The sequence below is a fragment of the Microbacterium sp. zg.B48 genome (assembly GCF_024623505.1).
Classification (GTDB): Bacteria; Actinomycetota; Actinomycetes; order Actinomycetales; family Microbacteriaceae; genus Microbacterium.
The window spans coordinates 1-56,260 of sequence record NZ_JANJFE010000007.1 but is presented as its reverse complement, the minus strand read 5'-3'; the positions used below and the strand labels follow the sequence as shown (position 1 = coordinate 56,260).

The window sequence follows — 56,260 nt, the reverse complement described above, 5'->3', positions numbered from 1 at the left end:
TGCAGCAGGTCGAGCAACAGCGCGCTGACCGGACCGCGTGAGTCGGCGTACACATCCGACGGGACTTCGACGTCCGTGATCGTCATTCTGGCTCCTGGCGGGACTGGACGCCACTGACGGCGTCATGATCAAAGGTCCCACCCTCGGCATGCCGCCGCCTGGGGCTTGACGGCAACGGTTACTGCAGGTACTGGTGTCGTGACCCGACAAACCCGAAGTGGCGGAGACCCCTTCGGCTCCGCCACTTCGGGGGTGCACTCAACCGCCGCTGACGTTATCCCGGGCGGCCTGCGCCTGCCCCTGGACCTCCTCGGTCGCGGTCTGTGCCTCGGACTTGACGGATTCCACCGCGTCCGAGGCCGTCGCCTTGACCGCCTGCGCGGCCTCCTGAGCCGGCTCCTTCAGGTGCTCGCCCACTTCTTTGGCGGCATCCGTCACGGTGTCCACGAGCGGCTGGGCCTGGTCCTTGACCTGTGCTGCGACCTGCTTCTCCCCCGAGGAAGCGGGAATCAGCGACGCGACGAGCAGGCCGGCCCCGAAGGCGATCAAGCCGACCGCCAGCGGGTTGCCTTCCGCCTTGGCGACCACGCGATCCTTCATTTCGCCGGCGGACGATCCGGCGTCACTCAGCACGGACCCGGTGTCGTCGGCGGCGCCCATGACGCGGTCGCGGACCGACCCGAAGGCATGCTTCACCTTGTCCGTCTGGCGATCCATGATCTTCGTGGGCGACACCTTGTCGGCGAGGGCGTCGACATCGGTGCCCAGTTCTCGCCGCGTCCGCTCGATGTCGGCGCGGATGGCATCGGGTGAATCACTCATCGGTTCTCCTCATTCCTTTTCAATGTCTCAGGGATCTCCTTGATGGACTCCACGGTCTGCGGAGCGCCTTCGATCTGCTTGACCTGCTTGCGGCCGACCGAGAACAGGATCAGCGCGATCACCGCCCACAGGACGGCGACGATCACGCCGGACCACCCGCCCCCGACCAGCGTGCCCAATGCCCACCAGAGCGCGATCGACAGGAACAGCACGGTCATGCCCGCCCCGTACGCGGCCCCGGCGAGCATGCCGGCGCCCTTGGCCGCCTTCGACGCCGAGTCCTTGAGTTCCGCTTTCGCCAACTCGAGTTCCTGACGCATCAGGGTGGACATATCCCTGGTGACCTCGCCGAGAAGCTCTCCCAGCGAGGTATTGGCCGCCTTGACCTCAGAAGGAGTCGGATCGGACATCACGGGCTTCCTCCCGGGGCAGCTCGGTCGACCGAGCGGCAGACGACTGCGCGAACACGGGCGTCTCTTCGACGGTCGGTGGTGTTGCGTAGAGCTCGGCGGACGTCGTCGGCGCAGTGCCCGCGGTCGTCGGCGAAGCCGGAGCGGCGGCTGCCGAGTCCGACCGCTCATCCGAGGCGTTCGCCGCGAGCGCCCGGGTGAGCCTGCCTGCGGCCACGCCGAGAACCGCGGCGCCGATGATGAATGTGCCGGGCCTGCGGCGCGCGAACGACTTCACCTCCGTCAGCAGCGATCCCGGGTCGCGATCGCCGAGCCAGGCCGCAGCGCCGGAGATGCGTCCCGCGGCTTGCCGCAACAGGTCCGCAGCCAGTCCCGGATTCTCCGCGTTGGCGGTCATGGAGTCCAGTTCCTCGCTGACCGAGCGCAGACCGGATGCGACACGCTGCTGCTGCACCTGGGCCTGGTCCTTCAGCTCGCGCTGCGTCTGCGCGTAGAGGTCCTTCGCCTGCGATGTGACCTCGCGTGCAACGACGCCGGCTTCACTCTTCGCGGTCTCCGCCACGTGGCCGGCTTCAGTCACGGCCGTCTGCTTCAGATCGCTCGCTTCCTGTTTGGCCGTCTCAAGCGAGCTCGTCTCGTCCCTGTTGGCGGTGTCGTCTGACACCGGCGGGAGATAACTGTCTGACATGCTCATCCTCTCGATTACCGGCGGCATCACCGGACTGAGGACATTCCTACGCTCGCTCCCCCGCCCAGGAACGGGCCTTGCCAAAGCGTTGTCGGCATGCATAATGCGCGGAAGGGGAGGCGATGGACGGGTCGGCGGGGGGATAGTAGGCGACCGCCCGCGGTGATGTCCAGCCCCGTGCGGTCGATCTTGCGCGGGCGGAAAGTAGTCGTATCCCGTCATTCCGAGGAGGAATACATGTACTTCCACGTTCAGCGACTGATCAACGAGATCGAACAGGACGAGCCGGATCCGGCGGCGGCCAACGCCCTGCAGGAGGGACTGGGCGGGCAGTTCGGCGAGATGCGCACGATGATGCAGTATCTGTTCCAGAGCATCAATTTCCGTGGTCCCGACGGCAAGCCGTATCGCGACCTGATCCAGGGGATCGGCACCGAGGAGATCAGCCATGTCGAGCTGATCGGCACCACGATCTCGCGGCTCCTCGACGGGTCCCCTCGCTACCAGGGCAAGAAGACCGACCCCCTCGACGCTCCCGCGGCGGGTGGGGGGATTCCGCTCAATATCGCGCTGGACCACAGCAACATCCACCACTATCTCGTGGGGGCGCAGGGTGCGCTCCCGGTCGATGCCGCGGGCAATCCGTGGCTGGGCAGTTACGTGTACAACTCCGGCAATCTCGTTCTGGACCTGCTCTACAACCTGATGCTGGAGTCGACCGGCCGCTTGCAGAAATGCCGCCTGTACGAGATGACAGACAACAAGATGGCCCGCTCCACGATCTCCTACCTGATCGTCCGCGACCAGGCTCACGAGAACGCCTACGCTCAGGCCCTCGAGACCCTCGGCGTCAACTGGAACACCGCGCTGCCCATCCCGAAGACGAATGCCGAGAGCTTCCCCGAGGTCAAGCGGCTCCTGGATCTCGGGCTGCAGAGCAAGCAGTACTCGTTCGACCTGGACGCCCAGTCCGAGGCCGGCAAGATCTTCCAGGGCATGTCGCCGTCGAACGACGGCACCAAGCTGGATGCCAGCGAGCAGGCTCCCGAGGGAGCGCCGTTGACCATCTCCCCGGAGCGCTTCGAGGAGTTCTCTCCCGGCGCGGACAAGGATCTGCAGGCCCTCATCGCCGCGACCGCGGCCATGGAGATGGCCGAGATCGACGCCACCTTCGGTCGGCTCGGTTGAGCTGACCCCACCTCGGCCCGACAGGTCGGCATCGCTCCGCCCGGACGATACCGGCCTGTCGGTGCCGTCGGCGACGCTCGGACGAAGGCCGCCTCACGCGTCCCGCGGCTGGGCGGCATGCCGCGCGACGAAGTCGACCACCGCGGATGCAACCTCGCGAGGCGCGGTGTAGTGGACGAGATGGCGGTGGCCGGCCACCACGACCAGTTCGGCACGATCGGCGCGGTCACGGAGCCGATGACACCACGCAAGTCCTGCGATCGGGTCGTTGCCTCCCCTCATCACCAGGAGGGGCATCGTCAGGGCAGCCGCGCGGTCCTCGATGCGATAGCTGACCATCTGCCGCAGCTGCGCGAAGTACCACCAGGGTGGGCAGCGCAGATAGTCGGAGAAGACCACGGCGTTGCCACTGGGCGGCTCGCCCACAGTGTCCACTGCCAGGGCGACGCACTGCGCGAGCGCCGCGCGGTGCCGGTCATCGCTGACCGGACCGATGATGACCACGTGCGAGGCGAGGTCGGGATGCTGTGCCGCCAGCTCGACCACCCATTGCGCCCCCATGGAATGCCCGACCAGGACCGCCCGAGTCAGCCCGAGCTCCTTCAGCAGCGCGGCAAGGGCAGAGGCCATGTCGGCGACGCTGAGAGCGCCGACAGGCGCGGGCAGACCGCCGAAACCGGGGAGGTCGATGGAGTGCACGTCACTGAACGTCGCGAGTACGCGATGCAGGCGGTCGTAATAGCGGTGTGAGACGCCGATGCCGTGAATCAACACGAACGGCGGCAGCTCCCTGGCGCGACCTTCAGACGACTGGACGCGGAACGCGAGGTCTCCGACCTGATGCCGGCGAGACTCGGGAACGGTCAGAGGTTGGTCCGTGCCCGCGCCGCTCACCGCGGTCCGCTCGAGGGTGTTCGGTCATCTGCGTCGCTCTGGTCGCCGGCACCAGGCTCGTGCTGTTCACGGATACGCCGTCCCTCCGCGACATCCTTCTCCTCCTTCGCTGCAACCTTGTCGCTCTTGCGCGTGTCTCGCGGCGGCAGCTGGATCTCCTCCTCGGCCGCGATTCCCGCCTGCAGCTGACGCCCGCGCTCCATTTCGGCATCGAACTCCGCGCCGAACAGCAGAGCCAGGTTCGCGATCCACAGCCAAAGGAGGAACACGATGATGCCGGCCAGGGAGCCGTACGTGCGGTCGTAATTGGAGAAGTTGGCGATGTAGAAGCCGAAGGCCACGGTCGCGAGCACGAGCACCAGGATCGCCAGCAGCGCCCCGAGGCTCATCCACCGGAACTTCGGCTGCTTGGCATTGGGCGTCGCGTAGTAGAGGATCGCGACCATCAGGACGACGATGAAGGCGAGCACCGGCCACTTCGCAATGGACCAGATGGTCTGTGCCACGTCACCGATGCCGAGCGCCCCGCCGACCGCCTCGGTGACCGGACCGGAAATCACGAGGATGATCACCGCCACCAGAATCAGGACGATCCCGACCACCGTCACCAGCAGCTGAGCCGGCTTCAGCTTCCAGAACGGACGGCCCTCCTCGATCTCATAGATGCGGTTCATGGCCCGGCTGAAGGCTCCGATGTAGCCGGAGGCGGACCAGATGGCCAGAACCACGCCGCTGATCAAGGCGACGCCGGCAGCCGGGGAGCTTGCCAGCTGTTCGATCGGACCGCGGATCGCGTCCGCCGTGTCGGCGGGGACCACCTGCCCGACGATCTCGAGGATGGCATCGCTGGCCGCCCCGCCCTGCCCGAACACACCGAGCAGGGAGAAGATGGCGACCAGGCCGGGGAACAGGGACAGGACCGAATAGTAGGTGAGCGCCGCGGCGATGTCGGGGCACTCATCCGATGAGAACTCACGGATCGTCTTGCCGAAGACGTACTTCCAAGAGCGCTTCTGCAGGTCTGCGGGCGAATCCGGCTTGGCGGGGTGTTCCGGGTCCGGCGCACCTTTGTCACGGGCGGCTTTCGCGGAGGTGTCTGTGCTCATGTGTGTCTCCCGAATGGGCTGTGCCGAGGCGTTGAGAGAGCCGCCGCCGGTCTACGGTGCCGATCCGCGGGATCGGTGAGCCCCTTTTCTACGCGTCCGAGCTGACTCCGGTTCCGCCCTTGCCAAACCGTCCACGCGCAAGTAAAAGGGTCTCCCCGCACCGACCACACAGCGGCGGCGCGACGGCTGCTATCGCGGCAGCACTGTCAGAACCCGCTGGATGTGCTCGCGGAAGTCAGCCATGAAGCTGTGCAGGAACTGCTCCGTGTCCGGGTCGGACACCGAGCCGTCCTCGCTGAAGACCTCGGGGGAGAACTGGATGTACGCCTCGGGTGCGGTCATCTGGCGGGCGTTGCAGAAGCTGAGGACCCCACGAAGGCTCTGCTGCGCGACGGCCGTTCCGATCGACCCGACCGATGCCCCGATCACGGCGGCAGGAATGTGATCGAAGGAGTTCTCCCCCCAGGGGCGGGACGCCCAGTCGATCGCGTTCTTCAGTCCCCCCGGAATGGAGCGGTTGTATTCGGGTGTGACGAACAGCACGGCCTGGGTGGCGGCGATCGCCTGCTTGAGCTGCCTCGCGACTGGCGGATAGTCCGCGTCGTAGTCCTGGCTGTAGAGCGGCAGGTCACGGATCGGGAGCTCGGTGAACTCCAGATCATCGGGCGACAAGCGGATGAGCGCTCTGGAGAGGATTCGATTGATCGAGGTGGAGGACAGGCTCCCGACGAAGTAGCCGACTCGGTAGGACATGGTTGCTCCCTGACTCAGTGCTCCCCTGAGGTCATTGTCGCCCCGAGGCCATCAGCACAACACCCCGCCGCCGCGCAATCGATTCACGAGGGTCCGGCGGCCTCGAGTGCGAATGCCCCAGCGGATGCGGCGATTTCCGTCAGCGCTTCACGCAGGCTGTTGAAGCAGCTGACGTCCCTGCGGCCGCGCACCCACAGCACGTAGACGCGGTGATCTTTGCACTCCAGGTATGCGACGACGCGATGAGGATCGTTCTCGGCGAGCCGGGTGTCGCGGGCGACCCACGCGCCGTCGCCTATCCAGACGAGCTCCGGTGAGCTCTTCCGATCGGCTGAGAGTTGACCGGTCGACATTTTCAGCCTCCTCGAGCGGGCCCCCGCGGTCCGTGGGGTCTCAGTGCCCAGGGTGCCCGGACCCGCGGGCGGATCACGACGGGCTTGACTCCGGGGCGGTTCGGCGGTAGTCGCTGCGGAACCGCCCCCACGGCCCTCTCGCGGCACGATCGAGTCGACCACGATCGAGTCGACGCCCGGTGTCGCGGTACCAGAGCGCACAGAGAACGGTGAGCATCACGGCGTCCACGACGCCGCCCGCGTAGTACATCAGCTGCGCGGCGGATTGCGCGACCGCAGCGTCGACGCCGGAGGGCGGATCGGCGTAGACCACCTTCGCCAGGATGCTGTGGGCTGCGAGGAAGAGCATCAGCACCCCGGCGCGCACCGGGTAGGCGGCGCGATGGGGCGCGGGATCCATCGGGATCACCGCAGCGGTGAAGAGGTATCCGGCCAGCAGGAAATGCGCCGACATCGCCACCTGGGCGAGCGGGTTCTGGTGAATCAGCGCAGCGAGGTCCGTCGTGTACAGCACCCACATGCCCCCGATGTTCAGGACGGCCGCGAGCGGGAGTGCGGACGCGACCCGCGCCGGCCGGCTGGACAGCAGGCGCACGAGCCGGCGGGCGGGTGTGACATGCAGCGACCGCAGGGCGAGCGTCACCGGCGCCGCGACGACCAGCAGCAGAGGCGCGACCATACCGACCAGCAGATGCACGCCCATGTGTGCGACGAAGTCGTCGTGCGCGGCGGCCGCGAGCGGACCGACGAATCCGGCGGCCGCGGCAAGCACGCCCGCCAGCCAGGCTGCCGTGCGCCACCATGGCCAGGGTCGAGCCCGCTGCCACTGGATCCACGCTCCACCGAGGTACATCGCCGCGGCCAGAACGATGGGGACGGCCAGGAGCAGATCGGGATTCAGCGACGCGCTGGAGCCGTGGTGCATGCCGCGTCACTCCACCCATCCGGCGCGCGGTCGGGTGCGCACGGTCACCACGATGCCGGCGACCACCAGCAGCGCCGCGATGACGTTCCAGACCATGTCGTAGAGCAGAAGATCGGGAACGTACCGGATCTGATGCAGTCCGAAGAGCTTGTGCTGAACGATGCCGTCGTACAGCTGGAATCCCCCGGCGCCCAGGAGCACCCCGCCCCACCACCGTGCCTGCCGGAATGCATCGCGCCGGCGCAGGTCCGCGAGCAGGAACAGGCCGCCGATCGTCGCGCCCCAGCTCAGGGCGTGGAAGAGCCCGTCCGAGACCAGACCGAGAGCGGGCGTCCCGCGATCGTAGAAGTGATGCCAGTGCAGAATCTGGTGGAAGACCGCCTCATCGACGAACGCGACCAGGCCCACACCGAACAGGATGCCGGAGATCAGGTTGCGGCCGGACATCACCGCGCGCGACCGATCCCGGACTGCTGCGGCGTCGCCCGCACTCGAACCGGCGTTTCCAGGGATGGACACGGTCAGCGGAGTCCTTCGGCCTGGGTCTTCTCCTCAGCGACCCGAACGCCGTACGTGTAGGCGAGCTTGCCGCCCAGCCACCCGGACACTCCCACCCCGATCGTCACCAGGATGGGATGGAACGGGTGGCCGTACGGCCCGGCCACTGCCGTCCGCGGGTGCTTGGTCTGTGTGCGTGTGTTCGGGTCCATGCTTCGCTGCTCCAGTCAGAAGGGACTGAGATCCAGTCAGAAGGGACTGAGATCGCACCGACGCTAGGACCGGGGTTCCGATTGTCCCAAGGGCTTGACAGCGTGAAGCACGGCCGTCTGGAGACCCCCGCTGGCCGCGGGCATCCGCCAGCCGGCTTCACCGCGCGATCCGCGGTCGCTGCGCTTGCACGCGATGCAGGAATGGCGCAACCCCCTCCGGCCGAGGCGCGGACTGAGTAATGCTGGGTTCCCTGGAGGTGCGCTATGAAGGCGATGGTCTACCGCGGTCCGTACAAGATGCGCGTCGAGGAGAAGCCCGACCCGAGGCTGGAGCACCCGAACGACGCGATCGTCCGAGTCGAGCTGGCCTCGATCTGCGGTTCCGATCTGCACCTGTACCACGGCATGATGCCGGACACGCGGATCGGCCATACCTTCGGTCACGAGTTCATCGGGACCATCGAAGAGGTCGGCTCCTCCGTGCAGAACGTCAACGTCGGGGACCGCGTGATGGTCCCCTTCAACATCTATTGCGGCTCGTGCTTCTTCTGCGCTCGCGGCCTGTATTCGAACTGCCACAACGTCAACCCGAACGCGACCGCCGTCGGCGGCATCTACGGGTACTCGCACACGAGCGGCGGCTACGACGGCGGCCAAGCGGAGCGCGTCCGGGTTCCGTTCGCGGACGTCGGCCCCTCCGTCATCCCGGAGGCGATCAGCGACGAGAACGCCCTCCTGCTGACGGATGCCTTCTCCACCGGCTACTTCGGGGCCCAGCTGGCGGACATCGTCGAGGGTGACACCGCGGTGGTCTTCGGGGCGGGGCCGGTCGGTCTTGCAGCCGCGCGGTCCTGCTGGCTCATGGGCGCCGGCCGCGTCATCGTCGTGGACTACCTGGACTACCGGCTCGAGAAGGCGAAGTCCTTCGCGTTCGCCGAGACGGTCAACTTCGGGCAGGTGGGCGACATCGTTCGCCACCTCAAGCGCGCCACCGATGGCCTCGGCGCTGACGTCGCGATCGATGCGGTCGGTGCCGAAGCGGACGGCCACGTCATCCAGCATGTGACCTCGGCGAAACTGAAGTTGCAGGGGGGTTCCCCGGTTGCTCTGAACTGGGCGATCGACTCGGTCCGCAAAGGGGGGACCGTCTCGGTGATGGGCGCGTACGGACCCTTGTTCAGCGCCGTGAAATTCGGTGACGCGATGAACAAGGGCCTCACCATCCGGACGAATCAGGCTCCCGTGAAGCGACAGTGGCCGCGGCTCTGGGAGCACATCCGCAACGGCATCATCACGCCGAGCGACCTGATCACGCACCGCATCCCGCTGGACGAGATCGCCGAGGGCTATCACGTCTTCTCGTCGAAGCTCGATGACTGCATCAAGACGGTCGTCACGCCGAACTGACGGCGCGGCCCCGAACCGCGAAGGAACGACATGCCCTACACATCCGAAAAGCCCGGCGCCACACCGAGCGCCGCAGAGTTGCGCGCCCGCATCCCGGGCTGGGGGGTCGACCTGGACCCCGCTGACCGACCGGCGTTCCCACGCGAGCAGCCCGGCATCGTCACGGGCGCGCACTGGGATCTGCCTCCCCAGCAGCCCGACCCGGGCCGACGCGAGAAATCAGTGGAGCACCTGCGGCTCACTCCGGTGTTCGGAACCGCACAGCCCCTGAAGGGACTGGCCGGAGTCATCCGCAGGTACGCCTACGACACCTACAGCGAAGGCCAGGCGGCGCACTGGCTGTTGCTGATTCTCGGCGACCGAGTGGACGCGATGACGGCGCATGTGAAGTCCTTCGCCACCCGGCGGCCCGACAATCCGATCACGGAGAGCGGCGTCCTGGGCGAGCGCGGCCACCGTCCGCTGTCCTCGCGCGTCGGGCGTGGACGCGTCGATCTGAAGCACGCGTGGCTGGACCCCGTGCTGGTGTGGGGGCCGTGGCTGCTGGCCGGGGTCATCGCGATCCGGGCGCTGGTCCGGATCGCGCGGCGATGAGCTCGCCGGTCCAGTCACACGGGCTGGGCTGCGGCTTCGTCGGCCGCAATCCGGGAAGGTTCGGTGTCGAACTCTTCGGCGACCAGCATGATGCCGCCGGACGAGTTGGCGGAACGCGCAAGCTGCATGATCCACTCGCGGCTCAGCTCCACCGGCTCGGGGTCCTCGAACACGAACCGCAACGGGATGGACGGATGCAGCCAGATCGTCGTGCGCCCCGGGGCCTCATCGACGGAGTGCCGCCACGAAAGCGTGAAGCTCTCGCTGCGCCGAAGCTTGGTCGCGATGACCGCCTTCACGTGCGCGAGTGCGCGGTCTTCGATGTGGATCGCCGTGTCGGATCCACCGTAGTAGATGGTGCCCACCCCGTCACCGTACGCCGACTGCTCCAGTTGTGCCAGTGCCGACGCGCCCCCATATAGCGACTGGTACGCGGCTTGGCAAGGGGCGCTGCGAGCGCCGCACGAGTCCCTGAGGATGACGGGATGAGCGAGAAGGAAAGCGTGCACGGCAAGACGATCGTGATCACCGGTGCCTCCAGCGGCATCGGCCGGGGAGCCGCCGTCCGCCTGAGCGACCTCGGCGCCAACGTGGTGGTGGCGGCTCGTCGCGGCCAGGTCCTGGAGCAGCTGGCCGGCGAGATGGCGGAGCGCGGAGGGATCGCCGTCCCGGTGGCCACGGATGTGAGCGCCGCTCCAGACATCGCACGGCTGACCGCCACCGCGGTCGACCGCTTCGGGCGGATCGACGTCTGGGTGAACAACGTCGGGATCGGAGCGCTCGGACCGTTCTGGGACGTGCCCGTGGAAGCCCACGCTCGCGTGATCGACGTGAACGTCAACGGCCTCCTCTATGGGGCACACGCGGCGCTGCGCCGGTTCCTGGCACAGGGCAGCGGCGTCCTGATAAACGTCGGGTCTGTGGAGAGCGAACTCCCGCTGGCCTACCAGTCCTCTTACGCGGCGTCCAAAGCCGCGGTGCTCAGCTTGAGCAGGACTCTGAACGAGGAGCTCCGCCTGGCCGGAGTCTCCGAGACCATCAAAGTCGGCACCATCATGCCCTGGGCCGTGGACACGCCCTGGTGGGACCACGCTGCCAACTACACCGGACATGCGCCTCGGATGGCGGCGATGGACGACCCCGGTATCGTCGTCGACGCGATCGTGGCAGCCTGTACCGATCCCAAGGAGGAACACCCGGTGGGAGGGAAAGCCCGCGTCGCGAACATCTCGCACCGGATCTTCCCCGACCTCACGGAACGGCTGTCCGCGAAGACCGTCGACGCCGAGCGGCAGCGCGGCTTTCCGCGGCTGCACACGCAGGGCTCGATCTTCGCGCCCACCGAGGCGGGCACGGCGGTCGAAGGCGGTGTGCGCGACCGGATGAAGCGCGAGGACGCCGCACGCGCCAGGACCCGGTCATGAGCCGCGTCGAGGTCGTCGCGGACGGCGTCTACCGGCTCGAGAAGGCTGCCGTCAACTGCTACCTCATCGTCGCCGACGACGGGATCGTGCTCGTCGACGGTGGACTGCCGGGCAGCTGGTCACGCCTGACCGCTGCCTTGAGGAACGTCGGGGCGACACCGTTCGACATCTCGGCGGTGGTGCTCACGCACGGCCATTTCGATCATGTCGGCATGTGCGACCGCTTGAGCTGGGAGAACAGGGTCGCCTCGCACATCCACCCGGACGACCAGGACCTGGCACGGCATCCCTACCGGTACGCGCATGAGAATGCCCGTGCCCGGTATCCCGTGCAGCACCCCGCAGCGATCCCGATCCTCGCCCGGATGACGGCCGCCGGGGCGCTCTGGGTCAAGGGCATCAAGGCGAAAAGCGATGTGGTCCCCGGCAGCCGCCTGGACCTGCCCGGGGGTTTGACGCCCATCTGGTCGCCGGGCCACACGGCCGGCCACTGTGCGTACTTCATGGCGGACCGGGGCATCCTGTTCAGCGGTGACGCACTCGTCACGTACGACCCGTACACCGCCGGCACCGGACCGCGGATCGTCGCCGGTGCGGCGACCGCCGACAGCGCCGTGGCACTCACGACGCTCGACGAGCTGGCCGCGACCGGTGCGGGTCTGGTTCTGACCGGACACGGGGAGCCCTTCACCGACGGCATCCGGGTCGCCGCCGCTCACGCCCGCGCCGTCGGACCCTCATGAGGACCCCACGCGGTTTACTCCAAACCCGGGCCGTAGTCAACCCTCCTCCTCGAGCCACCGGGGCGCGGCACAGTTGAGGTCGGCCGTGAAGAGGGGTGCATCGTGATTGTGCGGATTTCGGTGGCTCCGCCGCGAGAGGCGAACCTGCCTCGCGACGCGGCCGCCGATGCGCTCAAGCAGCTCCCCGCCCGACGCCCGGCAGACCCGCCCGCACCGTCGTCACCGCTGCAGTGGGCGCTCATCAGCCCGGACTGCTACGAAGTGACATCATCCGACGTGACGGTCGGCTTCATCCGGGTCGTCGGGGCCGTGTGTGTCGCCCTCGCCGGGCCGCGATACGACCTCGCCGTCGAGGTGGCGCAGACGCTGGTGTTCGACGCCGCCGTTGACGCGTTGGGAGAAACCTCCGCGTGAGGCGGGGTCGTGCGCCCGCCGGGGTCGCACGTGCTCGCGCCGGCGGGAATGCCGCGGCCGGTCGGAAGGGTTGCACCTGGGGATGACCACCGCACCTGCACCCGCCCTCTCCGTCCTCGACCTCGTGCCCGTACGCACCGGCCAGACCAGTGCTCAGGCGGTGAGCGCGTCGCTGAACCTCGTCTCGCGAGCCGACGAGCTCGGCTACCGTCGCTACTGGTTCGCCGAGCACCACAACATGCCCGCGGTCGCGTCGACCACCCCGCCGGTCCTGATCGCGGCGGCAGCGTCCCGCAGCGCGCGCATCCGGGTGGGGTCGGGCGGCGTGATGCTGCCGAATCACTCCCCGCTCGTGGTCGCCGAGCAGTTCGCGGCACTGGAGGCGCTCGCACCGGGTCGCATCGACCTCGGCATCGGGCGGGCACCGGGCAGCGACCCGGTGATCACCCAGCTTCTGCGGATGTCGGGCACGACCTCCGACGTGGAACGCTTCCCCGATCACATCCGCGACATCATCTCTCTGGTCTCGCCCGACGGCGCCACCGTCCGGTTCGCCAGCGGCGGCGAGTACGGCATCCACGCGACCCCCCGCGCGGAGGGCGCGCCCGAGGTGTGGCTGCTGGGCTCGAGCGATTACTCGGCTCAGCTGGCGGCATCCACCGGCCTGCCGTACGTGTTCGCGAACCACTTCTCGGGGGAGGGGCTCGAGCGCGCGCTCGACCTGTACCGCAGCGGCTACCAGCCCACCGAGACCCACCCGGAGCCGCGGACCTTCCTGACGATCAACGCGGTGGCCGCGGCCGATGCCGAGGAGGCCGAAGCGCGGGCGCTGCCGCAGCTGCGCATGATGGCGCGTCTGCGCACCGGCAAGCCGCTGACCGCGCTCGAGACGGTCGAGCAGGCCCGCGCCGCCCTCACCGTCGAGGCGGACGCCCAGGCCGAGTCGATCATGGCCGCCGCCCGCCGGCGCTGGCTGGTGGGCACCGGACCGGACGTGCGTGCCCAGGTCGCGGAGTTCGCCGCCAGGTACGGCGTGGACGAGGTCATGATCTCGCCGGTGGGCGGCGCCTTCGACGGTGAGCCGATGGATGCCGCGACCGGTCGGGCTCAGACCCTGGAGCTGCTCGCGGCCTGAGTGGGTTGCGCCGCTGGCCGCGGCCGCAACGGTACGGGGCGGGAGTGTCACGTGGGCTGCCAAGGCTCGGGTCACTGCCGAGGACGGTTCCCGCCCTGTCCGGTCCGCCCGAGCGACCCCTCACGGAGGCGCGACTGCGGCAGCCGGCGCGACTAGGCCTCGGGTTCGCCGCTCAGCAGCCCCCGCAGCCAGTCGCGGGCTTCGACGAAGACATCGTCGGAGTACCGGTCGGGGTAGCGCACGATCGCCCGATCCGCCCGCGGATACGAACCCAGGAAGATGACCTTGGGACTGAAGCGGCGCAGTCCGAGCAGAGCATCCGCCATCCGCTCGTCCTCGATGTGCCCATCAGCGTCGATCACGAAGCGGTAGCGGCCGAGCGCATCGCCGATCGGACGGGACGCCAGCAGCGAGAGGTTGATGCCGCGCGTGGCGAACTGCTCGAGCATCTCCAGCAGGGCGCCCGGGTGATCATCGGGCAGCTCGGCGATCAGCGAGGTCTTGTCGGCGCCGGTCGGCGCGGGCGGCGCGACGGTGCGGGCGACCAGCACGAACCGGGTCACGGCGTTCGGATTGTCGCCGAGGTTGCGGGCCAGCAGCGTCAGGTCGTGATGCTCGAGGATCCCAGGGGGTGCGATCGCGGCATCCGCGTCGCTGGTCCCGTCGAGCAGTCCCATGGCGCTGGCGACATTGCTGGATGCCGGGACGTGCGCGTGCGCGGGAAGCGTCCGCGTCAGCCACTGCAGGCACTGCGCGTATGCGACCGGGTGCGCGGCGATCAGCGACACGTCTTCGAGCGCGGTGCCCGGCCGGGCGACCAGGACGAAGTCGACCGGGACGAGGTACTCCCCCACGATCCGCAGCCCCGGCATGGTCGCGAGCGCGTCCTGCGCCGTGGAGACACCGCCGTCCACGGAATTCTCGATCGCGATCATCGCCGCGTCCGAGCGACCCTCCACCACATCCGCGAGCGCCTCGCCCACGTTGCGCACCGAGCGCCAGTGCTGGTTGCGCGCTTCGGGCACCTGGGCCAGCGCGGCCTCCGTGAACGTCCCCGCAGGACCCAGGTAGCTGTAGGTGCGGCGGGCCGGGGCGTCGGGGTCGGTGGTCACCCGCATAGCCTAGCCACGACCGGCCCGGCGGCCTCGCGACCGCTGCGCCGACCCGGCGGCGCACAACTCCTGCACTACGCGCGGGCCTGCCCCGACCGCCGTGCAGAACCGGCACCCGCGCACGGCATCGTGCAGGAGTTCTGCGTCGCCCCGAGCCGCGGCGGGCGGAATCTGGGGATTCCGGGTGCCGGCGAGGGCCGTACCCGGCAGACTGGAAGACATGAGTACGCGCGCAGGACTTCCGGCCGAAGCATCCGACCTCATCGACATCGACGAACTGATCGCCGCCTACTACGACAGAAAGCCGGATGCCGCGATCCCCGAGCAGCGCGTCGCGTTCGGGACGAGCGGCCACCGCGGTTCCTCGCTGAGCACGAGCTTCAACGAGGATCACATCCTCGCCACCACCCAGGCGATCGTGGACTACCGCAACGGACAGGGCATCGCCGGGCCGCTGTTCCTCGGCCGCGACACGCACGGGCTGTCGCTGCCGGCCGAGCGCAGCGCGATCGAAGTGCTCGTGGCCAACGGTGTGGATGTGCGGGTCGACTCGCGCGACTCGTGGGTTCCGACCCCGGCTATCAGCCACGCGATTCTCGCCTACAACCGCGGGCGCGCGCTGGATGACCCGGGCCGTTCGGACGGCATCGTGGTGACCCCTTCGCACAACCCGCCGCGCGACGGCGGCTTCAAGTACAACCCGCCGAACGGCGGGCCGGCCGACACCGATGCCACCGGGTGGATCGCCGACCGCGCGAACGAGCTCATCGCGGCGGGCCTGGACGGTGTCCGCCGCACGCCCTTCAAGGACCTGGACGCCGACGCGCTGGGCGAGTACGACTTCCGCGATCACTATGTCCGCGATCTGGAGAACATCATCGACGTCGCGGCTATCCGGCGCGCCGGGGTGCGGATCGGCGCCGACCCGCTCGGCGGTGCGTCCGTCGACTACTGGGCGCTGATCGGCGAGCACTACGGACTCGACCTGACCGTCGTGAACCCCGATGTCGACCCGACGTGGCGGTTCATGACGCTGGACTGGGACGAGAAGATCCGGATGGATCCGTCCTCGCCGTCGGCGATGGCCTCGCTCGTGGCGAAGCGGAACGATTATGACATCCTGACCGGCAACGACGCGGACTCCGACCGCCACGGCATCGTCACCCCCGACGCCGGGCTGATGAATCCCAACCACTACCTCGCCGTCGCGATCGACTACCTGTACTCGCACCGACCGAACTGGCCGACGGATGCCGCCGTCGGCAAGACCCTGGTCTCCTCGATGATCATCGACCGGGTCGCCGACTCGCTCGGCCGGAAGCTGCTGGAGGTCCCGGTCGGCTTCAAGTGGTTCGTGCCCGGCCTGCTCGACGGGTCCGTGGCGTTCGGCGGCGAGGAGTCGGCGGGGGCGTCGTTCCTGCGCACCGACGGCACGGTGTGGACGACCGACAAGGACGGCATCCTGCTGTGCCTGCTGGCCGCCGAGATCCTCGCCGTCACCGGCAAGACCCCCTCGCAGCGCTACGCGGAGCTGGAAGCGCAGTTCGGCTCGTCGGCATACCAGCGCGTGGACGCCCCGGCGACACCGGCGCAGAAGGCGCAGCTGGCCAAGCTCTCCCCTGACACGATCACCGCGACCGAGCTGGCCGGAGAGCCGATCACCGCCAAGCTCTCGCACGCTCCCGGCAACGGTGCGCCGATCGGCGGGCTGAAGGTCGTGACCGAGCACGCGTGGTTCGCTGCGCGGCCCTCCGGGACCGAGGACGTCTACAAGCTGTACGCCGAGTCCCTGCGCGGTGAGACGCACCTGCGCGAGGTGCAGGAGGAGGCTCGCGCGGTCGTCGCGGCCGCTCTGGCCTGAGCATCGGACCGGCGCGGGGCTACCCGAGCGGCAGCAGCGCGGTCCAGGCGCGACGCCGCTCGGCACGCGGGTCGGCCTGGACGCGGTCCTGGTCTGCGATGATCAGGGTGAGCCGCTCCGGAGCGGCGTACGAGGGCCAGCTCTCGGGCGGCGCTCCGACGGCGGCGAAGCGCAGCCAGGCGTCCCGCATCCTGGCCCCGGCAGTGTCGAACACCTTCCGTCCGCCGAGCGAGGTCATCGTCCGCGCCAGCCGCGCATCGCCCTGCTCGAACAGGGCCAGCAGCTCCAGCCCGTGCGTGGCGTCCAAGCCCGCCCACCGCATGAGGCGGGGCGCGACGTCGAAGCGGTAGAAGTACACCGGCGCATAGCGGGAATGCCGTTCCGCGACCGCCACGCACGGATACCAGAACGCGTAGTCCCCGCCGAAGTCCGCAGCGGCCGCCGCCGCACCGGGAAGACCGGGGTACGCCCGCGCGATCAGGTCGCGTCCGACGGCCGTTCCTCGTCCGAGCACGGCCGCGATGCGTGGAGCCGACTTCGGGAGGATATCGATGCGCCCGCGGAAGATCGTCCCCTCCCGGTCGTTGGTGCCGATGATCAGCGGCACGCGGTGCGCGGTGCCGGTGCGGAAGGACACGATCGGATGCCGCGGCACCAGTCGCCCGTCGATCACCGGCGCCAGGCAGAACGTCCCCGGCGTCTGCGCGGGCGTGCGGATCTGAAGGACCAGAGCCGCGTTCGCCAAGGCGGACGGGGTCGCGTCGGTCAGGAGGGCCACCGTCGCTTCGACCGTGAGCGGATCGTCGGGCGCCGCGTCTCGGCCGACAGCGGACGACCCGCCCGGGGCGATCGGCGACGATTGTCCGCGCAGGATCTCGACGAACTGTTCGGCCCATCCGGCCGCCGTCGCGCGGGAGTACACCGCATCGGGCGGCGCGCTCTGCGCGATCGCCCGCGCGAACAGCCCGCGGGCCGAGGGTGTGCCCATCAGGGTGGTGACCGCGTTGCCGCCGGCGGACTCCCCGAAGACGGTGACCCGTCCGGGATCGCCGCCGAACCGGTGGATGTTCCGGTGCACCCAGCGCAGCGCCGCGATCTGGTCACGCAGTCCGAGATTGGACTCCATCGGACGGCGCCGCGTCGAGTACCGTGAGAAATCCAGATAGCCGAGCGCCCCCAGCCGGTAGTTGAAGCTGACGTAGACGACCCTGCCCGTGTCGACGAAGTTGCGCCCCTGGCCGGTGAAGTCCTGTGATGAGCCGGCGGTGTACCCGCCCCCGTGGATGAACACCATCACCGGCAACGGCGCTCCGCCGGCGGGCACCGATGACGGAGCGACGACGTTGACCGTCAGGCAGTCCTCGGCCGATGGGACGCCGGGCGGCGTGCCGGTGAACTGGCCCTTGTGCACCTGCGGCGCGACCGGACCGAACGCGGCCGCATCCCGGCATCCGCTCCACGGCGCGACTCTGCGCGGGGAACGGAACCGGAGCGGACCGACCGGGGCTGCGCTGTACGGGATCCCACGCCACGCGGTCGTGTCGCCCTCGCGGATGCCGCGGATCACACCTCCGGTCACCCGCACCTCGAGCGGACGCTGCCTGTTCACAGTTCGTGTCTACGCCGTCTGTGCGCGAAGCACCACGCGCCCGTGGTGACGGAAGCACCACGCGCCCGTGGTGACGGCCGCCCTCAGCCGAGGTCGCGCGCGAGGTGCCGGCCGGCCTCCCGCAGCCACCGGGCGGGATCGGCCATCGCCGACGCAGGCGTTCCGGCGAGCGCGGTCAGGGAGATGACCGCGGCGAAGGCCGAGGTGTCGGCACCGGACTGGATCCGTCCTGCCGCCAGCGCGACGCGCGCACCGGAGGCGGCTGCCGCGACGTGGGCGGGCACCTTTCCGGACGCGGACTGCCCATCGAAGGCTCCCTCACCGGTGACGATGACGGATGCCGCACGCATCGCCCCGGGCAGGCCGATGAGCTCGGCCACGGTCGCCGCGCCCGACGCCAGAGACCCGCCCCACGCCAGCAACCCGAAGCCTGCGCCTCCGGCCGCCCCCGCTCCCGGTGTGCCGGGGTCCGCGGGGAGCAGGCGGGCCAGCTGGGCGAGCCCGCCGTCCAGCTGTGCGATCTGCTCCGGGTCGGCGCCCTTCTGCGGACCGAACACGGCGGCGGCACCGCGGGCGCCGAGCAGCGGGTTGACCACGTCGACCAGCCCGATCACGCCCGCGGGCGGCACCGCGGCCAGTCCGGACAGGTCGGCGGCCGCGATTGCCCCGAGTCCCTGCCCGCCGGCGGGGACGTCCGCGCCGCGCGCATCGAGGAAGCGGGCCCCCAGAGCCCGCAGCATCCCGGTGCCGCCGTCGGTCGATGCCGACGAGCCCAGCCCCACGACCACCCGCGAGACGCCCGCCGCGAGCGCCGCGGCGATCGCCTGCCCGAGACCGGCGGTGTGCGCGCCCATCGGACGGAGGTTCTCGAGCAGCTCGATACCCGAGGTCGCACCGAGTTCCACCACGGCGGTGCCGGCCGGGGCGCGGGCGGTCGGCGGCAGCCGCAGCCACGCCGCATCCACCTCGAGATCCGCGGGTCCCCGGACGCGCACCGGCACGCGCCGGGCACCCGGGACGGCTGCCGCGAACGCGTCCAGGGTGCCCTCGCCGCCGTCGGCCATCGGGCGGAGCACGGCCTCATCCTGACGGCGGACGGAGTGCCAGCCCTCCGCCAGTGCGGCTGCGGCATCCGCTGCGCCGATCGTCCCCTTGAACGAGTCGGGGGCGAAGACGACGATCACGGGTTCACGCTAGCGGGCGGGGAGGGTCGGCGGACTAGCGTGTGAGCGTGGACACGGGAGCGTTGCGGGTCGAGACCCTCGGTGCCGGCGTCGTCAAGCGCACGACGCGCCTGGCCGACGGCCGCGAGCTGTTCTACTTCGATGATCCGGGCACCGCTCTGGGCGCCGAGCGCGGCGTGGATGCCCGCACCCTGGCGCCCCGGCCTGCCACGGCCACGATGCGCCGCGACGTGCTGACCGGCGATTGGATCTCCCTCGCCGCGGCGCGGCAGGACCGCGCCGTGCTGCCGCCGCCGGAGCTGGACCCGCTCGCACCGCAGACGCCGACGAATCCGTCCGAGGTCCCGTCGCGGTACGACGTCGCGGTGTTCGAGAACCGCTCCCCCGCGTTCGGCCCCGCGCTGGCCGAAGCGACCGCCGGCGCACCGGCCGCGACAGATCCGCCGCGCGGGCTCGACGATCTCGACGCACCCGGGCTCGCTCGCGCGCGGACGGCCGTCGGACGCTGCGAGGTGGTGTGCTTCAGCCCAGCGCACGAGGGATCCTTCGGATCGCTCACCCCGACCCGCGCGCGCACGGTGATCGAGGCATGGGCGGACCGCACCGCAGTGCTGTCCCGGCTGCCCGGTGTCGCGCAGGTGTTCCCGTTCGAGAACCGCGGCGAGGAGATCGGCGTGACCCTGCGGCACCCGCACGGACAGATCTACGCGTATCCGTACGTCCCGCCGCGCACGCGCCGCCTGCTCGAGGCGATCCAGCGGGAAGGCGCGGACCTCTTCGCGCGCATCCTCGCGTCCGAACAGGCCTCCGAGCGGGTGATCCTGCGCGGGGAGCACTGGACGGCGTTCGTGCCGTTCGCGGCCCGCTGGCCGTTGGAGGTGCACCTGCTGCCGCACCGTGCACTGCCGGACCTCGCCGCGACCAGTGACGCTGAGCGCGACGAGCTCGCGCCCCTCTACCTGCGCCTGCTTCGAGGCGTCGATGTCATGTACGGCACTCCGACTCCGTACATCGCGGCGTGGCACCAGGCTCCGGTGCACGCCGGCAGGGACGCCGTGCGGCTCAGGCTGGAGCTGACATCGCCGCGGCGCGCGGCCGACAAGCTCAAGTTCCTCGCCGGGTCCGAAGCCGCGATGGGCGCATGGATCGGCGACGTCCTGCCCGAGGAAGCGGCCGCCGCGCTGCGTGCGGCGGTCGCGGAGGTTTCCGGATGAGCGCCTCGGCCGCCGCGCGCACGCTGTTCACCGAAGCCTTCGGATCCCGGCCCGCCGGCATCTGGTCAGCGCCAGGACGGGTGAACCTCATCGGCGAGCACACGGACTACAACGACGGCTTCGTGCTGCCGTTCGCCCTTCCGCAGCGCACTCATGCGGCGGCAGGCGCACGGGGCGACGGGCGGATCCGGGTCATCTCGACCTTCGATGGGGCGCCGGTGGAGGTCGCGCTCGACGAGCTCGACGACCTCTTCCCCGCACACGGGACGGCCGACCGGCCGACCGTGCCGGCCTGGTCGGCCTATCCGCTGGGCGTCGCCTGGGCTCTGCTGCACGCGGCCGGACCGGACGCGGCATCCGGCCTGGACCTGGCGATCGCCTCGGACGTCCCGATCGGCGCAGGCCTGTCCTCGTCCGCGGCGATCGAGTGCGCCGTGGCGATCGCCCTGAACGACACCTGGGATCTCGGGCTGGACAGGGTGGCCCTCGCCGCCGCCGCGCGCACCGCCGAGAACGACGCGGTCGGTGCGCCCACGGGCATCATGGACCAGATGGCATCGCTGCTGGGGCAGCCGGGCGCAGCCGTGCTCCTGGACTGCCGCTCGCTGGAGGGCACCGTCGTCGATCTGCGCCTGGCCGAGGCGGGACTCGCCCTGGTCGTCCTCGACACCGGCGTGACGCACGCGCACGCGACCGGAGGCTACCGCGAGCGCCGCGCCGCGTGCGAGCGGGGCGCGCAGGTTCTGCGGGTGCGCGCTCTGCGAGACCTCACCGTCGCCGATCTGCCGCGCGCCGCCCGGCAGTTGGATGCCGAGACGTACCGCCGAGTCCGCCACGTCGTGACCGAGAACCAGCGCGTGCTGGACACGGTGCGGTCGCTGCGCACAGGGGGTGCCGGATCCATCGGCGAGCTTCTCCTGGAATCGCACGCATCCATGCGCGACGATTTCGAGATCTCGGTGCCCGAAGTGGACACCGCGGTCGAGGCGGCCATGACGGCGGGCGCGGTCGGGGCCCGGATGACCGGCGGCGGCTTCGGCGGCGCCGTGATCGCGCTGGTCCCATCGGGCAGGGTCGACGATGTGCAGGATGCCGCTGCCACCGCCTTCGCGGCATCCGGGTTCGCTCCTCCCACCACCCTGCGGGCCGAGCCCTCCGCCGGCGCGGGCCGGGACGCCTGAGCAGCGCGTCGGATCAGCGTGCCGCCGCGCTCCGCCGGACGCGATATCGGGCGGCCGGTCCGGCCGCAAGCCCCTGGCCAGACGGCGCGGACGCCCATACGTTCGGGGGGATGCCGGAGCATACGCCGCCTCGGCCGGAGAGGACGAGCGCGTGGGATTCATCACCGTAGGCATCGAGAACACCGCCGATATCAGGCTCTTCTACACCGACCAGGGCCAGGGTCCGGTGGTCGTCCTCATCCACGGGTTCCCGTTGGACTCGGAGTCCTGGGGAAAGCAGCAGGCCGCCCTGGTGGCGGCCGGGCACCGCGTGATCGCGTACGACCGACGCGGCTTCGGCGCCTCGAGCAAGACCGGCGGCGGCTCTGACTACGACACCTTCGCCGCCGACCTGGACGCGCTGATGAGAACCCTCGACATCGAAGATGTGACGCTGGTCGGCTTCTCGATGGGCACCGGCGAGGTCGCCCGGTATCTCGCGAACTACGGCAGCGACCGCGTGGCCAAAGCGGTGTTCCTCGGCTCGCTCGAGCCGTACCTGCTGCAGACGGACGACAACCCCGAGGGCGCCGGGCCGCGGGAGTTCTTCGAGGGCTTCGCGACGTCGATCCGCGACGATCGATACGCGTTCATGACCGGCTTCTTCGCCGACTTCTACAACCTGGACGAGAACCTGGGTTCGCGGATATCGCCGGAGGCGCTGGAGGCCAGCGTCCAGACCGCCAACCGCGCGGGTAACGCCGCTCTGGCGGCGGCGCCACTGACCTGGCCCACCGATTTCCGCGCCGACATCGCGAAGCTCGCCCTGCCCAGCCTGATCGTGCACGGCACGGCCGACCGGATCCTCCCCATTGATGCCACGGCGCGCCGGTTCCGCACGCTGCTGCCGGGCGCGACCTACGTCGAGATCGAGGGGGCGCCGCACGGGATGCTGTGGACCCACGCCGACGAGGTCAACGAGGCTCTGCTCGCCTTCCTCAGCAGCTAGAGGCCGACGGCGCCGCGGGCTCAGTCGTGCTCGGGGCGCAGGAGCCGCAGGCCGGCGATCACGAGCGGGATCAGCAGCACGATCGCGGCGACGATGATCGCGGTGATGCCGATGGCGCCGTTGCGCGGATCCCCCCCCAGCCGGCCGACGGCCAGCCAGCACAGGCCCCACGCCAGTGCCAGGCCGGGGGCGATGCGCCATCCGCTCGCCCATGCGATCCCCAGGCCGATGACGGCGACGACGACCAGCACCGCGACCCCCCACGCCGCCGCGGCATCCGCCCACGCCTCAGGCACGACGCCGGTCAACCACGCCGCGATGTTGGCCACGGACGCGAGCGTGACCCACCCCAGATGAAGGCCGGTCACCCCGTCGATCAGGAGCGCATCCCAGAAGCCGGCGCGCGGCGTGCGGGTGACCACCGAGAAGTGGAACGTGATGCCCAGAGCGATCAGCAGCAGCAGGATCACCACGACCGTCCATTCGATCGTGAGGAACTGCGCGGCCACCAGCCACAGACCGTTGAGCACGATCGTCAGGGCGATCCACCACCCCACTGCGCGGTGCCGCTCGGACGCGCGCTGGCTGGGCAGCGCCTGCCAGATCGCGTACCCGATCAGGCCCGCGTAGATGACGGTCCAGATGCTGAAAGCGGGCCCGGCCGGGGCGAGGAAGGACCCCTGCTCCGAGAGCCGGCCGCCCTGCGACTCGTCGACCTCGGTGCCGCCCAGACCGCCGACGCCGACGAGGACCGCGACGAGGGTGAATCCCAGCGCACACAGCACCGCGATCTGGCGCGTCAGATCCAGGCCGGTGGCCGCCGCACCCCGGGACCGGGGCGTGCCGGAGGGGCGTGCCGCGCCGGGGGAATTGGTCGCTCCAGGAGTGTTCACCCTGCCACGGTACGTTCACCACGCCACCCCGCGTAGGGGTTGACACACGCGCGCGGCCGGGATGGCATCATGGCGCCATGACCCGCGACTGGACGCCCCTTGCTCTGACCTACCTGGTGCTGGCGGTGGCCGGACTGGTCGGCACCTGGTGGTTCAACGCGCTGGCCATCATCCAGATGGCCGATTTCATCGGCGACCTGGTCAGCAGCGGTCCGGCGGTGTCCTCCATCACGGTCGACCTGCTCATCGCGGCGGTCGCGGGCAGTGTCTTCGTGCTGGTGGAGGCGCGGCGCCTGGGCATGCGCTTCGGCTGGCTGTACGTCCTCGGCTCGGCCGTCACGGCGTTCGCGTTCACGTTCCCGCTGTTCCTGGCCATGCGGCAGCGTCGGCTGGTCCGCGCCGCTCGCGCGACCACGTGACGGCGACGCGCCCGCGGGTCGATCGGACGCGCGACACTGGGACTCAGACGCGGCCCTGGAATGCGCCGCCGCCCCCGCCCTGCACCTCCCGACCGAAGGAACGACCCGTGCCGCAGCATCCCGACCCGATCGTGACCATCGCACCCGGCCGGGTACGCGGCCTCTGGCGGGGCGAGTCGGCGGCCTTCCTCGGCATCCCGTTCGCCCAGGCGCCGGTCGGAGACCTCCGCTTCGCCGCGCCTGTCCCACCCGAGCCGTGGGACGGTGTCCGCGACGCGATCGAGTACGGCGCGACGGCACATCGCGAAAAGCCCGGGGAGGTGACGCTGATCCCCGAGCCGTCGGTGCCCGGCGAGGCCACCCTGAACGTCAACGTGTTCACACCGTCGCCGGACGGTGCGGCAGCGTTGCCCGTTCTGGTCTACATCCACGGCGGCGGGTACACCGAGGGCTCTCCCGCCAGTCCCTGGTACGACGGTGCCGCCTTCAACCGCGACGGAGTCGTGACCGTGACGGTGTCCTATCGACTGGGTTTCGACGGGTTCGGCCACATCGCCGGCGCGCCCGGCAACCGGGGGGTCCGGGACTGGCTCGCCGCGCTGGCGTGGGTGCGCGAGAACATTTCCGCGTTCGGCGGCGATCCGGGCCGGGTGACCATCGCAGGGCAGTCCGCCGGTGGCGGCGCGGTCCTCACCCTGCTCGGCATGCCGGCCGCCCAGGGTCTGTTCTCGGCCGCCTGGGCGATGTCTCCTGCCCTGGCGGACGTGCCGCCGGAGCGCGCCCGGACGCTCTCGGCGAAGCTGGCGAACCTCGCGGGGGTGGCGCCCACGCGCGACGGGTTCGCCGGCGTCCCGGAGGCGACGCTCGTGCGGTTGCAGGGGGCCGCGGCATCCACCGATTCGAAGGACCGGCTCGCCGGGGTCCGCGCCATCCTGTCCGAGGGCCTCCCGTGGGGTCCGATGGTCGACGGTGACCTGATCACGATGCCGACGGTCGATGCGCTTCGCGCGGGCGTCGGGTCCGGCATCCCCCTGGTCGTCGGTTCCACCGATGACGAGTTCACCATGCTGACCGACCGCCTCAAGAACAAGCTGCGGCTCGTACCCGCGGCGTTCGGACTCGGGCTGCTGGGCGTGGCTCCCCACGCGCGCGCGGAGTATCTGCGGGCCAACGCGGCCCAGCACCGCAAGGGGACGGCGGCCGTGCTGGGCCGCTACGCGACCGACGCCGTCTTCCGGGCCGGAGTGGTGCGCGTCGCGGAGGCACGCGCCGATGCGCCGACCTGGGTGTACCGGTTCGAATGGCCGTCACCGGTGATCGGGTGGGCCTGCCATTGCCTGGACGTGCCGTTCTGGTTCGACTGCCTCGATGCGGGCGTCGAAGCGCTGGCCGGGGACCGCCCGCCCCGCGCGCTCGCGGCCGCCGTGCACGGCTCTGCGGTGTCGTTCGTCCGGGACCACGATCCGGGGTGGCCGGCGTGGAGGACGATGCCCGGCGCAACGCGGATCTTCGGCGGCGACCCCTCCCGCCCGGACGTCTCCGCCGACGGATATGCGAGCGTGCGCGCGCTGGTCTGAGCCGGCCGGACTTCCTCGTGCGTCAAAAAGCGGGGACATTCCGGCGGTGGCGCCCGCACGTGCTGCCGGCGGGCACGGTTCATCCCCGCGGATTCACCGGGCGGCCGCCGGGAACCGGCCGCCCGGTGCCTGCGGCCGGGAAGCCGGCCGCCGGGTGCCGCGGGCGGCCAGCAGGCCGGCCAGAGCCGCTCGGACCCGGTCTGCGTGCCACATGATGTCCTCGGCGATGGGGCGGTAGGTCGCGAAGCCGAGCGCGGCGGCGGCCTGGTCCCGGCGACGGTCGGTACGCTGGTCCGCCCAGCTGGAATGGAACTGCGCGCTGTCGCATTCGACGATCAGCCAGCCGGCGACGACGAAATCGACCCGACCGACGCCCGCGATGGACACCTGCACCTCGAAGCGCACACCGAGGGAACGCAGAATCAGCCGGAGCAGCGTCTCGGGACCGGACTCCGCGCGCGGGTCGATCAGCCGGCGCAGCACCCGGTGCCGCCGGGGAAGCGCACCGAAGAGCTCATCGAGATCGTCGAGCCGGACAACGCCCGCGTGCAGTGCCGAGTCGAGCGTCGCCAGCGCCGCTCGGGGAGGCTGGCACCGCACGGCGGAGACGACGGCGTCGAACAGCTCCACCGACGTCGAGCACGGGTGCGGTGTGCGATGCAGGCGGCCCCAGTGGCGCCGAACCGACCGTGTCGGCATGGGCGCGTGGCTGCGGGCCGCGTGGAGGTGCACGTGCAGCGCGGACGGGTCGAGAACGAAGACGCCGTGGCGGAGCAGTTCCGAGACGCAGGTCAGGCGCCCTCCGAGCGCACAGGCGTCCACGAGATCGGCGGCGGTTCCCGCAGCGAGGTACGCGCCCGCGCGCGGGCGCACGACCCGCCCCTCGGCGACGGCCTCGCGCAGGTCACGATCGGTCCATCCTCGGGCCACGAGGTCGCGCCGTCGATGAAAGTGCGTGGCTCGCCCGCGCAGTTCGGCGTCGGTGTGCTGCAACATGCCGGTCAGCGTGGCGCGGAGGCAGGTGCTGCGGCGCCGCAGCCGCCGATTCTGCGGGTTATGTCCGCAGTGCGCGCCCTGGGGAGGAGGCGATTCGTCCACCGGCTCGACCCCGGGTCCGCAGCGTGGTCAAAACACCGGGCGATTCCGACCGCGGACCGTCATCACCGGGTGCCCGACGCGACTTCTCCCGCGGCTTTGACGCCCGGCCGCGGGCGACGCACCGGGACCGGGTTATACCGACGCGCCGGCCGGCATCACCCCGGTCAGGCGATGACCTGGGCCCCGGGGATGCGCTTGAGCATGACCTCGACCGCCTCGAGGTTGGCATCCACCAGCACGGCGTCGCGCCCCAGCGCCGCGGCGACAGCTCCGGTCGTGCCGCTGCCGGCGAAGAAGTCCAGAACGCGGTCGCCGGGCCGGCTGGATGCCTGAACGATGCGTCGCAGGATCCCCTCCGGCTTCTGCGTCGGATAGCCGGTCTTCTCCCGGCCGGTGGTCGGCACGATCGTGTGCCACCAGACGTCGGTGGGCAGCTTGCCGCGGGCGGCCTTCTCGGCGGTGACCAGTCCGGGCGCCATGTACGGCTCGCGGTCCACGGCATCCGAGTTGAACCAGTACCGGTCGGGATCCTTGACGTACACCAGGATGGTGTCGTGCTTGGTCGGCCAGCGGCGCCGGGTCTTGGCCCCGTAGTCGTACGCCCAGATCAGCTCGTTCAGAAAGCGGTCGCGGCCGAAGAGGGCGTCCATGAGCACCTTGGCGTAATGCGCTTCGCGATAGTCCAGGTGCACGTAGAGCGTGCCGTCCGCGGCCAGCAGACGCCACGCCTCGGCCAGCCGCGGCTCGAGGAAACCCCAGTAATCGTCGAACCGGTCGTCGTACTCGCGCAGGTCGCCGCGCAGCCGCTCGTACTCCCGGCCGTGGAACCCGCGCCGCACGACGGCTCCGTCTGCCACCGGCACGCCGGTCGTTTCCGGCACCGTGCCGAGCGGCGTGGCGCCGGCCACCGGCTCGGGCGACCCGGGTCGGACCGAGCGCGCGGTCTCCAGCGCCCGGCCCTGCACGCGCCCGGTGTTGAACGGCGGATCCAGGTAGATCAGGGTGAAGGACTCGTCCGGATATGCCGCGACCACGGCGAGGTTGTCGCCGTGGTGGATCGTCACCGCACCCCGCGGCGGAGCGACGCCCGCCGTGTCGACGATCTCGGCGCCCGTCACGGCACCCGGTACAGCCACGGGTCCGTCGCGAACTTCGACTCGACCAGGGCTTCGGCCTCGGCGTACTCCTCGTCGCTGATGCGGCCGGGCACGGCCCCGTACAGTTTCGCGAACGTCTCGATGAAGCGCTCGATGATCGCTTCGCGTGGCAGTCCGGTCTGACGACGCAGCGGGTCGACCCGCTTGGCCGCCGAGGTGGTGCCCTTGTCGCTGAGCTTCTCGCGGCCGATGCGCAGCACCTCGGTCATCACCTGACCGTCCATGTCGTAGCTGAGCGTGGCGTGGTGCAGCACCCCGCCGTTCGCGAGGCGCTTCTGCGCCGCCCCGCCGATCTTCCCCTGCGGGCTCGCGATGTCGTTGAGCGGCTGGTAGGTGGCTTCGATGCCGAGGGAGCGCAGCGCCTGCAGCACCCAGTCGTCCAGGAAGGCATACGAATCGGCGAACGTCATGCCGGCGACCAGGGATGCCGGGACGTACAGCGAGTAGGTCACGATCGAGTTCGCGGCCATGAGCATCGCGCCGCCGCCGGAGATGCGCCGGACGACGTCGAAACCATGCCGGGCTGCACCCTCCGGATCGACCTCGTTGCGATACGACTGGAACGACCCGATCACGACCGCGGACTCGTCCCACTCCCACAGCCGGAGCGTGGGGCGACGCCGGCCGTCGCCGACCCTGGTGGTGAGCACCTCGTCCAGCGCGAGGTTCATCCGTGGCGAGACGGGCTTTTCGTGCACGATCTCCCAGTCGAAGTCGCGCCAGCCCGGCGCGGTCACCAGCGCGCGGCGGACGGCGGTGCCGACCGCCTCGGGCGTGAACCCCAGCAGCTGGGCGCCGTCGGGCAGTGCCTCGCGCACGGCCGCGGCGATGGCCGCGGCATCCGTCTCGATGGGGAGGCCGTTGACGGCGTCGTCGATGTCGTCCAGCGCGCTGTCCGGCTCGAGGAAGAAGTCGCCGGCGAGGCGGAACCCGAAGATCCTGCCGTCGCGTTCTTCGAGGTCGACGACGACCAGCTTGCCTCCGGGCACCTTGTATTCGCCGTGCATGGACTCAGCTTAAGTGCCGCTCCGCGGCGAGAGCGCCCTCAGGCGCTGACGAGCATGTGCAGCGCCGCCGGCGAGAGCGCGTGCTCGATGGCGAGCATGGCCGCACCTCGGACACCGGCGTTCTCCGCGGCCGATGACTGCACGATCGCCAGATGCTCGGTCGCCAGCGGCGTAGAGCGGGTGTAGACGACCTCGCGCACCCCGGCGATCAGGTGCTCGCCGACCCGGGCCATGGAGCCGCCGATCGCGATGATGGACGGGTTCATCAGGCTCACGCAGGCGGTGAGCACCTCGCCGATGTCGCGGCCGGCTTGCCGCACGGCCTGGATCGCGTCGACGTTGCCGTGCTTGACCAGTTCGACCACGTCATCGCCATTGGCGGCCGCGATGCCCTGCGCGCGCAGTTCGCGCGCAATCGCCGGTCCCGAGGCGAGCGCCTCCAGGCATCCGCGGTTCCCGCAGCTGCACGGCACGTCGGAGCCGCGTGCCACCCGCACATGACCGATATCGCCGGCCACGCCCTGCGCGCCGCGCAGCAGCTGCCCGCCCGAGATGACCCCCGCGCCGATGCCGGTGGCGATCTTCACGAACATCAGGTGCTCGACCGACGGCCACGCGGTGGCCTGCTCGCCGAGCGCCATGATGTTGACGTCATTGTCGACGAGCACCGGCGCTTCGAGATGCTGACGCACCCACCCCGGGATGTCGAACCGGTCCCACCCGGGCATGATCGGCGGGTTGACCGGGCGGCCGGTGGAGAATTCCACCGGCCCCGGAACGCCGATGCCGATCGCCGCGATGTCGTCGACGCTCCGCCCCGTCTCAGCCAGCAGGGTCAGCGCGGTCTCGAGGGTCCAGGTCAGCACCGGCACCGGGCCCAGCGTGATGTCCAGCGGTTCGATGCGCTCCGCGAGGATGGTCGCGCCCAGGTCGCTGATCGCGACGGTGGCGTGCGTCGCACCGATGTCCGCCGCGACGACCACACGCGCGCCCGGGTTGAGGGCGAACTGCGACGGTGGGCGGCCACCCGTGGAGGCTGCCTCGGCGACCGGTGTGACCAGGCCCATCCGCATCAGCTCGTCCACCCGCACGGCGATCGTGGAACGGGCCAGGCCGGTGGATTTCGCGAGCTGAGCACGCGTGCGCGGAACACCGTCGCGAAGGAGCTGGAACAGCTCCGTCACGCCCATTCCGGCGGAAGATTCGACACCCATTGCACGATCCACTCACTCATACGACCCGGTCGGCCGAAGTCCGGGAAGTTCTGCCGTTCCCGTCGCTGGCCACGCTACACAACGGCAGAAGGCGACCGTGTCCGTTACGATTGGCGGCCGCCGGGCTTGGCGAACCGCTGCTGCAGCAGCACCGCGATCACGATGATGATGCCCTTGGCGACCGCCTGCACCGATGATGTCAGGTTGTTCTGGACGAACACGTTCGTCAGGGTGGCGAAGATCAGCACGCCGAAGACGGTGCCGGTGATCGTCCCGCGTCCGCCGACCAGCAGCGTGCCGCCGACGACGACCGCCGCGATCACGTCCAGCTCCAGCAGCGTGCCATGCGTGGAGCTGCCGGCAGTCGTGCGCCCGAGGATCATGACGGCGCCGATCCCCGCGCACAGGCCGGCGATCGCGTACAGCCACATCGTGTGGCGCTTCACGTTGATGCCCGCGAGCCGCGCGGCCTCGCGGTTGCCGCCGATGGCGACGGTGCGGCGACCGAACGTCGTGCGGTTGAGGATCACCCAGCCCAGCGCGGCGACGATCGCGAAGATCCAGATCAGGACGTCCACGCCGATGAGGTCGGCGTTCATGAAGCTGATGAAGCCGCGATCCTCGACGATCAGCGTGCGGCGTTCGGCGAGGATCTCGGCGAGCCCGCGCGCGGCGACCAGCATCGCGAGGGTCGCCATGAAGGCGACGACGTTGCCGTACGCGATCACGACCCCGTTGATCAGGCCCGCACCGAGCCCGACCCCGAGGGCGATCAGGATCATCACGATCCAGTGGGTCTGATCGGCGAGGTCCTGGATCGCCGCGAGGGTCGCCACGATCGAGGCGAGGCCGAGCACCGAGCCGACGGACAGATCGATACCGCCGGCGATGATGACCAGGGTCATGCCGATGCTGACGACGCCGATGATCGAGGCCTGACGGAGGATCACGAGAGCGTTGCTGAGCGTGGTGAAGCTCTCCCCGGCGGTGACGGCGCCGACGACCACGAGCACCAGCAGGGCCAGGACGAGTCCGAGGTTGCGGCCGACGGATCCGGACATGATCTTCTGCAGACCGCTCTTCTCGCCGTCGCGGCCCGAGGGGGCCTCGAGCGGAGAGCGGGCGCCCGTGGAGGAAGGCGGACCGACCAGGTCCCCGGTGGTTACTGGCTCGCTCACGCGGCGGTTCCTTTCATGACGAGATCGAGCACACCGTGCTCGTCGATCTGGGAGGCGGGGAGGGTTTCCAGGACGCGACCGTCCGAGACGACGAGGACCTTGTCGGCCAGGCCGAGCACCTCTTCGATCTCGCTCGAGACGATGACCACCGCGTTCCCGGCCGCCGACAGCCGCCGGATCAGCGCGTAGATCTCGGCGCGCGCGCCGACATCCACGCCGCGGGTGGGCTCATCCAGCAGCAGCACGCGAGTGCCGTGGACCAGCCACCGCGCCAGCAGGATCTTCTGCTGGTTGCCTCCGGAGAGGGTTCTGGTCGCCCGGTCCGGGTTCGCCGGTCGCAGCTCGAGCGCATCGATCTGTTCCGCGGTCGCTTTGCGTTCGGCCCGCTCGTCCAGGAAGCCCCCTTTGGCGAACCGGGAGACGGAGGACAGGGTCACGTTGACGAAGATCGGCTCGTCCAGGACGAGTCCCTGGCTCTTGCGCTCTTCGGGCGACAGGCCGACGCCGGCCTCGACGGCGGCCACCACCGATCCTCGAGGCACGGTCTTTCCGGCGACCCGCACCGTGCCGGCCGTCGCCTTGCGCGCGCCGTAGACCGTCTCGATGATCTCTGATCTGCCGGAGCCGACCAGGCCGGCGAACCCCACGATCTCGCCGGCCCGGACGGTGAAGCTGACATCCGAGAAGACACCGGCCAGTCCCAGCCCCTCGACCTCCAGAACCAGCGGCGAATCCTCCGGTACCGGGACGCCCGGCGGGAAGACGTTCTCGACAGCCCGGCCGGTCATGAGCCGGATCAGCTCCTGAGTCGGCGTGTCGGCCGCCGGTAGGCCGGAGGCCATCGACGCGCCGTCCTTCAGGACGGTGATCCGGTCGCCGATCTGCCGGATCTCCTCCAGCCGGTGTGTGATGTACACCACGGCGATCCCTTCGGAGGTGAGCTCCCTGACCACGGAGAAGAGGTTCTTCACCTCCTGGGTGTCGAGCACCGCGGAGGGCTCGTCCATGATCATGAGCTTGATGTCGTGCGACAGTGCGCGCGCCATGCTCACGATCTGCTTGTTGGCGGCGCTGAGTCGACCGACCTCGGTGTGCGGCGACAGATTGGCGTGACCGAGACGGCGCAGCAGTTCCCTGGTCTGCCGCGCCGCCTCCGACCGCTTGGTGAACCCGCCCCTGGCCAGCTCGTGCCCGAGGAAGATGTTCTCCGCGATCGTCAGCCCGTCCACGACATCCAGTTCCTGGTACATCGTGGCGATGCCCAGTTCCAGAGCCGCTTCCGGCGTTGCGATCTCGACCGGTTCGCCGAGCCACCCGATCGTCCCCTCGTCGGGGCGATGCACACCCGCGAGCGTCTTGATCAGCGTCGACTTGCCGGCGCCGTTCTGCCCGAGGACGCAGTGGACTTCGCCGGGGAGCACGTCCAGATCGACCCCGCGCAGGGCCCGCACTCCGGCAAAGCTCTTCGTCACACCGCGCACCTCGAGTAACGCCGAGCGTTGGTCATCTTTGATCACACGCCGACCATAACATGTCGACGTCTCCGCGTTCGAGAGCCATGCAACGCGATGCGATCCGGCGTCGCGCGCGCGGATTTCGATCACCGATCCCGAAATTCCCACGGTCTACGGGCTTTTACCGGATCCCGGACGAAAGCTGTCGTGTCTACGACTCGTTCTGCTACCTTGAAGGCGGTCAGCCCCGGGGGCGGTCCTCGCGCGGAAGTGCGACGACGCCCTCGCCGCCCGACCTGCATTCACATTCAAGGAGGAATTCATGCGTTCAACCCGTTCCGTGCGCACGCGGGCGATCGGTGCCGGCGCCGCCGCGCTGACGGCCATCGCACTGCTGGCCGGCTGTACACCCGGCGCGCCCGAAGAAGAAGAGGGCGCCGACCAGGGCACCACCTCGGAGGAGAACCAGGCCACCGGCGACACGGTCGTCATCGGGTTCTCCGGACCGGCCGCCGACCACGGCTGGCTCGGCGCCATCAACTCCGGCGCGATCGCCGCGGCGGAGAGCTTCCCTGACGTCGAGCTGCAGCTGGCCGAGGGCACCAACGACGTCAACGCGCAGATCGCGGCCGTCGAGACCTTCATCAACGACGGGGTCGATGCGATCGTGCTGCTGCCCAGTGACGGCGCCGCTCTGACCGAGGTCGCGATCAAGGCCATGGAGGCCGGCATCCCGGTCATCAATGTCGACCGCGAGTTCTCCAGCCCGTTCGCCGCGCGGGCCACCGTGCTCGGCGACAACTACGGCATGGGCGTCAGCGCCGGCACGTACATCTGCGAGCAGGTCGGCGACAACCCCGACGCGATCGTCGCCGAGATCGCCGGCATCGACTCGCTCCCGCTGACGCAGGACCGCTCGGCCGGCTTCGCCGACGCGCTGGCGGACTGCGGACTGGAGGTCGGCCCCCGCGTGGCCGCCGACTTCACCGTCCAGGGCGGCGAGGCCGCGGCATCCCAGCTGCTGTCGGCCAACCCGCAGATCGATGCGCTGTGGAACCACGATGACGACCAGGGCATCGGCGTCCTCGCGGCGATCAACGCCGCGGGTCGCGACGAGTTCTTCATGGTCGGCGGCGCGGGTTCGCTGAACGCGATGGAGGCCATCGAGGCGGACGACACGGTGCTCAAGGCGACGATCATCTACCCGTCGACGCAGGCCGCCGACGGCATCGCCCTCGCCCGACTGATCGCACAGGGCAAGACGATGAGCGACCTGGTCACGCCCGGTGTGGCCAACCGCATCGTGCTGGATGCCCCCGTCGTTACGAAGGAGAACGTCGACCAGTACATCGGTCTGGCGTTCGAGTCCTGATCCGCACCACCTCTCGCCGGAAGGGGGCGTCTGCCTTTCGCAGACGCCCCCTCGAGGCACTCCCCGCCTTCGACACCCCCACGGAGTACCTGTGACCGAAAACCTTCGCGTCGCCATGATCGGCTACGGCTTCATGGGCGCCGCGCACTCGCAAGGGTGGCGCGTCGCTCCGCGCTTCTTCGACCTCCCCGCGCAGCCCTCGATGAGCGTGATCGTGGGCCGGGACCCGGACGGGGTCACGGCGGCCGCGCAGAAGTGGGGATGGGAGGAGGCGGCGACCGACTGGCGCGAGGTGATCGCCCGTGACGACATCGACATCGTCGACATCGTCACGCCCGGGGACACGCACGCCGAGATCGCGATCGCGGCCCTGGATGCCGGCAAGCACGTCATGTGCGAGAAGCCGCTGGCCAATTCCGTCGCCGAGGCGCAGGCCATGACCGATGCCGCCGACCGTGCGGCCGCGCGCGGAGTGCGGGCGATGGTGGGCTTCACCTATCGTCGTGTGCCGGCGGCGACGCTGGCCCGGGACCTGGTCGCAGCCGGACGCATCGGTCAGATCCGGCAGGTGCGCGCTTCCTACCGCCAGGACTGGCTGAGCGACGCCGAGGCCCCGCTGACGTGGCGCCTGCAGAAGGACCGCGCCGGTTCCGGTGCGCTGGGCGACATCGGCGCCCACGCCGTCGACCTGTCCGAGTTCATCACCGGGCTGCGGCTGCAGAGCGTGTCGGGGATTCTGGACACCATCGTCGCGGAGCGCCCGCTCCTGGGCGAAGGCATCGGCCTTTCCGGGACCGCTGCCGCCGAGCGGGGCGAGGTCACCGTGGACGACGTGGCGGTCTTCTCCGGCCGCTACGGATCGGCGGACGGATCGTACGCGCCGCTCGGCACGTTCGAAGCGAGCCGCTTCGCCACCGGGCGCAAGAATGCGCTCAGCATCGAGGTCTCCGGCTCCCTCGGCGCCGTCGCGTTCGATCTCGAGCGGATGAATGAACTGGAGTTCTTCGACGCGACGCTGCCCGCGACCGAGCAGGGCTTCCGCACGATCATCGTCACCGAGCCGGACCATCCGTACATTCGCGCGTGGTGGCCGGCCGGCCACACGCTCGGCTACGAGCACGGCTTCTCGCACCAGGTGGTCGACTTCGTATCCGCCATCGCCGAGGGTACGCAGCCGCGGCCCTCCTTCGCCGACGGCCTCCATGTGCAGAGGGTTCTGGATGCCGTCGAGCGCAGCTCCGCGGCGGGCAGCAGCTGGATCCCGATCCCGAACTGATCGCGCCACCCACGCGGTCGGTGCATTCTGAGAGACACTGCCCCGCCGGGCGCGGGGCGCGAGGAAAGGAACACGCAATGACGCGACCGATCACCCTGTTCACCGGGCAGTGGGCCGACCTGCCGCTGGAGGAGGTGGCCCGACTCGCCGCCGAGTGGGGCTACGACGGACTCGAGATCGCCTGCTGGGGCGACCACCTGGACCCCTGGCGCTGGGACGACGAGGAGTACGTGCAGGGCCGGCTCGATCTGCTCGAGCGCCACGGGCTGAAGGTCTGGGCGATCTCGAACCACCTCAAGGGCCAGGCGGTCTGCGACGACCCGATCGACCAGCGGCACCGGGACATCCTCTCGGACCGGGTGTGGGGGGACGGCGATCCCGAGGGCGTTCGTCAGCGAGCCGCCGAGGAGATGAAGCACACCGCACGGCTGGCCGCGAAGCTCGGGGTCAAGACCGTGGTCGGCTTCACCGGTTCGAGCATCTGGAAGTACGTCGCGATGTTCCCGCCGGTGACGCAGGCCGCGGTGGACGCGGGCTACCAGGACTTCGCCGACCGGTGGAACCCGATCCTGGATGTGTTCGACGAGGTCGGGGTCAGGTTCGCGCACGAAGTGCACCCCAGTGAGATCGCCTACGACTACTGGACGACGGTGCGCACGCTCGAGGCGATTGGCCACCGGCCCGCGTTCGGCCTGAACTGGGACCCCTCCCACTTCATGTGGCAGGAGCTCAATCCCGTCGACTTCATCCTGGAGTTCAAGGACCTGATCTACCACGTGGACTGCAAGGACGTGAAGCTCAATCTCGGCAACGGCCGCAACGGCCGACTGGGCTCTCACCTCGCGTGGGCTGATCTGCGCCGCGGATGGGATTTCGTCTCGACCGGCCGCGGCGACGTCCCGTGGGAGGCCTCCTTCCGTGCACTGAACAGCATCGGCTACGACGGCCCCATCTCGGTCGAGTGGGAGGACGCCGGAATGGACCGGCTGCTGGGCGCCCCGGAGGCGCTCGCGTTCGTCAAGCGGAACGCGTTCGCCGCGCCGGAGGCGGCGTTCGACGCGGCCTTCAGCGCCCGCTGATCAGTCCCGGACCGGGAAGCGCGCGTCCAGCCAGGCGAGCAGGTCGGCGCGCACTTCGGCCTGTGCTGCCTCGTTGAAGATCTCATGGCGCGCGTACGGGTAGACGAACGTCGTGACGTCGGTGAAACCCGAACGCGTGCGGTACGCATCAGCGAGTTTGTGCACGCTGCGCGGGCCGCCGACCGTGTCGTCGCGACCCACCATGAGCAGTGTCGGGATGTCGCGGCCGAGGTTCTTTTTCGGCTTGCCCATCATGCGCAGCTGGCCGTGCAGGCCGAAGAGCTGCCGCATCGGCGCAGCGGTGGTCAGCGGATCGGCGAGGAACGCTGCCGCGACCTCGGGATCACTGGCGAGCCATTCCATGCCTGTCGCATCCGGTCCGCTCCATCGCGCGTTCAGTTCGCCGAGGTTGCCCCAGCCGAGTTGGCGATAGACCGTACCGCTGAGCACGAGGGCGTCATAGGCCTCCGGTTCACGGTTCAGCAGCATCTGTGCCATGAACGAGCCCCACGAATGACCCAGGAGCACGAGGGGCAGACCCGGATTCTCCGACCGGATGAGTGCCGTCAGCTGCGACACCGCTCGAACGGCGCCCATGACGCCGCCCGGTCCCAGGCGGCCGAGCTTGGACACATCGTCGCCGTGCTGCTTCATCCCGGTGCGGCCGTGACCACGATGGTCGTCGGCGTACACGGTGTATCCGTCGGCGGCGAGTGCCTCGACCAGCGCACCATAGCGTCCGGCGTGCTCACCGACGCCGTGCGCGAGCTGCACGATCGCCTTCGGCGGAGTTCGAGCGGGGTGAACGTCGTAGACGATCGCGATGCCGTGCGCATCGATGAAGTCGGGCATGCGGCGAGTCTAGACAGCGCGGGAACGCGACATCCTTGCCGGCCACTGCCCACATCCGAATTTCGCTAGATAAGCTAGCGAAATGAACGGGACGCAGGCTTCCTCTCGACGCTGGTTCGGACTGGTCTTCATCAGCATCGCCGTCTCCCTGATCATCGTGGACTCGACCATCGTCAACGTGGCGATCCCGTCGATCGTCGATGAGCTGCAGATCTCCTCGACCCAGGTGCAATGGGTCCAGGAGGTGTACACCCTGGTCTTCGCCGCGCTCCTGCTCGTGTTCGGCAGTCTCGCCGATCGCTTCGGACGCCGACGGACCATGCTCATCGGCGTCGTGATCTTCGCCACGTCCTCGGTGGCGGCCGCCCTCGCCACCTCGGGCGAACTGCTGATCCTCGCGCGATTCGTCCAGGGCGTCGGCGGCGCGATGATCCTGCCCACGACCCTTTCGCTGATCAACGCCACGTTCCGCGGCCGCGAGCGCGGCATCGCGTTCGCCGTCTGGGGCTCCACCATCGGCGGCATGGCGGCGCTCGGCCCGCTGCTGGGCGGCTGGCTCACGACGGAGTTCTCGTGGCGATGGGCATTCGGCATCAACGTGCCGCTCGGCATCCTGATCATCGTCGGAGTGCTGCTCACGGTCGACGAGTCCAGGGAGGGCACGCGCCGGCGGGTGGATGCCGTGGGCGCGCTGCTGTCCGTCCTCACCAGCGCCGCTCTGGTCTTCGGTCTCATCGAGGGGCGGTCCCTGGGCTGGTGGACGACGAACGAACCCCTGACGATCGGGGCGTGGACGTGGCCGTGGGAGCTGTCCCCCGTTCCACTCGCCTTCGTCGTGTCCGCGGGCGGCCTGATCGCGTTCATCGCGTGGGGGCGGCATCGGATGCGCACGGGGCGGTCGACGCTGATCGCCTTCGGGCTGTTCCGCATCCCCTCCTTCCGCAACGGCAACATCGCGGCGCTGGTGGTCTCACTGGGCGAGTTCGGGATCATCCTGTCCCTGCCGCTGTGGCTGCAATTCGTGATCGGCTTCGACGCCCTGCAGACCGGCCTGGTCCTGCTCGCCCTCGCCATCGGTTCGTTCGTCGCCAGCGGGTTCGCCGGCGCGTTCAGCAACCGCATCGCTCCGGTGACGATCGTCCGGCTGGGGCTGATCGCCGAGATCTTCGGGGTGGCCGGGCTTGCACTCGTGATCTCCCCGACGACCCAGTGGGCGGCCCTGATCCCGTTCCTCTTCGTGTACGGCTTCGGCGTCGGCCTGGCAACCGCCCAGCTCACCGGCGTCGTGCTCGGCGATGTGCCCGTGGAGCAGAGCGGACAGGGGTCGGGAACACAGTCCACCGCTCGGCAGCTCGGCTCCGCGCTGGGCATCGCGGTGCTCGGCACCGTCCTGTTCACCAGTACGGCCATGCTTCTGGGCGCTTCGCTGGACGCGCGTGGCGTGCCCGCGGACCAGCGCGACCAGGTTGTCTCCGCCGTCGTGGACACTGCGGGGGGCGCGATCGCGGGGCTGGAGGCGGATCCGTCCACCTCCGACCTGGCCGACGAGGCGAAGGCCGCCTTCTCCACCGGCACCCAGTACGCCGCGTTCGCGGCGGCCGGGTTCCTCGTGCTCGGCCTGGCCGCGACGCTTTCGCTCGGGCAGCGGCGCCGGGGCGACCGGCCGTCAGATATACTTAGCAAGGATAATGAACTAGGCTAAGGATCGATGACTGAGCACGCAGCACCACCCTCCCCGGACCTCGCCCGCGCCGCATCGGATCTGCGTATCGCAGTGTTCCGACTCGCCCGCCGCATGCGCACCGAACGCGCTGTCGACTCGATGAGCGACGGCCAGTTCGCGGTGCTGGCCGTCCTGTCCGTCCACGGCCCGCACACGCTGACCGAACTCGCCGACCGCGAGCGCGTCTCCGCACCGTCGATGAACCGCACCGTCAACTGCCTCCAGGAGGCCGGGTACATCACCCGCTCGGCCGACGAGAGCGATGGCCGCAAAGTCGTGATCGATCTGAGCGATGACGGCCGCACCGTGGTCGACGAGACCGCACGGCGACGCGATGCGTGGGTCGAGGAAGCCCTCGCCGAGATCAGCCCCGAAGAGCGCGCGATCGTCGCGAGCGCCGCCGCCATCATGCAGAGGATGGTCGCCCGATGAGCGCGATGTTCCGTTCGTTCTCGGTCTTCAACTACCGCGTCTGGTTCATCGGCGCACTCGTGTCGAACATCGGCGCCTGGATGCAGGCGACCGCGCAGAACTGGGTGGTCCTGACCGAGCTCACCGACAATGACGCCGCCGCGATGGGCATCACCATGGCTCTGCAGTTCGCACCGCCGCTGCTGCTGGTGAGCCTCACCGGCTACGTCGCCGACCGGTTCGATCGACGCAAGCTGCTGATGGTCACCCAGCTGCTGCTGTTCCTGCTCGCCATCGCGCTCGGCGTGATGATCCTCACCGGTCACATGACGCTGATGATCATGTACGGCTTCGCTCTGGCACTGGGCGTGGTCTCCGCGTTCGACAATCCGGCCAGGCAGGCGTTCGTCTCGGACGTGGTGACGCGGGAGAACGCGTCCAACGCGGTCGCCCTGAACGCGGCATCCTTCAACGGTGCCCGCATGATCGGACCTGCCGTTGCGGGCATCGTCATCGTCGCCGTGGGCACCGGCTGGGTGTTCCTGATCAACGCGGTCACATTCTTCGGCATGATCGTCGCCCTCCTGATGATCCGCTCACACGAGCTGCTCCCGCGGGCGAACACCTCCGGGGCGTCCCGGCTGGCCGACGGCTTCCGCTACGTCGCACGGCGCCCCGACCTCGTCGTGACCTTCGCGATGGTCTTCCTGGTCGGCGCGTTCGGCATGAACTTCCCGATCTTCGCGTCGACGATGGCGCTCGAGTTCGATCAGGGAGCGGACGGATACGGGCTGCTCAGTTCGATCCTGGCGATCGGTTCGCTCGCCGGCGCCCTGCTGGCGGCCCGTCGGGACCGGGCACGCCTGCGGGTGGTCATCGGCGGCACTCTGCTGTTCGCGGTGGCCGCCGGAGTTTCGGCCTTCATGCCCTCGTACTGGGGATATGCCGCGACGCTCATGTTCACCGGCTTCGCGGTGGTCACGATGCTGACCACCGCGAACGGCTACGTGCAGACCACGACCGATCCCGCTCTGCGCGGACGCGTGCTGGCGCTGTACATGGCGATCCTCATGGGCGGAACCCCCGTCGGGGCGCCCATCGTCGGCTGGGTCGCCGCCGAATACGGCCCGCGCATGGCGATCCTCCTCGGCGCGGTGTCCGCAGTCGTGGCGTTCGCGATCGGCGGGACGTGGCTGCTCGCCACCGGCCGGTTGCATCGTTCCGAGTCCCGCCGGTTCGCGCTCACGATCGACGAGACCCTGCCGATCAGCGTCGTGCGGCCCGTCCCGGCCGAGTTCAGCGACGAGGTGGCCTCGACGACCCCGATCGGACTGCCGCGGGAGGCCCGGGAGCCTGCGCCGCGCTCGGCGTCCGTGCGAACAGACGCGGGCGAGCTGACGCGCCGGAGCTGACCCTCAGCGCCGGGGCTCGCGCAGCCCCAGGCGCACCAGATGCGCGTTGACGAAACGCCCCTCCGGGTCGAGTCGTTCGAAGACGGCTCGCGCGTCGGCGGCACGGGGGTGCACCCGCGCAATGTCGTCGGCCTCGAACAGGTGCAATTTGCCCCAGTGCGGACGTGCCCGGAACGGGGCGAGCGCGGCTTCGATGTGCGGCAGCGCCCCGCGCACCCCGGCGGGGTCGTTGCGCCAGGTGAAGTGGATGGCGACGAGATCACGCCGGTAGGCTCCGCTGAGCCAGAGATCATCGGATGCCGCGGTCCTCAGTTCGCTCACGAACAGGTGCGGCTGGATCACCGGCGCCAGCTCGCGCACCGCACGCAACGCGCCCGGTGCGTCCGATCGCGCCACGAAGTACTCCGTCTGCAGCTCGTCTCCGAAGGACGGAGTGCCGTCGAGACGGAAATGCGGAAGCCGCAGCATCCACGGTCCCGGCACGCCGCCGAGCTCGGTCAGGTCGGCGAGCCCGTCGAGCGGGTTGGCCTCGGCCACCCGCGCACCGTCCAGCAGCGCATCCGGGACCTCGTCATCGTCCGCGCCCAGGCGGGTCTTCACCCATACGTCGCCGATCAGCTCCGGCTCCCAGCGGGTGAACACGGACACGCTGTAGCCGGCGCCGGTGACGGCGTCCAGACCGGCGAGGGCGGCATCCCAGGACACCCCGCGGTAGATGTCCTGCCGCACCCGGTAGGTCGGCTGCACGGCGAGGGTGACAGCCACGATCACACCGAAGGCGCCGATCCCGACGGCGAGCGCGCCGAAGTCCGGCTCGCCCCGGAGGACCTCGCGTTCCTGCCCATCCGCGCCGATGTACCGGATGCCGCGGACCGCGCTGGTCAGCACGCCGTTGGCGTCGCCGGAACCGTGCGTCGCGGTCGCAATCGCCCCGGCGACGGAGATGTGCGGCAGCGACCCGAGGTTGTGCAGCGCACAGCCGCGCTGCTCGAGCCACAGCGCCAGTTCCCCATAACGGGTCCCTGCGGCCACGGTGACGCTCGCGGCATCCCGATCCAGTTCGTATCCCCCCGTCAACGGGGCGAGGTCGATCAGGGTCCCGGTGGTGTCGGGCAGATCGGTGAACGAGTGACGGGTCCCGAGTGCATGCACCCGCCCGCCGGTCGCGATCGCCCGCTGCACGTCCTGAACGGTGGCGGCGGCGACGATCCGGGGAGCCGCGTACTCGTGGCTTCCGGCCCAGTTGCGTGCCATGACCTCTCCTCCCGCCGCCGCGGCGCCGCGGCGATCAGGCGATCGTCTGTCCGCAGATCCCGCACAGCCCCAGCGCGGAGACCTCGACGTAGCATTCGGGGCACACTGCCCGCTGCTTCTCAGGCGCCGCGGGGGTACGCGTCGCCGCGGCGGCCCGCGGCGCCGCGGGGCGCCGCGCACGGACCGCCGGGCGCTCCAGGACCGGCTCGACCGGCGCGATCTCGGGCAGGTGCTCGGGACAGTAGAACCGGACGTAGCCGTCGTGGTGCTTGGGGTGACGGTGCTTGATCACCCACAGTTCGGTTCGGGAACGCAGTGCGGAGTCCCCTCCGCAGACGGAGCATCGGGTCTCCTCGCCGGGGAGGATCTCCGCGACGATCAGGGGCGTGTCGAACGGGATGCCATCTCGCCAGTCTGTTGATGCGGCGACCTTCATGGCTGTCCTCTCGTGCGAGCGTGGGAAGCCGACCATGACGCGCGGTCCGCGTGTCGCTCGGCTCGGTTGCGCTCCGCCGGTGGGCGTTGCGACTCTCGCGCTGTCTACGCTAGGCGACGACACCGCCACCGCGTAACCACCGGCTCATGTCGCTTCGGTGATGAATCCGAATCGCCCCGCGTGCCGCGCGGGTAATATGCCGCGGGACCGGGGTTTCCCACCCCTATGCTGAGCGACATGCATCCTCTCAGCTCGATCACGTCCCAGGCGGACGTCTCCTCGCTCTATACGACGTCGTCCCTGTTCGGTCTCGTCGTGTACATCATCACCGTCATCGCGCTGTGGAAGGTGTTCACCAAGGCCGGCTACGCAGGATGGCTCGCGATCATCCCCATCGTCAACGTCTTCGTGCTCGTGAAGATCGCCGGCTTCTCGGCGTGGATGGGCCTGCTCTACATCATCCCGATCGTCAACATCGTCTTCGCCATCATCGTCGCGCTGCGCGTGGGCAAGGGCTTCGGGCAGGGCGCGGTGTTCTCCGTGTTCCTGCTGTGGCTGATCCCGTTCGTCGGCTACCTGATCCTCGGCTTCGGCTCGGCTCAGTACCAGAAGGCGCGCGTCACCGCTTAGGCCGGAGCACACCGGCCCACTCCATCGGCGCATCCGCCGCGGCGCGAGTGGGCCGGCCCGTTTCCGAAGGCCCGCCGGCGGGGACGCCCTGTCGGCGCCGAGCGGACGGAGCCTCAGGCCTCGCGGGTGATCGTGACCTTCACGTGCAGCTGCGATTTGAACGGACCCGCGTACACGCCCCGCAGCGGCGGCACGTCGTTGTAGTCGCGGCCGCGTCCGACCAGGACATGACGATCGCCGATGTCGATGTTGTTGGTCGGATCGAAACCCTGCCATTCGCCGGCGAACCACTCGACCCACGCGTGGGACTCGCCGGTGACCGGGACCCCCACCTCCGCCTCCGGCCGCGGATGGAAGTACCCCGACACGTACCGTGCCGGGATGCCGACCTCGCGCAGTGCCCCCAGGGTGATGTGGGTGATGTCCTGGCAGACGCCTTTGCGCTCGGCCCACGCCTCCGCCGCCGTCGAATGCACGCCGGTGATGCCGTGCATGTACTCGACCGCGTTGCCGACCGCCATGGCGATCTCGTGCGCGGCGATGCCGGGCCGCTCGTGCTGGGCCGCGATGACGCGGGCGATCTCGGCGACCTCGGGGTGCGGTCGGGTGCGGCTTGTCTGGACGAGCTGCTCCACCGTCTCGATGGATCGCTCCACCTCGGTGCCCAGACGAGTCCAGGTGATGTCCGCGTGCTCCATCGGCCGCGGGCGCACCTCAACGAGTGAGCGCGCCGAGATGGTCAGCGACGCGTGCGGGGAGAGGACATCGAAAGCGGCGACGCGGGTGCCGAAGTAGTCGACGTACTGGTTGACCGAGGTCGACGGCTCGATGTCCAGCGACGAGCTCAGCACGAACTGGCTGTCGGTCGAGCTGGGCAGCATCCGCGCCTCGTTGTAGGACGCGGAGACCTCGCCGGGGTAGGAGAACCCGGTCTGATGCTCGATGCGGAGTCGCTTCACGATTGCCGCCCCAGCGGTCGGCGGGCGTGTCGGGTCGTCATGAAACCTCTCCGATCCAGCTCGGTTCGGCCTGGGTCGGGAAGAAGCGCGCCTTGATGGCCTCCGACGCCTCCCGCGTGACCTTCTGGACGGCACGCATGTGCTGCGGCAGATGGTCGAGGATCTCGCTGATCGGCCGGTACTCCAGGTCGTTGCGGATCTGCCCGAGCGCCCGCAGCACGGTGTTGGAGTGACCCACGCGATCGGCGCGGGGATCGATCGCGCTCATGCACTCCTCCGCACGCTGGATCGAGTAGATGATCGACCGCGGAAACAGCCGGTCCAGCAGCAGGAACTCGGCCGCATTCCGGGCGCTCGGCATGCCGCGGTACGTCCGCAGATAGGCCTCGTACGCACCGCAGGAGCGCAGGATCGTCGTCCACGACGGTCCGGATGCCTCGGTCAGGGACCTGGTCGCGAGCAGGCGCGCGGTCATGTCGGCCCGTTCGATGCTCCGACCGAGCGTGAAGAACTGCCACGCCTCGTCCCGGCTGGTGGAGGAGTCGACGGTGCCGACCGCGAGCGCGGCCCGCTCGCGCACCCATTTGAAGAACTCGTGGGCCTTGTCGGCCTGCAGCCGCCGCGGCATCCGTGAATTGGTGGTGTTGAGCGTCTCCCACAGTTCGGTCGAGACGATCTCACGCGCACGGCGGGCGTTCTCGCGGGACGCCTGCAGCGCGTAGGAGATGGATGCCGGATTCATCTGGTCGACCGCGAGCCTGGCCAGCACGTCCTGGCGGCGCACCACCTCGTCGGGTCCGGGCGGGAGGGCGCCCATCACCAGCAGAAGCGAGCGGCACGCGGTGTCCTCGTCGATCCACGGATCCTCGAGCAGGAGCTGCAGGTGCACGTCGAGGATGCGCGCGGTGCCGTCGCTGCGCTCGATGTACCGCCCGATCCAGAACAGGCTCTCGGCGATCCGGCTCAGCATGCGGCACCATCCTCTTCCCCGCGAGACTGCAACGGGGCATCCAGACAGTGCGGTTTACCCGCAGTCTCGAGGCGCGGATGCAGTCTCGCGGTCGACGGGATGGTGGCATCGCGAGCCTGCTGCTGCTGCTCCTGCTGCTCCACGCGCGTGCGCGGGCGATCCTGCGGAGAGTGGGTGGGGGGCGGCTGCCCGTCGTAGATGATCGGGATCGCTGCGGTGATCGTCGCGGCCTGATCGGCCACCAGGCCGGCCAGTCCGCTTCCCTGCCCGTACTCGACGTGCGAGGGGGCGGAGCCGCCGACGATCCACGTGTCCTTCGAGCCGCCGCCCTGGCTGGAGTTGACCACGAGCTGCCCCTCCGGCAGTGCGACACGGGTCAGTCCGCCCGGAAGCACCCAGATGTCCTCCCCGTCGTTGACGGCGAACGGGCGCAGATCGGCGTGCCGCGGGCGCATGCCGTCCTCCACGAGCGTCGGGATCGTCGAGAGCATGACCACCGGCTGGGCGATCCACCCGCGCGGGTCGGCGCGCAGCCGCTCGCGCAGAGTCTCCAGCTCGGCCGGTGACGCGTCCGGACCGACCACCAGCCCCTTTCCGCCGGAGCCGTCGACGGGCTTGATGACGAGCTCGTCGAGCCGGTCCAGCACCTCCTCCAGTGCGCCGGGATCCTCGAGCCGCCACGTGTCGACGTTCTTGAGGATCGGCTCCTCGGCGAGGTAGTACCGGATCAGCTCCGGGACATAGGTATAGAGCAGCTTGTCGTCGGCCACGCCGTTGCCCACCGCGTTGGCGATCGTGACGTTGCCCAGCCGCGCGGCGAGCATGAGTCCCGGTGCGCCGAGCATCGAGTCGGCGCGGAACTGCAGCGGGTCCAGGAATTCGTCGTCGACGCGACGGTAGATCACATCGACGCGCTGCGGTCCCCGGGTCGTGCGCATGAACACCTTGCCGCCGACGCAGAGCAGATCGCGCCCTTCGACGAGCTCGACACCCATCAGCCGCGCGAGCAGCGTGTGCTCGAAGTACGCGGAGTTGTAGACCCCCGGAGTGAGCACCACGACGTTGGGGTCCTCGATGCCGGCGGGCGCGGAGGCGCGCAGCGCGGCGAGGAGCTTGTTCGGGTAATCGCCGACCGGACGCACGCGCATCGACACGAACAGCTCGGGCAGCGTCTGGGCCATCACGCGGCGGTTGGAGATGACGTAGCTGACCCCGGACGGGACCCGCACGTTGTCCTCCAGCACGCGCATCTCTCCGTGCTCGTCACGGATCAGATCGATCCCCGAGACCTGGATGCGCACCCCGTTGGCCGAGCGGATGCCGGCAGCCTGACGGTAGAAATACTGGGACGAGGCGATCAGCCCGGCCGGCAGGACGCCGTCGCGCACGCAGTGCTGGCGGCCGTATGCATCGTCGAGGAAGGCCTCCAGCGCGCGCACGCGCTGCTTGACCCCCGCCTCGACCCGCGACCACTCGTCGAACGTGATGACCCGGGGAACGGCATCCAACGGGAATGGGCGTTCCTCGCCGGCGAAATCGAACGTCACACCCTGGGCGAGGTACGAACTGGCGAGCGATTCGGTCCGACCGCGCAGCTCCTCCTGAGTCATCTGGGCCAGTGCCTGGTAGAGCTCGCGATACGCCTCGCGGGACTGCGCTGCCTCGCCCGGATGCGAAGGGCTGCCGAACATCTCATCGAAGGCGGGGATGCCGGATGCGCTCTTTCGGGGTGCCAATGTTGACCCGTAGCCGTCGAAAAGATCACCCATTCCACGACTCTAGTCGGGGGTGTGTTGCCCGCATGTTTCGTGCGATCCCGGTGTGAAGCGCGCGCCGCCCCGCCCGGCGCGGCGCGAGCGTAGGCTTCAGCCGTGGGGAGCGGGACGAGGGGTCGACGGCTCGCGGCGGCGGGGGCCGGCGTTGCCGCAGCCGTGCTCGGCGGCGGTGTGGGAGAGCTGACGGCGACCCTGATGTGGCCCGATGCGAGCCCGATCGCCGCGATCGGCTCCGCCCTGATCGATCTCGCGCCGCCCTGGGCCAAGGATGCCGCGATCGCGCTGTTCGGGACCGACGACAAGCTCGCGCTGATCATCGGCATCGGCATCGTGCTGGTGGTGCTCGCGGCGATCACCGGGCTGGTGGAGCTGCGGTGGCCGCCGTTCGGCATCGCCGCGATGATCCTGTTCGGCGGAGTGGGCGCCGTCGCCGCCGTCACCCGGGCCGATCCCGCCCCGCTGGACTGGGTGCCCTCGGTGGTCGCCGGCGCCGCAGCGGCCCTGGCTCTGGCCCTGCTGATGGCCCGGGTACCCGGGCGTCTGAAGGTCGCACCGATCGCGGTGCCCGAGCGCGCGACGGAGCCCGAACCGGACCCGGCCGAGCAGTCCACACCACTCCAACGCCGCACCTTCCTGCTCTGGACGGTGGGCACCGTGGCGGTGGGCGTGCTGGCGGCGGTGGGTTCTTCGCTCGCCCGCGCCGGCGTCCACGCCGTGACCGCGGTCAGGGACGCACTGACGCTGCCGGCTCCGGCCGTCGCGGCGCCGCCGGTGCCGGCCACGGCCGAGCTCGACGTTCCCGGCCTGGCGCCGGTGGTCACCCCCAACGCGCAGTTCTACCGCATCGACACGGCGCTCCTGGTGCCCCAGGTGGACCCGGCGGACTGGACTCTGCGCATCCACGGACTGGTCGGCACCGAGGTCACCATCACGTGGGATGAGCTGCTGGCGCTGCCGCTGCAGGAGAGCTACACCACCCTCGCGTGCGTGTCGAACGAGGTCGGCGGCGATTTGATCGGCAACGCGCTGTGGCTCGGCTACCCGATCCGCGACCTCCTGGCGCGGGCCGCGCCGACCGCCGAGGCGGACATGGTGCTCTCGCACTCGATCGACGGATTCACCGCCAGCTCGCCGCTGGCGGCTCTGACCGACGCGCGCAATGCGATCCTGGCGATCGCGATGAACGGCGAGCCGCTGCCACCCGAACACGGCTTCCCGGTGCGAATGGTCGTGCCCGGCCTGTACGGCTACGTGTCGGCGACGAAGTGGGTCACCGAGCTGGAGGTCACGCGGTTCGACGCGGTCAGCGCGTACTGGACGACCCGCGGATGGTCCGAGCGCGGGCCGATCAAGCTGCAGTCGAGGATCGACGTGCCCCGCAAAGCGCAGGGTCTGAAATCCGGGGAGACGGTCATCGCCGGAGTCGCCTGGCAGCCGACGGTGGGCATTGCGGCCGTCGAGGTGCAGGTCGACGAGGAACCCTGGCAGACGGCGACGCTGGCGACAGCCATCTCCGATGACACGTGGGTGCAGTGGATGCTGCCCTGGACGGCGACCACCGGCAACCACGTGATCCGATGCCGGGCAACCAGCAAGACAGGGGAGGTCCAGACCGAGACGCGCACCCGGACAGACCCCGATGGCGCCAGCGGGTGGCCGGAGCGATTCGTGGAGGTCTTCTGACGCCGACCCCTCGTACGCCTAGCGGTCGCTGGTACGCATGGCGTTGACCTTCTGCGATCAGCCCGCAATGCTGGAAAGGCGGACCCCCGGTCGCCGATCGGACGCGCAACGGCGACGGAGGCGGTATGACCGAGCGGATCACGGTGGCTGAGGCGATCGGCAGGACGATCGCCTCACGGGGCGGGGCGCACATCTTCGGTGTCGTCGGAAGCGGCAACTTCCATGTCACCAACGCGATGATCGACGCCGGGATGCCGTTCACCGCGACGCGGCACGAGATGGGTGCGGCCACGATGGCCGACGCGTTCAGCCGCACCACCCCCGGGCGCCTGGCCGTGCTGTCCGTGCACCAGGGCTGCGGGTTGACCAACGCCCTGACCGGCATCGCGGAGGCGGCCAAGTGCCACACGCCGCTGCTCGTCGTCACCGGTGACACCGCGGCGGGCGATGTCACCTCGAACTTCTACATCGACCAGGACGCCGCCGTCGCCTCCGTCGGCGCCACTCCTGCGCGGATCCGCACGCCGGCGTCGGCCGTGGTGGACACCGCCGCCGCAATCCGCACCGCCGTGGTGGGGCGCGAGACCGTCGTGCTCTCGCTGCCGGTCGATCTTCAGGAGGAGTACGTCGACTTCGACGAAGCCGCCATCCCCCTCTTTCCCGCGCCTGCGCCCTCCGGCCCCTCACCCGAGGAGCTCGCGCACCTGGTGGGACTGCTGACCGCGGCGGAGCGCCCGGTCATCGTGGGAGGACGTGGCGCGTGGGGTGCGAAGGACGAACTGCGACGGCTGGCCGCGGCATCCGGTGCCCTGCTGGTCACCTCCGCGGCCGGGCGCGGTCTGTTCGTCGAGGACGAATGGGCGCTGGACGTCATGGGCGGCTTCGCCACCGAGGGCGCGGCGGAGCTCATCTCCGGCGCCGATGTCCTGGTCGCCTTCGGCGCCGCGCTCAACACGTGGACCACCCGCAGCGGCGAGCTGCTGCAGACGGCCACGACCGTGCAGGTCGATGACCGCGCCGACGCGATCGGCCTGCATCGCACGGTCGACCTCGGCATCGTCGGGGATGCCGCATCCGTCGCCGCCGCAGTCGCGGACGCGGTCCACAAGCGCGCACCGGGCAAGGCGGGCTATCGCACCCCCGACGTTGCGGAGCGGGTGCGCCGGTTCCGGTACTGGAAGGACCAGCCGTTCACACCGCGACCGACGGCGGAGCGCGTCGATCCGCAGGAGCTGACGAACGCCCTGGATGCCATCCTCCCGATCGAGCGGGTCGTCGTGCCGGACGGCGGAAACGTCAACTGCTATCCGGGCGCGCACCTGCGGGTGCCGGACGAGCGCGGGTACTGCATCCCGCTGTCGTTCCAGGCGATCGGCATGGGGCTGGCCGCCGGAATCGGCGCCGGAGTCGCGCAGCCGGACAGACTCCCGGTCGTCGGCACGGGCGACGGGGCGTTCCTGATGTCGCTCGTCGAGCTCGACACGGCCGTGCGGCTCGGGCTGGGCATGGTTGTGATCGTCTACAACGACGACGCGTACGGGGCGGAAGTCAACCTCTTCGAGCCGTACACCGACAAGCTCGACCTGGTGCGGTTCCCCGAGACGGACATCGCCGCCATCGCCCGGGGATACGGCTGCGAGGGGATCACCGTCCGCAGCGTCGCCGACCTCGATGCGGTGCGGGACTGGGTCGACGGTCCCCGAGACCGCCCCCTCGTGATCGACGCCAAAATCGCCAAGTTCCCGTCCTGGCTGATGGCGCGCCGCCACCGCCGGTCCACCGCCCCGGGTGAGCCGGTGCGCATCTCCCATTGACCACCCGGGTCCGTACGCATTGCGACGTACGGACCGCATTGCGTACACTAGATCACGTCGGCCGCACGACCATTCCTTCCGCGCCGACCGCATGAGACGAGGACGACCATGCCAGATTCACCCAGCGACGCCGTCAGGCCCCTGCGCAGCAACCTCCCGCCCACATCCGCGCTGGGCATCGCCCGTCGGGCGCAATGGCGCTCGCTCGGGATCCCGGCCGGCGACCTGCTCAAGCCCAAGGTCGCGATCGTCAACACGTCCTCCGAGCTGGCCGCCTGCTACGCCCACCTCGACGAGGTCGCCGACGCGCTCAAGACCGAGCTGCGCGCCCTGGGCGTGCTGCCGTTCGAGATCCGCACGGTCGCCCCGAGTGACTTCGTCACGAGCGCCGGCCGCGCCGGCCGGTACATCCTCCCCAGCCGCGATCTGATCGTCAACGACATCGAAGCCGCGGTCGAGGGCGCCAAACTCGACGCGATGATCTGCCTCAGCTCGTGCGACAAGACCACCCCCGCGCATCTGATGGCGGCCGGGCGTCTGGACATCCCCACCATCATCGTGCCCTGCGGGTACCAGCATTCCGGACTCGCGGAGGGCCGCGAAGCCGACGTCGAGGAGGTGTTCCTGCTGGCCGCCAAGGCGGCCGTCACCGGCGAGTCCACCGAGCACCTCGAGGAGCTCGCCGACGACGCGATCCTCGGCCCGGGGGTGTGCGCGGGGCTGGCGACGGCGAACTCGATGCACATGGTCGCCGAGGCGATCGGCATGGCCGTCCCCGGCGCGGCTCCGGTCCGCGCCAACAGCGAACCGATGTGGGATTCGGTCCGCCGGTCCGCGGCCGCCCTGGTCGACCTCATCGAACGGGACATCCGGCCCCGTGCCATCATCACGGACGGCTCCATCCGCAACGCCGTGCGCACGATGCTGGCTGTGGGCGGCTCGATCAACACGATCAAGCACCTCCAGGCGATCGCGGTCGAATCCGGTCTGGACATCGACGTGTGGGAGACCTTCCGCACGCTGGGCCGCGACACGCCCCTCCTGGCCTCGGTGCGCCCGAACGGTCCGTGGCTCGTGGAGCAGTTCGAAGACGTCGGCGGCGGGGCGACCATCCTGCGCGAGCTGCTGCCGCTGCTCGACGGCGACCAGCTCACCGTGACCGGCAAGACGATCGCCGAGAACGCCGCCGACGCCCGGCCGGCCGACGGGGAGATCATCCGCCCGATCGCCGACCCGTTCGGCACCGACCCCGCGATCGCGGTGCTGCGAGGCACGCTCGCGCCGGGCGGAGCCGTCGCCAAGCGTCCGGTGCCCGACCCGGGGCCGCGCCGGTTCACCGGCCCGGCCCGCATCTTCGCCAACCGCGAGGAGGCCATCGACGGCATCTCGAACGGGCGGCTGCGCCATGGCGATGTCGCCGTGATCCGCGGCATCGGCGTCTCGGGCGCACCCGGCATGGGGCTGACCAGCGCGTTCATCTTCGCCCTGCACGCGAAGGGCCTCGCCCAGAGCGTCGCTCTGGTCACCGACGGACAGTTCAGCGGCCTGGTCAACCAGGGCATGACGGTGGGCGAGGTCTCCCCCGAGGCCGCGGCCCCCGGGGCGCCGCTCGGCCTCGTGCAGGACGACGACATCATCGACATCGACCTGGCCACCGGCAGCCTCGATCTGCTCGTGGATCCGGCCGAGCTCGCCGCCCGGCCGCCGTACGCGCCCCCGGCGGACCGCGACACCGGCGGCGGCATGCTCGACCAGTACGAGCAGCTCGTCCAGCCGCTCAGCTGCGGAGCCGTGCTGTGCGCACGCCCCGCCGGGCCCTGCACGTCGGACGCCTCGGACGAGGCATCCGCCCTTTCACTGACGGAGACCGCATGAGCACCCCCACCATCCACCTGCCCGCCGCCGACGTGCCGGTCATCGGCGAGTACGACGTCGTCGTGGTCGGTGGCGGCCCCGCCGGCATCATGGCCGCCACCGCCGCGGCGCGCGCGGGCCGATCGACTCTGCTCATCGAGCGCTACGGCTTCCTCGGCGGCGCCGGGACCATGGGCGGCCTCGCCACGTTCTGCGGGCTGCACGCGCGGATCTACGGCGAGGACCGACGCGTCATCCGCGGCTACGCCGACGAGCTGCTGGACCGCATGGCCGCGATGGACGGACTGAACGAGCCGCACCTCTCGGTGGACAACCGCATCCAGGCGCTCTCGTACGACATCTCCGTCCTGAAGATCGCCGCCGACGAGCTTGTCCTGGCCAGCGGCGCCGAGCTGCTCTTCCATACCGCCGTCGTCGACGTCGTGATGGCCGACACTGCAAAGATCGACGCCGTCGTGGTGGAGTCCAAGTCCGGTCGCGCCGCGATCCGCGGCCGCTTCTTCATCGACGGCTCGGGCGACGGCGACCTGGCCGCCTGGTCGGGGGCGCCGTTCGAGCGCTCCGAACACCTCATGTACCCGTCGCTGATGTTCCGCATCAACGGGGTGCACCCCGAAGAGGCCGGCGAGGCGTGGAAGACCATCCGCCGGATCATGGAGGAGGCCGAAGAGGCCGGCACGCACAGCTTTCCCCGCAAGAAGCCGATCGTGCGCCCGCAGCGCAACCCGCTGGAATGGCGCTCGAACCTGACGCAGCTCTCCAACGAGGACGGCTCGGCCGTCGACGGCACGAACGTGGAGCAGCTCACCCGCGGCGAGATCCAGGGCCGCCAGCAGGTCAAGGACACGTTCGCGTTCATCAAAGCCGTCACCCCCGGCTTCCAGGACTCCTACATCGTGGACATCGCCCCCTCGATCGGAATCCGCGAGACCCGCCGCATCGTCGGGCCGTACCAGCTGACCGAGGACGACGTCCTCGGCTGCGCCGACTTCGACGACACCATCGGCGTGAACGGCTGGCCCGTCGAAGCGCACGTGGTCGGCGACGTGGAATTCCGCTTCGCGCCGGTCGACTCCCGCGGGTACAACCAGCTCCCGTACCGGATGCTGGTGCCTCAGGTCGTCGAGAACCTGCTGGTCGCCGGGCGCTGCGCATCGATGACCCAGGGTGGCCAGTCCTCCGGGCGGGTCACCGGACCGTGCTTCGTGATGGGCCAGGCCGCAGGCACAGCCGCCGACCTGGCGCTCAGTGCGGGCACCAGCGCTGCCGGCATCGACATCGGCGAGCTCCAGGCCCGCCTCACCGCCGCAGGCGCCTACCTGGGCACCACCCTGCCGACCGGCATCGCCGCGCCGGTCAGCTAGCCAGTGCGCCCGGCGTTGCGCGCGACACGCGCGCGATGACCGGGCGCCGCTATGCCCGGGCCGCCCGGAACAGCTGCGGATTCGCGCTGCGGTAGGTGCGCGCGACCCGCACAGCGGCATCCCGCAGGACCGGGACGACGTCCTCGATCATGCTCTGCTCCGACTCGCGCACCGTGGTCGATGACGCTGCCAGCGCCCCGACCGCCTCGGAGTCGACGAGGATCGGCACGGCGGCCGCGAGCATCCCGGGATGAAGCTCCTCGACCGAGACGTCGAAGCCGCGCTCACGCACCAGCGCGAGTCGGTCGCGCAGGTCGGACTCGTCCACGATCGTCTGCGGTGTGTGACCCTCGAGGGGGGCGACGCGGAAGTAGTCGTCCACCGCCGTATCCGGCGCGTTCGCGAGCAGCACCTTGCCCAGCGCCGTCGCGTGCGCCGGCAGGCGCATCCCCACACGCACCGCGTCGGGAAGCGGACGGCGGTCCTCCACGCGGGCGACGTGGATGATGTCGACGCCGTCCAGCACGCCCACACTGCAGGTCTCGCCCGTGCGCTCGACCACCTCTCCCATGAAGGGGTAGGCGACCTCGGGCAGCGAGGCGGTGGAGAAGTATCCGGCGCTGAGCTCGAGGATCCGGGGGGTCAGGCTCCACATGCCGTTCTGCGAGCGGGCGTAGCCGAGGTGGGCGAAGGTGAGCAGGATGCGTCGCACCACCGGGCGCGGAAGGCCGACCCGGGCGACGATCTCACTGGGGCTCAGCGCCGCGTCGTGACCACCGAAGGCCCGGAGCACCTCGATGCCGCGCTCGATGCTCTGGATTCGATCGCGGGACCTGTCTTCCGCCACTGGTATGCCGCCGTCCCGATACACGCGCGCTTCGCGTTGCGATCCCATCCTAGGGATCGCAACGCGAAGCGACGTGGAGACCCGCTGCTGCTACGCGCTGACGTTCCGCAGCCCGTACACGGACTCGTGCCACGGGATCACGAACCGCTTGGCCTCGTTGACGATCAGATACAGCACGAGGCCGATGATCGACAGCAAGAGGATCAGCGCGAACGTCCTCGCCGCATCCAGGGAGTTCATCGCGGAGACGACCATGTTTCCGAGGCCGTTGTTGCCGCCCAGGTACTCGCCCACGATGGCGCCGATCGTCGCCAGGACGATGCCGACCTCCATGCCCGCGAACAGGTACGGCTGCAGGCTGCGCATGTCCAGCTGCAGGAACGTCTGACGCCTGCTCGCGTTCAGGCTCTGCATCACCTCACGGTGGCCCTGCTCGACCGAACGCACGCCGAGCAGCACGTTGAGCATGATCGGGAAGAACGCCAGCAGCGCCGCCAGGACGACCTTGGAGGTCAGACCGAAACCGAACCAGATCACGAACAGGGGCACGAAGGCCACCTTCGGAGCAACCTGCGCGATGACGATCAGGGGCCGGAGGCTGAGTTCCAGCCATTGCACCTTGCCCAGGACGACGCCCACCACCACACCGCACACGACCGCGATCACGAAGCCGATGATGACCTCGCTCACCGTCACGACGACGGCCGCCCACGTGCGCGGTTCGGACAGCAGCTGGATGAACGATGCGCCCACGGCCTGCGGCGGCGGGAAGATGAACGGGTTGACGTTCAGCAGCGTCACAATCGCCCACCAGGCGACGACGATGATGACCACGAGCGACGGCGTGACGATCCACGGCAGTGCTTTCAACATTCGGGGTGACATGTCGTCATTCCTCCTCGTCGAGGTCGCGACGCAGGATGCGCACGATCTCGTTGAACTCAGGGGTCGTGGTGACCTCGACGGCGCGAGGCTTGGGGAATTCCGCCGGCAGGATCTGACGGATCCGACCGGGACGGGGGGTCATGTGCACGACCCGGTCCGCGAGGAAGACCGCCTCGGGGATGTCGTGCGTGACGAAGACCACCGTCGAATTCGTCTCCAGCACGATGCGCTGAAGCTCCAGGTTCATCCGCTCTCGGGTGAGCGCGTCCAGCGCCCCGAACGGCTCGTCCATCAGCAGAAGTTCCGGCTCCGTGCTCAGCGCCCGCGCGATGGCGGCGCGCTGGCGCATCCCTCCGGACAGCTCACGCGGGTAGGAGCGCTCGAACCCGGTGAGGCCGACCAGCCGCGCCAGCTCGGCAGCCCGCTCCCGCCGCTCGGCTTTGCCCACGCCTCGGAGCTTGAGCGGTAGGGCGATGTTGTCCAGGATGGAGAACCACGGGAACAGGTTGCTCTCCTGGAACACGAAGCCCAGCTTCGTGACCGCGGACGGATCCACGTGACCGCCGCGCCACAGCGACTTGCCGTCGACCTCGACGGTGCCGGTGCTGGGCGGGAGCAGTCCGCCGATCATGCGCAGCAGGGTGGTCTTGCCGCAGCCGGAGCGGCCGATCAGGGCGACGAACTCGCCCCGCTCGATGCTCAGGTTCACGCCGGAGACCGCGTGGGTGACGCCGTTGCGGGTGTGGAAGTCGCGCCCGATGTCCTGGATGCGCAACCGCGGTGGCTCTACGGCGACGGGTGATGCGCTCGGCACGAGCGTCTCATTTGTCATGGGAGGTGTTGCCTCTCGTATCGGTGTGCCGCGCCGTCCCCCCCCGGGAACGCGTGGGGCGGCGCCGGCCGGGGGGGGGGGGGAGTCGGGGGGGCCGGA

The 56,260-nt window shown here is 69.9% G+C and carries 55 protein-coding genes (1 of these 55 cut by a window edge); 24 read left to right on the top strand and 31 right to left on the bottom strand.

All coding sequences use genetic code 11. The annotated features are described in order from the left end of the window. From NQ152_RS06290 to NQ152_RS06275, 4 genes are all read right to left on the bottom strand, one after another. Positions 1-86: the start of an iron-containing redox enzyme family protein gene (locus tag NQ152_RS06290; RefSeq protein ID WP_257523395.1), read on the bottom strand. The gene continues 988 nt to the left of window position 1, outside the view; the window shows 86 of its 1,074 coding nt (coding positions 1-86); the start codon lies at positions 84-86; the stop codon falls past the left edge of the window. A 172-nt stretch (positions 87-258) separates the two neighbouring features. Further along, on the bottom strand, positions 259-822 hold the full coding sequence (locus NQ152_RS06285) for a DUF3618 domain-containing protein (protein WP_257523394.1): 564 nt from the start codon (positions 820-822) through the stop codon (positions 259-261). Continuing rightward, on the bottom strand, positions 819-1,232 hold the full coding sequence (locus NQ152_RS06280) for a phage holin family protein (RefSeq protein WP_257501472.1): 414 nt from the start codon (positions 1,230-1,232) through the stop codon (positions 819-821). Before NQ152_RS06280 ends, NQ152_RS06285 begins: the two co-directional genes overlap by 4 nt. Then, positions 1,210-2,022, bottom strand: a complete 813-nt coding sequence (locus NQ152_RS06275) for a hypothetical protein (protein ID WP_257523393.1) — start codon at positions 2,020-2,022, stop codon at positions 1,210-1,212. Before NQ152_RS06275 ends, NQ152_RS06280 begins: the two co-directional genes overlap by 23 nt. Positions 2,023-2,157: 135 nt before the next feature. Here NQ152_RS06275 and NQ152_RS06270 point away from each other — a divergent pair, with 135 nt between their 5' ends. Then, complete coding sequence (locus tag NQ152_RS06270; RefSeq protein WP_257501363.1) at positions 2,158-3,108, top strand: manganese catalase family protein; 951 nt, start codon at positions 2,158-2,160, stop codon at positions 3,106-3,108. Positions 3,109-3,201: 93 nt separating this feature from the next. On the opposite strand, the gene NQ152_RS06265 is transcribed toward NQ152_RS06270, so the two are convergent. The 7 genes from NQ152_RS06265 to NQ152_RS06235 all read right to left on the bottom strand — a co-directional run bounded on the left by NQ152_RS06265 (position 3,202) and on the right by NQ152_RS06235 (position 7,849). Then, entirely contained in the window at positions 3,202-3,882 is a 681-nt protein-coding gene (locus tag NQ152_RS06265) for an alpha/beta fold hydrolase (RefSeq protein WP_257523392.1), read from the bottom strand. A gap of 116 nt (positions 3,883-3,998) precedes the next feature. Further along, positions 3,999-5,108: a YihY/virulence factor BrkB family protein gene (locus NQ152_RS06260; protein WP_257501361.1), complete on the bottom strand. Its 1,110-nt coding sequence runs from the start codon at positions 5,106-5,108 to the stop codon at positions 3,999-4,001. Positions 5,109-5,297: 189 nt separating this feature from the next. Continuing rightward, positions 5,298-5,861 (bottom strand): NADPH-dependent FMN reductase, encoded by a 564-nt coding sequence (locus tag NQ152_RS06255; RefSeq protein WP_257501360.1) that lies wholly within the window; start codon positions 5,859-5,861, stop codon positions 5,298-5,300. 83 nt (positions 5,862-5,944) lie between these two features. Then, the gene (locus tag NQ152_RS06250; protein WP_257523391.1) at positions 5,945-6,214 is read right to left on the bottom strand and encodes a hypothetical protein; all 270 of its coding nucleotides are present in this window, start codon (positions 6,212-6,214) and stop codon (positions 5,945-5,947) included. A 73-nt stretch (positions 6,215-6,287) separates the two neighbouring features. After that, positions 6,288-7,139, bottom strand: coding sequence for a cytochrome c oxidase assembly protein (locus NQ152_RS06245; RefSeq protein WP_257523390.1), 852 nt, complete (start codon positions 7,137-7,139; stop codon positions 6,288-6,290). A gap of 6 nt (positions 7,140-7,145) precedes the next feature. Beyond that, entirely contained in the window at positions 7,146-7,658 is a 513-nt protein-coding gene (locus NQ152_RS06240) for a DUF2243 domain-containing protein (RefSeq protein WP_257523389.1), read from the bottom strand. Positions 7,659-7,660: 2 nt separating this feature from the next. After that, positions 7,661-7,849, bottom strand: a complete 189-nt coding sequence (locus NQ152_RS06235) for a DUF2231 domain-containing protein (protein ID WP_257501356.1) — start codon at positions 7,847-7,849, stop codon at positions 7,661-7,663. A 264-nt stretch (positions 7,850-8,113) separates the two neighbouring features. Between NQ152_RS06235 and NQ152_RS06230 the strand changes: the two genes are divergently transcribed. After that, a complete protein-coding gene (locus NQ152_RS06230; RefSeq protein WP_257523388.1) occupies positions 8,114-9,256 on the top strand; it encodes a zinc-dependent alcohol dehydrogenase in 1,143 nt (380 codons plus the stop codon). Positions 9,257-9,286: 30 nt separating this feature from the next. After that, positions 9,287-9,850: a hypothetical protein gene (locus tag NQ152_RS06225; RefSeq protein WP_257501354.1), complete on the top strand. Its 564-nt coding sequence runs from the start codon at positions 9,287-9,289 to the stop codon at positions 9,848-9,850. A 14-nt stretch (positions 9,851-9,864) separates the two neighbouring features. Here NQ152_RS06225 and NQ152_RS06220 read toward each other — a convergent pair whose 3' ends face one another. Further along, entirely contained in the window at positions 9,865-10,215 is a 351-nt protein-coding gene (locus NQ152_RS06220; protein WP_257501353.1) for a hypothetical protein, read from the bottom strand. 120 nt (positions 10,216-10,335) lie between these two features. On the opposite strand from NQ152_RS06220, the gene NQ152_RS06215 reads away from it, so the two are divergent. The 4 genes from NQ152_RS06215 to NQ152_RS06200 all read left to right on the top strand — a co-directional run bounded on the left by NQ152_RS06215 (position 10,336) and on the right by NQ152_RS06200 (position 13,566). Then, entirely contained in the window at positions 10,336-11,274 is a 939-nt protein-coding gene (locus NQ152_RS06215) for an SDR family oxidoreductase (protein WP_257523387.1), read from the top strand. Then, positions 11,271-12,017: an MBL fold metallo-hydrolase gene (locus NQ152_RS06210; RefSeq protein WP_257523386.1), complete on the top strand. Its 747-nt coding sequence runs from the start codon at positions 11,271-11,273 to the stop codon at positions 12,015-12,017. Before NQ152_RS06215 ends, NQ152_RS06210 begins: the two co-directional genes overlap by 4 nt. Positions 12,018-12,119: 102 nt before the next feature. Beyond that, on the top strand, positions 12,120-12,431 hold the full coding sequence (locus tag NQ152_RS06205; RefSeq protein ID WP_257523385.1) for a hypothetical protein: 312 nt from the start codon (positions 12,120-12,122) through the stop codon (positions 12,429-12,431). An 82-nt stretch (positions 12,432-12,513) separates the two neighbouring features. Then, entirely contained in the window at positions 12,514-13,566 is a 1,053-nt protein-coding gene (locus tag NQ152_RS06200) for an MsnO8 family LLM class oxidoreductase (RefSeq protein WP_257523384.1), read from the top strand. Between the two features lie 152 nt (positions 13,567-13,718). Here NQ152_RS06200 and pheA read toward each other — a convergent pair whose 3' ends face one another. Further along, entirely contained in the window at positions 13,719-14,678 is a 960-nt protein-coding gene (gene pheA / locus NQ152_RS06195; RefSeq protein ID WP_374113567.1) for a prephenate dehydratase, read from the bottom strand. A 220-nt stretch (positions 14,679-14,898) separates the two neighbouring features. Here pheA and pgm point away from each other — a divergent pair, with 220 nt between their 5' ends. Further along, positions 14,899-16,539 carry a phosphoglucomutase (alpha-D-glucose-1,6-bisphosphate-dependent) gene (pgm, locus tag NQ152_RS06190; protein WP_257523382.1) on the top strand — a complete coding sequence of 547 codons (1,641 nt, stop codon included), beginning with the start codon at positions 14,899-14,901 and terminating at the stop codon, positions 16,537-16,539. 19 nt (positions 16,540-16,558) lie between these two features. Here the strand turns inward: pgm and NQ152_RS17240 are convergent, their stop codons facing one another. Further along, positions 16,559-18,148, bottom strand: coding sequence for a carboxylesterase/lipase family protein (locus NQ152_RS17240; protein ID WP_257523381.1), 1,590 nt, complete (start codon positions 18,146-18,148; stop codon positions 16,559-16,561). 83 nt (positions 18,149-18,231) lie between these two features. Then, complete coding sequence (locus NQ152_RS06180) at positions 18,232-19,332, bottom strand: glycerate kinase (protein ID WP_257523380.1); 1,101 nt, start codon at positions 19,330-19,332, stop codon at positions 18,232-18,234. A 47-nt stretch (positions 19,333-19,379) separates the two neighbouring features. Between NQ152_RS06180 and galT the strand changes: the two genes are divergently transcribed. From galT to NQ152_RS06165, 3 genes are all read left to right on the top strand, one after another. Then, entirely contained in the window at positions 19,380-20,546 is a 1,167-nt protein-coding gene (gene galT, locus NQ152_RS06175) for a galactose-1-phosphate uridylyltransferase (RefSeq protein ID WP_257523379.1), read from the top strand. Beyond that, the gene (gene galK, locus NQ152_RS06170) at positions 20,543-21,727 is read left to right on the top strand and encodes a galactokinase (RefSeq protein WP_257523378.1); all 1,185 of its coding nucleotides are present in this window, start codon (positions 20,543-20,545) and stop codon (positions 21,725-21,727) included. The genes galT and galK overlap by 4 nt, the downstream gene beginning before the upstream one ends. Before the next feature lie 151 nt (positions 21,728-21,878). Then, a complete protein-coding gene (locus NQ152_RS06165) occupies positions 21,879-22,715 on the top strand; it encodes an alpha/beta hydrolase (RefSeq protein WP_308209113.1) in 837 nt (278 codons plus the stop codon). Between the two features lie 20 nt (positions 22,716-22,735). Here NQ152_RS06165 and NQ152_RS06160 read toward each other — a convergent pair whose 3' ends face one another. Further along, on the bottom strand, positions 22,736-23,608 hold the full coding sequence (locus NQ152_RS06160; protein ID WP_257523377.1) for a tryptophan-rich sensory protein: 873 nt from the start codon (positions 23,606-23,608) through the stop codon (positions 22,736-22,738). Positions 23,609-23,685: 77 nt separating this feature from the next. Here NQ152_RS06160 and NQ152_RS06155 point away from each other — a divergent pair, with 77 nt between their 5' ends. Further along, positions 23,686-24,027 carry a DUF2834 domain-containing protein gene (locus NQ152_RS06155; protein ID WP_257523376.1) on the top strand — a complete coding sequence of 114 codons (342 nt, stop codon included), beginning with the start codon at positions 23,686-23,688 and terminating at the stop codon, positions 24,025-24,027. A 107-nt stretch (positions 24,028-24,134) separates the two neighbouring features. Next, positions 24,135-25,604, top strand: coding sequence for a carboxylesterase/lipase family protein (locus tag NQ152_RS06150; RefSeq protein WP_257523375.1), 1,470 nt, complete (start codon positions 24,135-24,137; stop codon positions 25,602-25,604). Positions 25,605-25,697: 93 nt separating this feature from the next. Here NQ152_RS06150 and NQ152_RS06145 read toward each other — a convergent pair whose 3' ends face one another. From NQ152_RS06145 to NQ152_RS06120, 6 genes are all read right to left on the bottom strand, one after another. Then, the gene (locus tag NQ152_RS06145) at positions 25,698-26,600 is read right to left on the bottom strand and encodes an endonuclease domain-containing protein (protein ID WP_257523374.1); all 903 of its coding nucleotides are present in this window, start codon (positions 26,598-26,600) and stop codon (positions 25,698-25,700) included. Between the two features lie 266 nt (positions 26,601-26,866). Next, positions 26,867-27,820, bottom strand: coding sequence for a site-specific DNA-methyltransferase (locus NQ152_RS06140; protein ID WP_257523373.1), 954 nt, complete (start codon positions 27,818-27,820; stop codon positions 26,867-26,869). Beyond that, positions 27,817-28,866 (bottom strand): biotin/lipoate A/B protein ligase family protein, encoded by a 1,050-nt coding sequence (locus tag NQ152_RS06135; protein WP_257523372.1) that lies wholly within the window; start codon positions 28,864-28,866, stop codon positions 27,817-27,819. The genes NQ152_RS06140 and NQ152_RS06135 overlap by 4 nt, the downstream gene beginning before the upstream one ends. 38 nt (positions 28,867-28,904) lie before the next feature. Further along, on the bottom strand, positions 28,905-30,080 hold the full coding sequence (locus NQ152_RS06130; protein ID WP_257523371.1) for an ROK family transcriptional regulator: 1,176 nt from the start codon (positions 30,078-30,080) through the stop codon (positions 28,905-28,907). Positions 30,081-30,184: 104 nt separating this feature from the next. Then, positions 30,185-31,258, bottom strand: coding sequence for an ABC transporter permease (locus NQ152_RS06125; RefSeq protein WP_257523370.1), 1,074 nt, complete (start codon positions 31,256-31,258; stop codon positions 30,185-30,187). Further along, the gene (locus tag NQ152_RS06120; RefSeq protein ID WP_257523369.1) at positions 31,255-32,730 is read right to left on the bottom strand and encodes a sugar ABC transporter ATP-binding protein; all 1,476 of its coding nucleotides are present in this window, start codon (positions 32,728-32,730) and stop codon (positions 31,255-31,257) included. Before NQ152_RS06120 ends, NQ152_RS06125 begins: the two co-directional genes overlap by 4 nt. Positions 32,731-33,034: 304 nt before the next feature. On the opposite strand from NQ152_RS06120, the gene NQ152_RS06115 reads away from it, so the two are divergent. The 3 genes from NQ152_RS06115 to NQ152_RS06105 all read left to right on the top strand — a co-directional run bounded on the left by NQ152_RS06115 (position 33,035) and on the right by NQ152_RS06105 (position 36,439). Next, positions 33,035-34,084 (top strand): substrate-binding domain-containing protein, encoded by a 1,050-nt coding sequence (locus NQ152_RS06115; protein WP_257501258.1) that lies wholly within the window; start codon positions 33,035-33,037, stop codon positions 34,082-34,084. A 115-nt stretch (positions 34,085-34,199) separates the two neighbouring features. Then, complete coding sequence (locus NQ152_RS06110) at positions 34,200-35,360, top strand: Gfo/Idh/MocA family protein (protein ID WP_257523454.1); 1,161 nt, start codon at positions 34,200-34,202, stop codon at positions 35,358-35,360. Positions 35,361-35,437: 77 nt separating this feature from the next. Continuing rightward, positions 35,438-36,439: a sugar phosphate isomerase/epimerase gene (locus NQ152_RS06105; protein WP_257523368.1), complete on the top strand. Its 1,002-nt coding sequence runs from the start codon at positions 35,438-35,440 to the stop codon at positions 36,437-36,439. Here the strand turns inward: NQ152_RS06105 and NQ152_RS06100 are convergent, their stop codons facing one another. Next, positions 36,440-37,291: a lysophospholipase gene (locus NQ152_RS06100; protein WP_257523367.1), complete on the bottom strand. Its 852-nt coding sequence runs from the start codon at positions 37,289-37,291 to the stop codon at positions 36,440-36,442. Between the two features lie 82 nt (positions 37,292-37,373). Here NQ152_RS06100 and NQ152_RS06095 point away from each other — a divergent pair, with 82 nt between their 5' ends. Genes NQ152_RS06095 through NQ152_RS06085 form a run of 3 tightly spaced genes read left to right on the top strand, consistent with a single transcriptional unit; the run spans position 37,374 to position 40,837 of the window. Beyond that, complete coding sequence (locus NQ152_RS06095) at positions 37,374-38,993, top strand: DHA2 family efflux MFS transporter permease subunit (protein ID WP_257523366.1); 1,620 nt, start codon at positions 37,374-37,376, stop codon at positions 38,991-38,993. A gap of 6 nt (positions 38,994-38,999) precedes the next feature. Beyond that, positions 39,000-39,446: a MarR family winged helix-turn-helix transcriptional regulator gene (locus tag NQ152_RS06090; protein ID WP_257501262.1), complete on the top strand. Its 447-nt coding sequence runs from the start codon at positions 39,000-39,002 to the stop codon at positions 39,444-39,446. After that, complete coding sequence (locus NQ152_RS06085; protein ID WP_257501263.1) at positions 39,443-40,837, top strand: MFS transporter; 1,395 nt, start codon at positions 39,443-39,445, stop codon at positions 40,835-40,837. The genes NQ152_RS06090 and NQ152_RS06085 overlap by 4 nt, the downstream gene beginning before the upstream one ends. 3 nt (positions 40,838-40,840) lie before the next feature. On the opposite strand, the gene NQ152_RS06080 is transcribed toward NQ152_RS06085, so the two are convergent. Together NQ152_RS06080 and NQ152_RS06075 are read right to left on the bottom strand one after the other, a co-directional pair. After that, a complete protein-coding gene (locus NQ152_RS06080) occupies positions 40,841-42,091 on the bottom strand; it encodes an FAD-binding protein (RefSeq protein ID WP_257523365.1) in 1,251 nt (416 codons plus the stop codon). A gap of 34 nt (positions 42,092-42,125) precedes the next feature. Further along, complete coding sequence (locus NQ152_RS06075) at positions 42,126-42,527, bottom strand: glucose-6-phosphate dehydrogenase (protein WP_257501265.1); 402 nt, start codon at positions 42,525-42,527, stop codon at positions 42,126-42,128. Positions 42,528-42,764: 237 nt separating this feature from the next. Here NQ152_RS06075 and NQ152_RS06070 point away from each other — a divergent pair, with 237 nt between their 5' ends. Continuing rightward, positions 42,765-43,157: a DUF5684 domain-containing protein gene (locus tag NQ152_RS06070; RefSeq protein WP_257523364.1), complete on the top strand. Its 393-nt coding sequence runs from the start codon at positions 42,765-42,767 to the stop codon at positions 43,155-43,157. A 113-nt stretch (positions 43,158-43,270) separates the two neighbouring features. Here the strand turns inward: NQ152_RS06070 and NQ152_RS06065 are convergent, their stop codons facing one another. From NQ152_RS06065 to NQ152_RS06055, 3 genes are read right to left on the bottom strand one after another with little or no spacing between them, the layout of a single operon-like run. Further along, the gene (locus NQ152_RS06065) at positions 43,271-44,116 is read right to left on the bottom strand and encodes a transglutaminase family protein (RefSeq protein WP_257523363.1); all 846 of its coding nucleotides are present in this window, start codon (positions 44,114-44,116) and stop codon (positions 43,271-43,273) included. Positions 44,117-44,153: 37 nt separating this feature from the next. After that, positions 44,154-45,086, bottom strand: coding sequence for an alpha-E domain-containing protein (locus NQ152_RS06060; protein WP_257501268.1), 933 nt, complete (start codon positions 45,084-45,086; stop codon positions 44,154-44,156). Further along, positions 45,080-46,855 (bottom strand): circularly permuted type 2 ATP-grasp protein, encoded by a 1,776-nt coding sequence (locus NQ152_RS06055; RefSeq protein ID WP_257523362.1) that lies wholly within the window; start codon positions 46,853-46,855, stop codon positions 45,080-45,082. Before NQ152_RS06055 ends, NQ152_RS06060 begins: the two co-directional genes overlap by 7 nt. A 201-nt stretch (positions 46,856-47,056) precedes the next feature. Here NQ152_RS06055 and NQ152_RS06050 point away from each other — a divergent pair, with 201 nt between their 5' ends. The 4 genes from NQ152_RS06050 to NQ152_RS06035 all read left to right on the top strand — a co-directional run bounded on the left by NQ152_RS06050 (position 47,057) and on the right by NQ152_RS06035 (position 53,597). Continuing rightward, entirely contained in the window at positions 47,057-48,544 is a 1,488-nt protein-coding gene (locus NQ152_RS06050; RefSeq protein WP_306815714.1) for a molybdopterin-dependent oxidoreductase, read from the top strand. A 125-nt stretch (positions 48,545-48,669) separates the two neighbouring features. Continuing rightward, positions 48,670-50,358, top strand: coding sequence for a thiamine pyrophosphate-binding protein (locus tag NQ152_RS06045; protein WP_257523360.1), 1,689 nt, complete (start codon positions 48,670-48,672; stop codon positions 50,356-50,358). Positions 50,359-50,466: 108 nt separating this feature from the next. Then, positions 50,467-52,233, top strand: a complete 1,767-nt coding sequence (locus NQ152_RS06040) for a dihydroxy-acid dehydratase (protein WP_257523359.1) — start codon at positions 50,467-50,469, stop codon at positions 52,231-52,233. After that, complete coding sequence (locus NQ152_RS06035; RefSeq protein WP_257523358.1) at positions 52,230-53,597, top strand: FAD-dependent oxidoreductase; 1,368 nt, start codon at positions 52,230-52,232, stop codon at positions 53,595-53,597. The genes NQ152_RS06040 and NQ152_RS06035 overlap by 4 nt, the downstream gene beginning before the upstream one ends. Before the next feature lie 49 nt (positions 53,598-53,646). On the opposite strand, the gene NQ152_RS06030 is transcribed toward NQ152_RS06035, so the two are convergent. From NQ152_RS06030 to NQ152_RS06020, 3 genes are read right to left on the bottom strand one after another with little or no spacing between them, the layout of a single operon-like run. Continuing rightward, the gene (locus NQ152_RS06030) at positions 53,647-54,492 is read right to left on the bottom strand and encodes an IclR family transcriptional regulator C-terminal domain-containing protein (protein ID WP_257501274.1); all 846 of its coding nucleotides are present in this window, start codon (positions 54,490-54,492) and stop codon (positions 53,647-53,649) included. Positions 54,493-54,534: 42 nt separating this feature from the next. Then, the gene (locus tag NQ152_RS06025) at positions 54,535-55,329 is read right to left on the bottom strand and encodes an ABC transporter permease (protein ID WP_257501275.1); all 795 of its coding nucleotides are present in this window, start codon (positions 55,327-55,329) and stop codon (positions 54,535-54,537) included. Between the two features lie 4 nt (positions 55,330-55,333). Further along, positions 55,334-56,161: an ABC transporter ATP-binding protein gene (locus tag NQ152_RS06020; protein ID WP_257501276.1), complete on the bottom strand. Its 828-nt coding sequence runs from the start codon at positions 56,159-56,161 to the stop codon at positions 55,334-55,336. Positions 56,162-56,260 lie beyond the last annotated feature (99 nt).

Excerpts from the sequence above, each read along its gene's own strand:
- NQ152_RS06285 (WP_257523394.1), bottom strand. The coding sequence starts at position 822 with ATGAGTGATTCACCCGATGCCATCCGCGCCGACATCGAGCGGACGCGG.
- NQ152_RS06280 (WP_257501472.1), bottom strand. The coding sequence starts at position 1,232 with ATGTCCGATCCGACTCCTTCTGAGGTCAAGGCGGCCAATACCTCGCTG.
- NQ152_RS06275 (WP_257523393.1), bottom strand. The coding sequence starts at position 2,022 with ATGCATGCCGACAACGCTTTGGCAAGGCCCGTTCCTGGGCGGGGGAGC.
- NQ152_RS06270 (WP_257501363.1), top strand. The coding sequence starts at position 2,158 with ATGTACTTCCACGTTCAGCGACTGATCAACGAGATCGAACAGGACGAG.
- NQ152_RS06260 (WP_257501361.1), bottom strand. The coding sequence starts at position 5,108 with ATGAGCACAGACACCTCCGCGAAAGCCGCCCGTGACAAAGGTGCGCCG.
- NQ152_RS06255 (WP_257501360.1), bottom strand. The coding sequence starts at position 5,861 with ATGTCCTACCGAGTCGGCTACTTCGTCGGGAGCCTGTCCTCCACCTCG.
- NQ152_RS06250 (WP_257523391.1), bottom strand. The coding sequence starts at position 6,214 with ATGTCGACCGGTCAACTCTCAGCCGATCGGAAGAGCTCACCGGAGCTC.
- NQ152_RS06245 (WP_257523390.1), bottom strand. The coding sequence starts at position 7,139 with ATGCACCACGGCTCCAGCGCGTCGCTGAATCCCGATCTGCTCCTGGCC.
- NQ152_RS06235 (WP_257501356.1), bottom strand. The coding sequence starts at position 7,849 with ATGGACCCGAACACACGCACACAGACCAAGCACCCGCGGACGGCAGTG.
- NQ152_RS06230 (WP_257523388.1), top strand. The coding sequence starts at position 8,114 with ATGAAGGCGATGGTCTACCGCGGTCCGTACAAGATGCGCGTCGAGGAG.
- NQ152_RS06225 (WP_257501354.1), top strand. The coding sequence starts at position 9,287 with ATGCCCTACACATCCGAAAAGCCCGGCGCCACACCGAGCGCCGCAGAG.
- NQ152_RS06215 (WP_257523387.1), top strand. The coding sequence starts at position 10,336 with ATGAGCGAGAAGGAAAGCGTGCACGGCAAGACGATCGTGATCACCGGT.
- NQ152_RS06210 (WP_257523386.1), top strand. The coding sequence starts at position 11,271 with ATGAGCCGCGTCGAGGTCGTCGCGGACGGCGTCTACCGGCTCGAGAAG.
- NQ152_RS06200 (WP_257523384.1), top strand. The coding sequence starts at position 12,514 with ATGACCACCGCACCTGCACCCGCCCTCTCCGTCCTCGACCTCGTGCCC.
- pgm (WP_257523382.1), top strand. The coding sequence starts at position 14,899 with ATGAGTACGCGCGCAGGACTTCCGGCCGAAGCATCCGACCTCATCGAC.
- galK (WP_257523378.1), top strand. The coding sequence starts at position 20,543 with ATGAGCGCCTCGGCCGCCGCGCGCACGCTGTTCACCGAAGCCTTCGGA.
- NQ152_RS06155 (WP_257523376.1), top strand. The coding sequence starts at position 23,686 with ATGACCCGCGACTGGACGCCCCTTGCTCTGACCTACCTGGTGCTGGCG.
- NQ152_RS06145 (WP_257523374.1), bottom strand. The coding sequence starts at position 26,600 with ATGTTGCAGCACACCGACGCCGAACTGCGCGGGCGAGCCACGCACTTT.
- NQ152_RS06135 (WP_257523372.1), bottom strand. The coding sequence starts at position 28,866 with ATGCACGGCGAATACAAGGTGCCCGGAGGCAAGCTGGTCGTCGTCGAC.
- NQ152_RS06130 (WP_257523371.1), bottom strand. The coding sequence starts at position 30,080 with ATGGGTGTCGAATCTTCCGCCGGAATGGGCGTGACGGAGCTGTTCCAG.
- NQ152_RS06115 (WP_257501258.1), top strand. The coding sequence starts at position 33,035 with ATGCGTTCAACCCGTTCCGTGCGCACGCGGGCGATCGGTGCCGGCGCC.
- NQ152_RS06110 (WP_257523454.1), top strand. The coding sequence starts at position 34,200 with ATGATCGGCTACGGCTTCATGGGCGCCGCGCACTCGCAAGGGTGGCGC.
- NQ152_RS06105 (WP_257523368.1), top strand. The coding sequence starts at position 35,438 with ATGACGCGACCGATCACCCTGTTCACCGGGCAGTGGGCCGACCTGCCG.
- NQ152_RS06100 (WP_257523367.1), bottom strand. The coding sequence starts at position 37,291 with ATGCCCGACTTCATCGATGCGCACGGCATCGCGATCGTCTACGACGTT.
- NQ152_RS06095 (WP_257523366.1), top strand. The coding sequence starts at position 37,374 with ATGAACGGGACGCAGGCTTCCTCTCGACGCTGGTTCGGACTGGTCTTC.
- NQ152_RS06090 (WP_257501262.1), top strand. The coding sequence starts at position 39,000 with ATGACTGAGCACGCAGCACCACCCTCCCCGGACCTCGCCCGCGCCGCA.
- NQ152_RS06085 (WP_257501263.1), top strand. The coding sequence starts at position 39,443 with ATGAGCGCGATGTTCCGTTCGTTCTCGGTCTTCAACTACCGCGTCTGG.
- NQ152_RS06080 (WP_257523365.1), bottom strand. The coding sequence starts at position 42,091 with ATGGCACGCAACTGGGCCGGAAGCCACGAGTACGCGGCTCCCCGGATC.
- NQ152_RS06075 (WP_257501265.1), bottom strand. The coding sequence starts at position 42,527 with ATGAAGGTCGCCGCATCAACAGACTGGCGAGATGGCATCCCGTTCGAC.
- NQ152_RS06070 (WP_257523364.1), top strand. The coding sequence starts at position 42,765 with ATGCATCCTCTCAGCTCGATCACGTCCCAGGCGGACGTCTCCTCGCTC.
- NQ152_RS06060 (WP_257501268.1), bottom strand. The coding sequence starts at position 45,086 with ATGCTGAGCCGGATCGCCGAGAGCCTGTTCTGGATCGGGCGGTACATC.
- NQ152_RS06055 (WP_257523362.1), bottom strand. The coding sequence starts at position 46,855 with ATGGGTGATCTTTTCGACGGCTACGGGTCAACATTGGCACCCCGAAAG.
- NQ152_RS06050 (WP_306815714.1), top strand. The coding sequence starts at position 47,057 with ATGTGGCCCGATGCGAGCCCGATCGCCGCGATCGGCTCCGCCCTGATC.
- NQ152_RS06045 (WP_257523360.1), top strand. The coding sequence starts at position 48,670 with ATGACCGAGCGGATCACGGTGGCTGAGGCGATCGGCAGGACGATCGCC.
- NQ152_RS06040 (WP_257523359.1), top strand. The coding sequence starts at position 50,467 with ATGCCAGATTCACCCAGCGACGCCGTCAGGCCCCTGCGCAGCAACCTC.
- NQ152_RS06035 (WP_257523358.1), top strand. The coding sequence starts at position 52,230 with ATGAGCACCCCCACCATCCACCTGCCCGCCGCCGACGTGCCGGTCATC.
- NQ152_RS06030 (WP_257501274.1), bottom strand. The coding sequence starts at position 54,492 with ATGGGATCGCAACGCGAAGCGCGCGTGTATCGGGACGGCGGCATACCA.
- NQ152_RS06025 (WP_257501275.1), bottom strand. The coding sequence starts at position 55,329 with ATGTCACCCCGAATGTTGAAAGCACTGCCGTGGATCGTCACGCCGTCG.
- NQ152_RS06020 (WP_257501276.1), bottom strand. The coding sequence starts at position 56,161 with ATGACAAATGAGACGCTCGTGCCGAGCGCATCACCCGTCGCCGTAGAG.